We start from the raw sequence: 57,671 nt of genomic DNA, 5'->3' as shown, positions 1-57,671 counted from the left end.
GCCGGTTGGTCTCGGTGAAGTAGCCGGTCAACGCCTGGATCGCGGCGGCCAGGACGATGCCGATCAGCACCGCGCCGATGGCTACCAGCCGAGGGTTGCGATCGACGTCGGCCAGCCCGCCCTCCAGCTCGGCGAAGGTCGCCGGCAGGTACGCGAAGGCCGCGATCGCCACCAGCACCGCGGAGAGGACCGCCGAGATGTAGAACGCCCGGTTGATCGCGGTCAGGCCGTTGCGGTCGGTGGCGCGAAGCCGGGTGATGAAGACGCCGACGATCGCGACCAGCACACCGATGGTGGAGATGATCAGCGGGAAGACCAGGCCGGCCTCACCGAACGCGGCCCGGCCCAGGATCAGCGCGGCGACCAGGGTGACCGCGTACGACTCGAAGAGGTCGGCGGCCATGCCGGCGCAGTCGCCCACGTTGTCGCCGACGTTGTCGGCGATGGTGGCGGCGTTGCGCGGGTCGTCCTCCGGGATGCCCTGCTCGACCTTGCCGACCAGGTCGGCGCCGACGTCGGCGGCCTTGGTGAAGATGCCGCCGCCGACCCGCATGAACATGGCGAGCAGCGCGGCGCCGAAGCCGAAGCCCTCCAGCACGGTCGGGGCGTCGCCCTGGAAGAGGATGACGACCAGCGCCGCGCCGAAGAGGCCGAGGCCGACGGTGAGGAAGCCGACCACGCCACCGGTCCGGAAGGCGATCTTCATGGCGCCCTCGCGGCCACCTTCGCGCTCCCGGGCCGCCGCGGCGACCCGCAGGTTGGCGCGGGTGGCCAGCCACATGCCGGCGCCGCCGATGAACGCGCTGAACAGGGCGCCCACCACGAAGAAGGCCGACCGGCCGATCTTCACCAGAAGCTCGCTGCCGTCGGTGTCGTGCACCGGCAGCAGGAAGAGCAGCACGACGGCGATCACCACGAAGATCGCCAGGGTCCTGAACTGCCGCAGCAGGTACGCCGACGCGCCTTCCTGAACCGCCCCGGAGATCTCCTGCATGTTGGTGGTGCCCTTACCGGCTGCCAGCACGGCCTTCGTCAAGGCGGCGGCGAAGACGAGCGCCACCAGCGCGATGACCGCGGCGATGACGACGTACGTCGTGTTGGCTCCGGTAAGGGACAGTGCGCCGCCGTCGGCGGCCAAGGTCCCGGACATCTATGTCCTCCTGTACCGAACACTCGCGCCGGCCGTGGAGACGCACGGCTCGACGCCTGGATGCGAACTCGCCAGCGCACGCCAACCCACCACCGCGGACCAGCGATGAACACCCATTCCCGCTGGCTGCGGGACGGGTCACTTGCTGACAACCCGGGTACTGTAGCCCTCCGCAGTGTTGGAGGTCACACCGAGGGGGCACCCGTTCGCCATGATCTTCGCAACTGTGTTATGAGGAAAAGTCTGATATACGGGCCGGTCAGCACGACGAGGCCGCGCCCCCGAGCGGGAACGCGGCCTGCGGACGAACTGTCAGGTCAGCGGCCGACCGGCCAGACCATCCGGACCTCGGTGCCGACACCCTCGTCGACCGGGCGGACCTGGAGATCCTCGACGAAGCCGGCGAGCAGGGCGAAGCCGACGCCAGTGGTCAGCGCGTCCTCGCTGAGCGACTCCTTGGCCAACTCGTCCGGGGGCAGCGCGGCGAGACCGATGCCGGCCTCGATCGGGGCGCGATCCACCACCCGGACCGCGTACGCGCCGCTGTCGGACATCTCCACCAGCACCGGGTCGGCCAGGCCGTACTGCCGGTGCAGGGCCACCGCGCGGGTGCACGCCTCACCGATGGCCAGGCGCACCTCGTCGAGCAGGTCCTCACGTACCCCGGCGCGACGGGCCACCGCGACGCCGACCAGGCGGGCGGTACGCACATGCACCGGGGCGGGCGAAAAGGAGAGCTTGACGGTCGCCATCACGCGCCGGTGCCGGTCGGGTCGGCGCTGATCGCCGCGTCGACCGTCGGATGCAAGGGAAAGACCTGGTCCAGCGCGGTGATCCGGAAGATCTTGAGCAGCGGCTCCTTGTCGCACACCAGCGCGAACGAGCCACCGGCCGAGCGGAGCCGCTTGAGGGCGCCGACCAGCACGCCGAGGCCGGTCGAGTCGAGGAAGTCCACCCGACCGAGGTCGACCACCACCCGGCGGGCCCCGCCGTCGATCAACTCCAGGAGCCGTTCCCGCAGCCGCGGCGCGGTGTAGACGTCCACCTCACCGCCGACCTCGAGCACCGTGTGCTCCCCCACGGTGCGGGTCGCCAGCGACAGCTCCATCGGTCCTCCTCGTAGACTCTTCACGGCATCTAACCATCCCGCGCCCTGGCCCCTGCCGGGCCACCGGCGGAGGCCCTCCCCATACCCACGGCTCCGGGTTCCCAATTCCGAACACCAGTGCGAGAGTGCAGGACGTGACCTCCGCCGCCACCGTATCCGCAGGCACCGGCCCCGGGCGACCGACGGCCGAGCTGCTGCGACGGCTGCGCGCCCGGCACACCGCCGACCCGGTCACCCACGTCGAGCGGGTGCCGCCCCGCGCCGGCGAGCCGGCGACCTGGCCGGCATGGGCCCCGGCGGAGCTGCGGGCGGCGTTCGCCCGCCGCGGCGTGGTCGCCCCGTGGCGGCACCAGGCCGAGGCCGCCGAGCTGGCGTACGCCGGGCAGCACGTCGTGGTGGCCACCGGCACGGCGTCCGGCAAGTCGCTGGCGTACCAGCTTCCCGCGTTGAGCACCCTGCTCGCCGACCCCCGGGCCACCGTGCTCTACCTGGCGCCGACCAAGGCGCTCGCCGCCGACCAACTGCGGGCCGTCGCCGGCCTGGAACTCGACGGGGTACGCCCCGCCTGCTACGACGGCGACACCCCGCGCGCCGAGCGGGAGTGGATCCGCCGGCACTCCCGGTTCGTGCTGACCAACCCGGACATGCTGCACCACGGCATCCTGCCCGGGCACGCGCACTGGTCCGGCTTCCTGCGCCGGCTCGCGTACGTGGTGATCGACGAGTGCCACAGCTACCGGGGCGTCTTCGGCTCGCACGTGGCGCACGTGCTGCGCCGGCTGCGGCGACAGTGCGCCCGCTTCGGTCGTACCCCCGTCTTCGTGCTGGCCTCGGCGACGTCGGGTGACCCGGCGACGGCGGCCGGGCGGCTCACCGGCCTGCCGGTGACCGCCGTCACCGAGGACACCTCGCCGCGCGGCGGGGTGACCTTCGCGCTCTGGGAACCGCCGCTGCTCCCTGATTCTTCCGGGGAGGTCGCGGACCTCGCGCCGGTCCGCCGGTCGGCGCTGCGGGAGACCGCGGACCTGCTCGCCGACACGGTCGCCGAAGGGGTACGCACCCTGGCCTTCGTCCGCTCCCGCAAGGGCGCCGAGGTGGTCGCGGCGAACGCCCGGCGCTCCCTGGACGAGGCGGTCCCCGGGCTCGGTGACCGGGTGGCCGCCTACCGGGCCGGCTACCTGCGCGAGGAGCGGCGCGAGCTGGAACGCGCGCTGCTCCACGGCGACCTGCTCGGCCTCGCCTCCACCAACGCCCTCGAACTCGGCGTCGACCTGGTCGGGCTCGACGCCGTGCTGATCTGCGGCTGGCCGGGCACCCGGGCCTCGCTCTGGCAGCAGGCCGGCCGGGCCGGCCGCTCCGGCGACGAGGCCCTGGCCGTGCTGGTGGCCCGGGACGACCCGCTCGACACCTACCTGGTACACCACCCGGAGGCGCTGTTCGGCCGGCCGGTCGAGGCCACCGTGCTCGACCCGGCCAACCCGTACGTGCTCGCCCCGCAGCTCGCCTGCGCCGCGGCCGAGGCCCCGCTCACCCCGGCCGACCTGGAACTGTTCGGCGACGGCGCGAAGGAGGCGGTCGACTCACTCGTCGAGGCCGGCGCCCTGCGGCAGCGGCCCACCGGCTGGTACTGGCGGCACCGGGAACGCCCCGAGGTCGACCTGCGCGGCGAGGGCGGCGCGCCGGTCTGCGTGGTGGAGGTGTCCACCGGGCGGCTGCTCGGCACCGTCGACGGCGGCTCGTCGCACTTCCTCATCCACCGCGGCGCCGTCTACCTGCACCAGGGCGTCTCGTACGTGGTCGACTCGCTCGACCTGACCGACGGCTGCGCGCTGGTGCACGCCGAGGAGCCGGACTGGTCCACCCACGCCCGGGACGTCACCTCGCTGTCCGTGGTGTCGGTCCGGTCGTACGTGGACGCCGGGCCGGTCGGGCTCTTCCTCGGCGAGGTCGACGTGACCAGCCAGGTCGTGTCGTACCAGCGGCGCCGGATCGCCTCCGGCGAGGTGATCGACACCCGGCCGCTGGACCTGCCGGCCCGGGAGCTGCGCACCGTCGCGGTCTGGTTCACCGTGTCACCGGAGTCGCTCGCGTCGGCCGGGGTCGAGACGGCGGACATCCCGGGGGCGCTGCACGCCGCCGAGCACGCCGCGATCGGCCTGCTGCCGCTGATGGCCACCTGCGACCGCTGGGACATCGGCGGGCTCTCCACCGCCGTGCACCCGGACACCGAGGCACCGACGGTCTTCGTCTACGACGGGCACCCCGGCGGGGCGGGTTTCGCCGAGCGGGCGTACGGGACGGCGGCGTCCTGGCTCCGGGCCACCCGCGACGCGATCGCCGAGTGCGGCTGCGAGTCCGGGTGCCCGTCCTGCGTGCAGTCCCCGAAGTGCGGCAACGGCAACAACCCGCTGTCCAAGCCGGACGCGGTGCGGGTCCTCGACGTGGTGCTCACCAACCTGCCACCGAAGGCTGACGACCCGGCCGCGCCGGCGCCGGCGCTGCCGCGCCAGGATGAGCGGACCGCCGACCACCCCGGCCCGACCGCCGACGCGCCCTGACGTCGGGAGGGGTCGGTCGGCCAGAGGAGAAGCCGTGGCCGACACGATCGCCGAGACCGTCGACCTGCTCTCCTCGATCGACCAGGAGAAACTCACCCCGACCAGCAGATCGCCCTGGGCACCGCACTGGCCAGCCTGGCCCAGGCGGAACGCGACTGCGCGGCATCCACCAGGTGATCAACGCCTGGGCGATGAAGGCGACCATCGAGGGCGGACGCTGAGGGCCGGGCTGTGCGAGACTCCGGCGTTACCCCTCGAAGGAGACCGCATGCAGCTCGACACCTTGCAGACGCAGCACCAGTTCGTCATCCGCCAGCGGATCCGGATGATGGTCAACCAGTACGAGGTCCGCGCCATGGCGCCGGACGGTTCGGAAGGCGAGCTGCTCGCGTTCGCGCAGCAGAAGCGGCTCGCCTTCAAGGAGCAGGTGACCATCTACACCGACGACTCCAAGCAGCACCCGCTGCTCGGCTTCAAGGCCCGCCAGCGGCTCGACCTCGGCGCCACGTACGACGTGACCGACCACGCCGGCAACCCGATCGGACTGTTCCGCAAGGACTTCGCCCAGTCGCTGCTGCGGTCGACGTGGCATGTCGAGCAGGCCGGGCTGCCGCAGATCACGGGCCAGGAGCGGAGCCTGCCGGTGGCGCTGCTGCGCCGCTTCGTCGACTCGCTGTCGTGGCTGCCGTACCACTTCGACTTCGTCGCGGGGGACCAGCCGGTGTTCTCGGTCGTCAAGAAGTGGGGCCTGCGCGACCGGTACGTGGTGGAGATCCAGAACCAGCAGATCGACCGGCGACTCGTCATCGCCATGGCGGTCGGCCTGGACGCCCTCCAGTCCCGCTGACCCGTCACCGGTCGGGGCGCGGCGCGGCTGCTCACCGCGCCCCGACCGGCCGCCCATGCGCGACCCGACCCATGCGCGGGCCGGCGAGCGGCCTGGAGGGCGGGTCGGAGCGGTCAGCCTCGGACCGGGCCGGCCCGGGAGGTCGCGGTGGCGGTGCGGGTCAGCCAGGGCAGCGGGGTGACAGTGACCTCCGCCGTGACCAGCACGTCCAACCCGTCGAGGCGGCAGGCGGAGAGCCGCGCGGCGTTGGCGCCGGCCAGTTCCCCGGCCGTCCCGCAGGCCGCCGCCTCGCCGTCGAGCGCCCGACCGGCACCGGCGAGCGCCCCGAAGTCCGCCGCGACCCGAGCCTGCTGCCGGGCCGTCCGGGCGGCGCCGAGCGCCGCGCCGAAGAGACCGAACAGCACGAACACCAGCCCCACGGCGAGCAGGCAGACCGTGGCACCGCCGCGGTCCGTGGCCGCGCTGACCCGGGTCGGCCGGAGCCCGTTTCCCGCCGTCACGGCCGTGGTGCCGGCGCGCCGGGTTCGACGGCGGCGACGGCGGTGGCGGACACCGTGAGTCGGGGCAGCCGCGCCCCCAGGGTCCGGACCGGCACGTGGACCGTGGCGGTGACGCGATCACCGGCGACGGTGACCGCGACGTCGGCGCCGGGCGGCGCGTACCGGGCGCCGACGGTCGTGCCGTTCTCGCCCCGGGCGGCGGCGAGCGCCGCCTCCCGGGCCGCGTCCAGGCAACCACCCCTCGTGGTCACCGCGTTGACCGCGGTGAGGCCGACGAGGAGCAGCAGGACCAGCGCCGGCAGACCGGCCGCCAGCTCGGCGGTGAACGAGCCACGGTCGGACGTCGCCTCCCGTGCGCCATGCCCACGGCCGAGCGCCGCACGCGAACCAGGGTCGAGCGACGCTCCCGAACCACGGTCGCCGCCGCCGGTCATTTCCGGGGAGCCAGAGCGACGGTGGCGACCGGCCGGCCGGCGCCCGGTCACTTCAGTGCTCGGTCGATGCGGTGAGCGCGGACTGCACGTTGCCGGAGGTGAGCACCTTGAGCAGGATGCCGGCGAAGGCCACCGCGGCGAGGGTGCCCACGGCGTACTCGGCGGTGTTCATCCCGGCGTCGCCACGCAGGCGGGCGATTAGTTTCCGCATGTCGTTTCCCTTCCTCATGGGTCAGAGCACGTCACCGAGGACGGCGACGATCACCGGCACCAGACCGGCGAGAATGAAGGCGGGCAGGAAACACAGCCCGAGCGGCAGCACAATGAGCACGCCCGCCCGCCGGGCCGCCGCCTCGGCGGCCGTGGAGCGATCGGCCCGCAGGTCGTCGGCGAGACGGGTGAGCGCGCCGGCCAGTGCCGCGCCGCTGCTGGACGAGCGGAGCGCGGCGGCCACCAGCCGCTCCGCGCCGGGCACGGGGAGCAGCTGCGACCACGCTTCCGCCGGCTCACCGCCGAGCAGCAGCGTCCGGCCGACCCGACCGAGCCGGTCGGCCATCGGCCCGCCCAGCGCCTCGGCGACCGCCAGCACCGACCGGTCGACCGGCGCTCCCGCGCGGAGGGCCGCCGCGAGCAGGTCGGCGGCGAGCGGCAGGTCGGCGGTCTCGCGTAGTCGCCGGTCCCGGACGGCGCGCGGCTCGATCCGGCGCAGCAGGCGATCCGCCGCCACCGCGACCAGCACCGCGACGAGCAGGCCCGCCCAGCCGGTAACGACGATGGCGGCCGCTACACCAGCCAGCCCCGCGCCGAGCCGGGTCCGGTCCGGCCACCAGGGCGCCCGCGCCCGTTCGGCCCCGCCCTCCGACGATCGGCCCAGCCGGCGGAGACGTCGACCCGGTCGGACAGCCGGCGCGCGAGCCACGATCACCAGCAGCGCCGCCCCGACCAGGCAGCCCGCCGCGAAGGCCTGCCGGGGCATCAGCCGGCCCGCCCCGGAGCCGCGCCGAGCCGCTCCGCCCAGAGCAGCCCGCTGATCTGCAGCGCGACGGCCGCGACCGCGCTGGCACCACCGACGGGCGTGTGCAGCAGCACCGCGACGGGGTCGACCCCGATGGCGTAGCCGAGCCCGATCCCGCCGAGCGGCAGAGCGGCGAGCAACCACGCGGTGGCCCGGGCGCCGGCGGCCTGGGCGGCGGCCGCATCGAGCCCTCGGTCGGCCACCCGGGCATCAGCCTCGATCCGTTCCAGCAGTTCGGCGAGGGGAGCGCCGGTGCGGTCCGCCAGCCGCACGGCGGCCCGGGCCAGCCCGGCGACCCGCTCCGGCCCGTCCGGCCGGTCGACGACCGAGCCCTCCGGCGACCGGCAGCGCCCACCGCCGTCGGCGCCGGACCCGAACCTGAGGTGCCGGAATCCCGGGCGGCGATCGCCGCCACCGGGCTCGCTACCCGAAGGGGCGGGTGCCAGGCCCGCCGTCGGAGGCGGCGGGCCCGCATCCAGGTCCCCGGCCGCGAGCGGCTCGCTGGACGCCGACAGCGCCGGCCAAGCGCGCCTCAGCGCAGTCGGCACCGACCCACCGAGCGTCGACCGCCCGGGTACCAGCCCGTCGAGCGTCAGCGGTCCCGACATCGGACCGCCGAGCGCCGCCGTGACCGGCAACCCGGCCCGCAGGTCGGCGGCAAGGCCGCCCAGCTGGTCCAAACTCTGCCGTCGGGCCCGGTCGGCACGCCGTCCGGCATGACGGCGCAGAACCGCCCGCACCCCAAGCGCGCCGTAGGCGGCGAGAACCACCGCGGCCACCGGACCGGCCGCCCCACCACCGATGCCACCGCCCAGCGCGGCGGCCAGCAGGACCGTCCGCCCCGGTGCGGCTGCCCCGAAGCCGCCCGGAAGGCGCCCGCCGCCGGCCGCGGCCGATCGGGCCGCCGCCCGCCGGACGGGCATCGCGGCGTGGCGGAGGTCGTGGGGAAGCACGGCGCCGGCCGGACGGCGTGGGTCACGGCGACCCGGCGGCCTGGTCGGGAACGACCGCGCGACGACCGTGGCCGGGCCACCGCGACGAAGCAGCGCGGCGCCCACCGGCAGCCGCCCACGGCTCGACCGGCACCCCCCGACGACGGGGGGCGGATCGTGGTCCGGAGCCGTCGTCGGCGGGCCACCGGGTGTCGACCGGGGCGGCGGGCAGAGAACGGCGCGGCGCCGAGCCCGCACGTTCCGCAGCGGCCAGGCGACCACCGTCGCGGCCGATACCAGGAACACGGTCACCAGCCAGGCCGAGCCGGTCACGACGGACCTGCCGAACCCGGCCAGACCGCGCAGAGGATCGGCGGTACGTCGACCCCACGCTCCCGCAGCAGCGCCCCCAGCGCCCGAGCGGCGAGACCGAGGCCGCGACCGCGAACCCAGGCCGGCACCACGGTCACCAGCCGGTCCGGCCCCTCGGGCACCAGCAGGCTGATCGACTCCAGCATCCGGCCTTCGCTGCCGCGACGGACCTGGAGCAGCACCTGCAGCGCCGCCGCGACCTGGGCGTGCAGCGCGGCCCTGGGCAGACCGCCCAGCAGCCCGAGCGCCTCCAGCCGGGCCGGAACGTCCGTCGGAGCGTTGGCGTGCAGCGTTCCCGCCCCACCGTCGTGGCCGGTGTTCAGGGCAGCGAGCAGGTCGACCACCTCACCGCCCCGGCACTCGCCCACCACCAGCCGGTCCGGGCGCATCCGCAACGCCTGCCGGACCAGGTCACTCAGTCCGACCGCGCCCGCGCCCTCCACGTTCGACGTGCGCGCTTGGAGGCCGATCACGTGCGGGTGCACCGGGCGCAGTTCGGCGGCGTCCTCGACCAGCACGATCCGCTCCGTCGCGGGCACCAGCCCGAGCAGCGTGTTGAGCAGGGTGGTCTTGCCCGAACCGGTGCCACCGGTGACCAGGTACGCCAGCCGGGCCGCCACGACGGCGGCGAGCACCGGCGCCACCGGCCGCGGCACCGTGCCGTGCCGGACCAGCTCCTCCAGGGTGAACGGCCGTTGCCGGAAGGTCCGCAGGGAGAGGTACGGCCCGTCGGTCGCGACCGGCGGCAGCACGGCGTGCAGCCGGGTGCCGTCGGGCAGTCGGGCGTCCGCGTAAGGGGAGGCGTCGTCGAGCCGGCGCCCGGCGGCGGCGGTGAGGCGCTGCGCGAGCCGGCGTACGTCCTCGACCGAGCCGAGCGGCACCGCCACCTGGCGCAGTCCCTGCCCCCGGTCGACCCAGACCCGGGTGCCGTTGACCAGCACGTCGGTCACCTCCGGGTCGACCAGCAACGGAGCGAGCGGACCGGCGCCGACCAGGTCGTCGTGCATCCGGTCGGCGATCCGCAGCAGGGCGGTGTCGCCGAGCACGGCGGCGCTCGGCTCGGCGCGTACGGCGGAGACGATGGCGGCGGGGGTGACCGGGATGGCCGCGGCGGCGAACCGGCGCCGGACGCGGGCCGCGAGCTCTCCGGAGTCGACGGGGTCGGTCATGCCACACCGGCCGGCACGCCGGTCAGCTCGCCGACGATCCGCTGACAGTGCGCGGCGAGCGGTCCCTTCCCGTCCGCCGCTGGCGCCTCGCCCCGCTCCAGTCCACGGCAGAGCCCGGGCTCGGGGCGGAGGGTGCCGGCGAGGGGCAGGCCGAGCGCCCGGGCCACCTCGGTGGCCTTGAGCCGACCCGGGGCCGGACCACGCACGATGACCGCCAGGTCGGCGCAGTGCGGGGCGGCCGTGGCGACCACCCGGGCCGCGGCAGCGGTGGCCCGCAGCTCGGCCGGTACGACCACCAGGGCCCGATCTGCCGCCTGCAACGCCACGACCGACGCGTCGTCCAGTTGCCGAGGCAGGTCGACGATCACGACGTCCCGGCCCCGGCGTGCGGCGTCGACCGTGGCGGCCATCGCCTCGGCGGGCAGGTGCAGCAGGTCGCCGCGATCCCAGGAGAGCACGACCAGGTCGCCCCGGCTGGGCAGGGCTCGGACGAGCGAGCGTGGGTCGACCCGCCCGTCGGTGCCGGTGAGCCCCGGCCAGCGCAGGCCTTCCAGCTGTTCCCAGCCGAGCACCAGGTCGAGCCCGCCGCCGAGCGGGTCGGCGTCCACCAGGAGGGTGCGCAGCCGGGCCCGGGCGGCGGTGACGGCGAGGCCGCCGGCGAGCACGCTGGCGCCGGCCCCGCCCCGGCCGCCGAGCACCGCGACGATCCGTGCCGCGCCGCCGGTGGCCGGGTCCCGGGCGCTCTCGGCGAACCTGTCGACCAGCCACGGCTCGGCGGCGGGCAGCGTGGCGACGTGCTCGGCCCCGATCAACTCGGCAACCTCCGCACCCGGGTCAAGCTGACCGGAGCGGCCCACCAGCACCGTCCGGGGCCGGCGCGGCAGCCGGGCCCGCAGGCAGGCCTCGGCCTGGTCGCCGCCGACCAACACGAGCGGCGCCGGCAGCCAGCGGGCGCGGGCGGCGGCGGGGTCGGCGGCGAGCTCGACCTCGGTGCCACCCGCCGCGGCGAGCCGGAGCAGCTCGTCGAGCAGGTCACCGTCAGCGGTGACCAGCAGGGGAAGGCGGCGGTGCGGTGGGAGCGGGGTACGGGGCGGCATGGCGGCCTCCAGCGGTCGGGCTCAACGTGCTGCCGTGGAGCCTGCTGCCGGCCGGACCGGCCTGCCGCCCGAGGCCGGTCGCCTGTGGACAACTTCGGCCGCTGTGGACAACCCCCAGGACCGATGTAGATCTGCTATGGACCGGGCGGGTCGTCGGCAACTCGCGTCTCGGGACCTGCGTGGCAGATCGGTAGCGCCCGGGTGAAGACCGCGTACTCGAAGCGGGCACGCCCGGCCAGGAACAGCGCGGGTCCGCCGAGGATGACGGCGATCCAGGCCGGTTGAGTGTGCCCGGATGGAGGGGCGACGACGAGTTCGGCGCCGACGGCGGTGACGACGATGCGTGCCAACATGACCAGATGGGAGCAAAATGCCGTTAGGCCAAGGCGGGCCGGGTCTTGGGATGCCTGCCTTCCTGCTGCCTGGGCTGCCCTTCCGTCGGCCTCGGCGAGCCGCCAAGCCGGCCCGTCAGATTGCGACCGGATGGCGCGGTTCGTAGAGACCGAGTTCGCCGCCACCGGGCAGCCGCAGCGCGGTGCGCAGCCCCCACCGCTCCTCGGTGACCGGGATCGTGAACTCGACGCCCTTCGCGGCCAGGTCGGCCATGATCGCCGCGACGTCGTCGCACATGAGGAAGAGTTCGTGGGCCGGCTCGCCCTCGGTCGGGTGCATGGCGAGCTCGGCCGGCGGGAGCTTGAAGATGAGCCAGCCATGGCCGGCGTCGACGTGGTGGTAGCCGAGCGTGTCCCGGAAGAAGGCGCGGTCCGCCTCTGGGTCGCGGCTGTAGATGATCACATGAGCACCATTGATCATTCACCGACCATAATACTGAGGCGCGACGTGGCAACGCCGATCTCGCCAGAAAATGCGGCCGCCGCTCGCGCCGCCCCAGCTGTCGGCACCGGGGGCCAGGTGCCCGATGATCTCTTCGCGGCGTTGTCGCAGCTCAGCGACGGTGAAGTGGGCCGCCCGGGACACGACTCGGAGATCCCGAAGTCCTTCGCGATCTGCGACAGCGAAAGGTGTGCGCCGGCGGACGAAACCCAGCACCAGCCACGCGTGCCGCCCCGCCACCAGGCGATCGTCTCCGCTGCCGCTGGCGCGGGTCTGCGATGGGGGGAGTGCGCCGGACTGACCTGGTCGTCGGTCGACCTCGATCGTGCCTTGCTCCGCGTGGTCCAGGTCGCCGAGGAGACTCACGGCGGGCACCCTGCTCCGCCCGTACCCGAAGACTCGGGCCGGGGTGCGAACGGTTCCGCTGCCGGATTGCCTGGTGTCCGTGCTGCGCCAGATGCGCGCCGAGTCCGGTGATGCCGATTCGCGAACGCTCGTCTTCGTGACCGGGTCGGGCGCCCGCTGCGCCGGTCGAACTTCCGCCGACGGATCTGGCTGCCCTCGCTGGTCCGTGCCGGCCTGCTCGGCCAGGTCGCCAACATCGGCCCGCTCCGGTACCGCGCTGTCTGGCCCGACCGAGAGGGCGTCGAGTGGTCGGCTGAGTTCACCACCGAGCGGGAAGCGGTCGCCTGGGTGGCGGCCCAGGCCGCTGGCGGGATGCGGTTCCACGACCTGCGGCACGCCTACGCCACCTGGCTGGTCACCGACGGCGTGCCGATCAACCTGGTGCAGCGGGTGATGGGCCACGAGCAGGCGTCCACGACGCTCAACCGTTATCCGCACACGCCGGACGACCACGCGGCCCGCGTCCTGGCCGCCTTCGACAGCTCTGCTGCCTCCCGCCAGGGAAACGCCCTCGGAGAGCACCCTCGACGGGGACGGAGAGGACCTGTGACCTGCGGCAAAGCGCTCAGCCAGAGAAGGGACGACCCCCGTCGGGGGGAGACGGGGGTCGTCGGAGGTTCGGCTCCGGGGGGGTAGAGCCGAACCAACTCAGCGGTCACGGGGGGTGCAACCGCCGAGGGCCTGCCGGGCGACGAGACGTGAACTCTCATCGCGAGCACAAGCATGCCGCAATGGACCGGTATACGTCGAGTGGTGTGCGCTCCACCCACCGCTAATTCATGATCGGAGAGTGTGGGTGTGGTCACTCTCAGCAGGGGCGGCGGCGTCGGTCTCGACCGGGTGGCCCCGGGCACCTGTCGGCGGCCGGCCGTCGGGCTAGACTTTCGCGCCGTGGGCCGAAGTGCCGCTTTCTTCGATCTGGACAAGACCGTCATCGCCAAGTCGAGCGCCCTGGCGTTCGGTCGGCCGTTCTACCGGGACGGGCTGATCACCCGGCGGGACGTGGTCAAGTCGGCGTACGCGCAGCTGATGTTCCGGCTGGGCGGCACCGACGAGCAGACCATGGCCCGGACCCGGGACTACCTGGCCACGCTCTGCAAGGGCTGGCAGGTGGAACAGGTCCGCCAGATCGTCGCGGAGACGCTCCACGAGCTGATCAACCCCTACGTGTACGCCGAGGCGGCCGCCCTCATCGAGGAGCACCAGGCCGCCGGGCGCGACGTCGTACTGGTCTCCGCCTCCGGCGAGGAGATGGTCCGCCCGATCGGCGAGCTGCTGGGCGTCACCGACGTGATCGCCACCCGGATGGCGGTGGCGGACGGCCGCTACAGCGGCGTGGTGGAGTTCTACGCGGCCGGACCGAGCAAGGTCGACGCGGTGAGCGAGCTGGCCACCGCGCGCGGATACGACCTCAGTGACTCGTACGCCTACTCCGACTCGTACAGCGACCGACCGCTGCTTGAGTGCGTCGGCCACCCCACCGTGGTCAACCCGGACCGGGCGCTGCGCAAGCTCGCGGTGGAGAACGCCTGGCCGGTGCTGGAGTTCCGGCACCCGATCCCGCTGGGCCGGCGGCTGCGCGAGCGGCCCGGCGTGCCGGTCGCCGCGGCGGCGCTCGGCGTCGGCGTCGGGGTGGCCATCGGCATCGCCTGGTACGGCCGGTACCGCCGCGCCAAGGTCGCCCCGGTCGCCTGACCGTCCCGGCCACGCCCTCGAACTCCGCGCGCCCGCCTCCTGATCTCGACGGGGGCAGCACTCTCCCCGAAGCCGCACGGATCAGGACGTGGCGAGCACCTCGTCGCCGATGAGCTCGATCTGCTCCGCGCCGACCTCGACCGCCGTCAGGTAGTGGCGGAGCCAGGAGCGGAGCCCGTCCGGGGTGCCGGTGGCGAAGGCGCCGGCCGCGCCGACGTACTCCGGTTCCCGCTCCTGGTGGCCGACGTCGACGGCTACCAGCCCGCGCGGGTCGAGGCCGCTGGCGAGCAGCACCAGCCGGGCGGCGGCCCGGGCCACCACCCCGGACGGCCCGGCGAACGGGCGCAGGTTCAGCAGCTCGCCGTGCACGACGGCGGCCAGCACCAGCGGGGAGACCTTCGTGCCCCCGGCGACCAGGCCGGCCAGCCCGTCGAGACGCGCCGCGACCACCGGGTCGGCCACCGGCCGGCCCAGCTCGGGCTCCGCCACGACGTCGCGGGCGGCGAGGACGTGCAGCTTGGCGAGGGCCTGGCGCGGCGCCTTCGGCCAGAGTTCGCTCAGCCCTGGCAGCGCCCCGGCGACCCGCAGCGCGCCCTGGAGCACGGGGTCGGTGACGGTGCCGGCCCGAACCGCCTCGCGCTCGTGCGTACGGCCCTCCAGCGCGGCGCTGGCCACCGCGGACCGGAGGCTGACCTCGGCCGCGACCTGGCCGCCGTGCCGGCGCAGCGCGCGATGGCGGTGTGCCTGGTCGACCCGGTCGCGGGCGCGCTCGACGGCGGGCGCGATGTCGGCGAGCGCGAGCAGCGGGGCGAGCGGATCGGTGGTCACCCCGTCACGCTAACGACCCGCCCGGCCCGGCCGGCCGCCACCCGCCGGTAGGGCGACCCGGGCCACTCGGACCGGACACCCGGCCCGATGACCGACGTGGGTTGGGTTGCGGGAGGTCGCGATGATCGGCGAACCGGGCACCACGCAGGCTGCGAATCGGGCGACGACCTGCCCGTGGACCGGGCGGGTCCGCCGGGCGCGCGGTGCGGGCCGCTGGGCGCGCGAGCGGTCACCGGGCTGTCGCGGGCGCGCGGCGCCACGACTAACCTCAGCCGGTAGGAGACGCAGGTCACGCGACGAAGGAGTCACCGCATGAGCGAGGCATTGGCCAACTTGTTGAACGAGACGCGCCAGTTCCCGCCGCCGACCGAACTCGCCGCGAACGCCAACGTCACCGCCGAGGCGTACGCCGAGGCGGCGGAGGACCGGCTCGGCTTCTGGGCGCGCCAGGCCGGGCGGCTGGCCTGGGCGAAGCAGTGGGACCAGGTGCTCGACTGGTCGAATCCGCCGTTCGCGAAGTGGTTCGTCGGCGGGCAGCTCAACGTGGCGTACAACTGCCTGGACCGGCACGTGGAGGCCGGTCGCGGCGACAAGGTGGCGATCCACTGGGAGGGCGAGCCGGGTGACACCCGCACCCTCACCTACGCCGACCTGCACCGGCTGACCTGCCAGGCGGCGAACGCGCTGACCGAGCTGGGCGTCGCCGCCGGCGACCGGGTGGCGATCTACCTGCCGATGATCCCGGAGGCGGCGGTCGCGATGCTGGCCTGCGCCCGGATCGGCGCCACGCACAGCGTGGTCTTCGGCGGCTTCTCCGCCGACGCGCTGACCAACCGGATCCAGGACGCCAGCGCCAAGGTGGTGATCACCGCCGACGGCGGCTACCGCCGGGGCAAGCCGTCGGCGCTGAAGCCGACCGTGGACGAGGCGGTGGCGAACTGCCCCTCGATCGAGCACGTGCTGGTGGTCCGCCGCACCGGTCAGGACGTCGCCTGGTCGGCGAAGGACCACTGGTGGCACGAGACGGTGGAGACCGCCCCGGTCGAGCACACCGCGCAGCCGTTCGACGCCGAGCACCCGCTCTTCATCCTCTACACCAGCGGCACCACGGCCCGGCCGAAGGGGATCCTGCACACCACCGGCGGCTACCTGACCCAGACCGCGTACACCACGCACGCGGTCTTCGACCTGAAGCCGGAGACGGATGTCTACTGGTGCACCGCCGACATCGGCTGGGTGACCGGGCATTCCTACATCGTGTACGGCCCGCTCTCCAACGGCGCGACGCAGGTGATGTACGAGGGCACCCCGGACACCCCGCACAAGGGCCGGTTCTGGGAGATCGTCGACAAGTACAAGGTGACGATCCTCTACACCGCGCCGACGCTGATCCGCACCATGATGAAGTGGGGCGAGGACATCCCGGCCGGCTTCGACCTGTCCTCGCTGCGGCTGCTCGGCAGCGTCGGCGAGCCGATCAACCCGGAGGCGTGGATCTGGTACCGCCAGCACGTCGGCCGGGGTGAGCTGCCGATCGTGGACACCTGGTGGCAGACCGAGACCGGCGCGATCATGATCTCGCCGCTGCCCGGCGTCACCGCGGCGAAGCCCGGCTCGGCGATGACGCCGCTGCCCGGGATCGTCGCCGACGTGGTGGACGACCAGGGCCAGTCGGTGCCGAACGGCGGCGGCGGCTACCTGGTGCTCCGCGAGCCGTGGCCGTCGATGCTGCGCACCATCTGGGGCGACGACAACCGGTTCATCGAGACCTACTGGAGCAGGTTCAAGGGTATTTACTTCGCCGGCGACGGGGCGAAGAAGGACGACGACGGGCACATCTGGCTGCTCGGCCGGGTGGACGACGTGATGCTGGTGTCCGGGCACAACATCTCCACCACGGAGGTGGAGTCGGCCCTGGTCAGCCACCCGTCGGTGGCGGAGGCGGCGGTGGTCGGAGCGACCGACCCGACCACCGGGCAGGCGATCGTCGCGTTCGCGATTCCGCGCGGCAGCGCGGACATCTCCGGCGAGGCGGGCGAGCAGCTCATCACCGAGCTGCGCAACCACGTGGCGAAGACGCTCGGCCCGATCGCCAAGCCCCGGCAGATCATGCTCGTGCCAGAGCTGCCGAAGACCCGCTCCGGCAAGATCATGCGCCGGCTGCTGCGGGACGTGGCGGAGAATCGGTCGCTGGGCGACGTCACCACGCTCCAGGACTCCTCGGTAATGGAGCTGATCTCCTCCGGCATGGGTGGCGGCAAGTCAGACGAGGACTGACGTCGAGGCGTACACATCGGTGGGTGGCGGTCCGGACGGACCGTCACCCACCGATGTTTTTCCGGAAGTACGAGTCGGGAGTTCGGTGGAGGCGCGGCGGGCTGAACGGGCAGAGGCACAGGCCACCCCTGTCGGTGAGGGTCCTTTCTCATTTAGGTTCACCCGGATCGGACCGGTTCGACGCACGTCACTTCGATCGGTGGCCGGCCCGATTCTTTCCTCTCCCATGCCCGAGAAACGGAGCGGCATGAACACATTTCCGCAATCCGGGTCACGCCGACGCATACTCGTCGCGCTGCCCGCCATCGCCCTCGCCGCCACGTCACTGACCGTGACGGGCAGCGCGGCCGCCCAGGAGTCCGGTCCCGCCCGCGCCACGGTCGGAGCGGACGACTACTACATCAACTACGCCGAACCCGCGGTGCAGCCGGACAGCAGCGGCAAGGAGGTCAAGGGCGCGGGGGGTGTCTACGCCCCGGCCTTGGACAAGGCCCGGGCCTACGACCGCAAGTACGCCGGGGGCAACCCGGTGGCGGCACGGGAACTGGCGAAGCTGGAAGCCAAGGCGATCAAGACCGGGCAGAACCCGCGTCAGATCAAGCAGGCCAAGGGCACCCAGACCGCCAAGCTGCTGACCCTGCTGGTGGAGTTCAACGACCAGGCAAACGACGACTTCACCAACGTCATGGTCCCCAAGACGGTCTTCGAGGACCGGAGCTGTGCCCTCGGCACCGTCCAGAACGGACCTAAGCACAACGGCATCCCGGACCCGGCGACGCTGCCCCACAAGGACAACAACTCCATGTGGGTGCCGGACTTCTCGCCGGAGCACTTCGACAAGATGCTCTACACCAAGGAGGGCATCACCGAGCGGGTCCGTAAGGACCTGACGGGGCCGGACGGCCAGCCGGGCGTCAGCCTGGCCGGTCGGACCATGCACAACATGTACCTGGAGATGTCCAAGGGCGCGTACACGGTGGACGGGCAGGCCAGCCCGTGGATCACCGTGCCGCACTCCGAGGCCTGGTACGCCGCCTCCCGCTGCTTCAAGAACGACAAGGGCGAGTGGGTCGCCGGCGCGATGCAGTCGATGAACGGCCACCCGGACAACCCGCTCGGCGCGGGCCGGCTGGCCACCGACGCGGTCGACTCGCTGGCCAAGATGGACCCGAGCTTCCCGTGGGCGGACTACGACATCGAGGACCAGGGCGACCGGGACGGCGACGGCAACGTCAACGAGCCGGACGGCGTGATCGACCACCTGGTGCTGGTGCACGCCGGCATGGGCAAGTCCCGCGGCGGTGGCGACCAGGGCGTGTACGCGGTCTGGGCGCACTCCTCGGCGGTGGCCGGTGGCTACACCATCCCCGGCACGAACAAGAAGGTGTCGAACTACATCGTGCAGCCGGAGGACGCCGGCGTCGGTGTCTTCTCCCACGAGTTCGGCCACGACCTCGGCCTGCCGGACCTCTACGACACCTCGGGCAACGCCGACTCGGACGTCGACTTCTGGGATCTGATGGCCTCCGGTTCGCACACCGGTGAGATCTTCCAGGCCCTGCCGACCCACATGGGGCTCTGGGACAAGTGGGTGCTCGGCTGGGCCGACCCGCTGACCGTCAACCCCGGTGACGACGCCCGTTCGGTGCAGCTCGGGCAGACCTCGAACACCCCGGTCGGCACCAAGGACGGCATCAAGGTCAACCTGCCGAACAAGGTGATCACGCTCGCGCAGCCGCACAGCGGCGCCAACATGTGGTACGGCGGCGCCGACCAGGACTGGGCCGACGTCAAGCTGACCCGGCAGGTCAGCGTGCCGGCGGCGGCCGACGCGAAGTTCTGGATGTGGAACAACTACGTCATCGAGCAGGACTGGGACTACGGCTTCGTCGAGGCGTCCACCGACGGCGGGACCACCTGGTCCGAACTGAAGGTGCGCGATGCGGCCGGCAACCTGGTGAGCACCGACGACGGCTACTCTGACCCGAACGGGCGGATGGGCGACTACGGCGGCAAGAAGTACGGCCTGACCGGTGACAGCCACGGCTGGCGCCACGACTACGTCGACCTGTCGGCGTACGCCGGGCAGACCGTGCAGCTGCGGCTGCGGCAGGCCACCGACGCCGGCTTCCTGGAGCGCGGCTGGTTCGCCGACGACTTCTCGGTCACCGGCGGCGGCGTCACCACCTGGAGCGACGACGTCGAGGGCGGCGCGAACGGCTGGACCCAGACCGGCGGCAGCTGGACCGACAGCACCGGCGCGGGCTGGCACATCGACTCGGGCACCCAGGTCAAGGCGCACTACTACCTGGCCGAGTGGCGCAACTTCGACGGCTTCGACAAGGGCCTGAAGTACGCCTACGACACGGTCTACTCGCACGAGGCGTGGAAGGTCGACCGGGTCGCCTACAACGCCCCGGGCATGCTGGTCTGGTACCGGGACACCACGCTCGGCGACGTCAACCACGTCACCGCGCAGCTGACCTCGCTGCCGAGCTACGGCGCCAAGGGCGGCCTGCTGATCGTCGACTCGCACAACCAGCCGCTGCGCCGGCAGGGCGAGGCGGCGGTCAAGGACCCGTCGACGCTCGACAACCTGCCCAGCCGTCCGCAGTCCTCGAACGCGGCCTTCTCGCTGAACTCCACGTACCCGTTCAAGGAGTGCCTGGAGGCGGCGAACGAGCCGTACAGCGAGTACTGCACCAGCTTCGGCGCGCAGGCGCCGGTGGCGGGCTTCAGCGACGCCAAGGGCTGGTACCCGGGACTGGAGAACCGCAGCGGGCGGCTCTTCGCCCGGGACAGTGACGCCTCGGTGGTCATCCCGTCGCGGGGCGGCGTGCCGTACACGACCCGGATCACCAACCCGGACGGCAGCCCGGCGACCGACCTCTACGGCACCGACCTCGGGTTCACCGTGCTGGGCTCGGGCAACCCGGGCGACCAGGACGCCGCGTACGGCGTTTCGATCGTCATCAAGCGGACCGCGAAGGACAACTCGTACGCCACGGTGTACGTGACCTCGGCGAAGCCGTGATCTGAGGATCGTCCCCGACGGGACACGCGGCGGGGCCCGTCCGGAGCACACTGCTTCGGACGGGCCCCGCTTCTTGTTACGCCGCCCGACATCCGGTCGACCATCCGTGTGACATTTTCGCGCCCCTCGGCGCTCCCCTACGGGGACTCCATAATCACCGCCACTCACAGTGATCGTGGCCGAAACGAAATGTGAATCGGCGTCAAACCAGGCCGCCCATTGGTCCGTATTTGCCCAGGAAATATGGCCGTCCGTCCGGGTAGTTGCCTAGTGACAAGGATGGAAACCTCTGCCATTGTGAGTGACGCATGACATGACAGTGATGGCCTTGGCTGCCTCTGTCATGTAACAGGTTCCACAAAGGAGGAGGACCTTTGAGGAGACGAGTCACGGCGGGCCTGGCTTCGGCCGCGGCCGCGCTGCTGGCAGCCGGCGTCGTTACGGCCCCGGCTTCCGCCGCCCCGGCGGCGGAACCCAGCCCCGGCGCCGACAAGGCGAAGCACGGCAAGGACAGCCTCCCCGATCCGAAGGCGGATCAGCATCGGGAGGTCCGCAAGCAGGCCATCGCCGACCTGCTGACGGGCAAGGCCAAGCTTCAGACGCGCAACGGCTCGAAGGTCATCCAGGTCAAGGACGACCTGTTCGTCGAGTACCAGCAGGCGCCGAAGACCGACCCCATCTTCACGATGCTGGTCAACTTCGGCGACAAGACCGACCCCCGTACCGGCGGCACCGCCGGCCCCGTGGTCAACCAGATCCCGGAGCCGGACCGCAACTGGGACGGCAGCGCCACCGACAACAACAGCACCCTGTGGCGGTCCGACTTCAACAAGGACCACTACAAGGACATGTTCTACGGCGAGGGGGAGTCGTTCAAGGACTTCTACCTCAAGCAGTCCGGCGGTCGGTACACCGTCAACGGTGACGTGAGCGACTGGGTCACCGTTCCCTACAACGAGGCGCGGTACGGCAGCAACGCCATCTCCGACGCCGACGGCTCCTGGAACTTCATCAAGGACGGCGCCACGTCCTGGTATGACGCCCAGATCAAGGCCGGCAAGACGCCGCAGCAGGTCAAGGACTACCTGGCCCAGTTCGACATCTGGGACCGGTACGACTTCGACGGCGACGGCAACTTCAACGAGCCCGACGGCTACCTCGACCACTTCCAGGCGGTGCACGCCGGTGAGGGTGAGGAGGCCGGCGGCGGCGCCCAGGGCGAGGACGCCATCTGGTCGCACCGCTGGGCCGCGTTCACCAACCTCGACGGCAAGGCCGGCCCGGCCGGCAACCTGGCTGGTGGTGTGCAGATCGGCGACACCGGGATGTGGATCCGTGACTACACCACGGAGCCGGAGAACGGTGGCCTCGGCGTGTTCTGCCACGAGTACGGTCACGACCTCGGTCTGCCGGACCTGTACGACACCGCCGGTGGCGACAACGGCGTCGGCTTCTGGAGCCTGATGTCCTCGGGTTCGTGGCTGAGCCACGGCACTGACGACATCGGTTCGACCCCGGGTTACATGGACCCGTGGTCGAAGCTCTTCCTGGGCTGGCTGAACCACACCACGGTCGACTACGGCAAGGGCAGCACCGAGGTGACCCTGGGCGCGGCCGGTGACAGCGACGGGCCGAAGGCCCAGGCTGTCGTGGTCAACCTGCCCTCGCAGACCCAGACCACGACCTACAACACGCCGTTCGGCGGGGCGTACGAGTGGTGGGGCGGCAGCGCGGACGACCTGAACACCTCGCTGACCCGCACCCTGGACCTGACCGGCTCGACGTCCGCGTCGATCACCACCAAGGCCCAGTGGGACATCGAAGAGGACTACGACTACCTCTACGCCGAGGTGTCCACCAACGGCGGTGCCACCTGGACCGCCCTGCACAACTCGCTGATCGACGCCGGTGAGACCGGTGTCGACGGCTCCACCAGCGGCAACTGGGTCGACCTGACCTACGACCTGTCGGCGTACGCCGGCAAGGCCGTGCAGTTCCGCTACCGCTACGCCACCGATGGCGGCGTGCACCTTGCGGGTCCGTTCCTGGACAACATCTCGCTGACCAAGAACGGCACCGTCGCGTGGACCGACGACGCGGAGACCCTCGCCGCGGAGTGGACCGCCAAGGGCTTCACCCGGATGACCGGCTCGGTCACCGACACGTACCCCCGCTTCTACATCGCGGAGAACCGGACCTACGTCGGCTACGACGACACCCTGCGGACCGGTGGGTACAACTTCGGCTACGGCAACACGCGGCCGGACTTCGTGGAGCGGTACGCGAACCAGCCCGGCCTGCTGGTCTGGTACGTGAACTACGCGTACGGCGACAACAACACCTCGGCGCACCCGGGCTACGGCCTTAACCTGCCGGTGGACGTTCGTCCGGGTCAGATCAAGGTCGGCGGTCAGGGCACCATCAGCAACCGCCGCAACGGCTACGACGCGACGTTCAGCCTGTACGCCAAGCCGGCGCAGACCTTCCACAAGAACGGCGTGGCGGTCACCGTTCCGGCGCTCGACCCGAACCCGCTCTTCACCGACAGCGGGGCGAACAAGTACTGGAACAGCAGCAACCCGCAGAACTCGGTGAAGGTGGCCGGCACCGGCACCAAGATCGAGATCCTGAAGCAGGGCGCCAACCCGACCGACGACATGGTCGTGAAGGTCAGCAACTGATCAGGTAGCACACCCGGAGGGGCCGGTGGCGGCGACGCCATCGGCCCCTTCCGTATATCCGATGATCGAAACACGTCACTGCGTTTCGCGGTTGCGCGATTCCCCCTGCTCACCGCCCTCGATGACCCTCAACCGGTATGACGGTGAAAAGCGTTCCCAACAAAAAGTCGCTACAAATCGACGCACTTGTCTTCCCACCCGTCACGGGAATGTCTATCTTCACCATTGGTCCCACTCGTGGGACGTCTCCCCGGCCCGTACCCCCGTTGGGCCGGTTCCCTCACACCGGAGGTACCACGTGCGCAAAGTCGCAGTGGGTCTGCTCGGGCTTTCGCTGACGGCGACGGGGCTGGTGGCGGGCACGTCCGCCAGCGCCGCGCCGACGCCGAAGTTGCCGGCAGCCGCCCCGTCGGTTGCCGATACCGCCCATGCAGACCACGATCTGCCGGACAAACTCGAGGACAAGCGGCGCGCTCTGCGTCAGGAGGGCCTGAGCAAAGTCCTCTCCGGCCGGGCCAAGGCACAGCAGATCAACGGCAGCACCGTCGTCAAGGTCGGCGAGACCGCCGGCGGCGCGGCCGGCGTCACCGCCCGGACCGCGACGAAGGGTGGCAAGAAGGACCAGTACGTCGAGCTGGCCCGGGAGCGGACCGACAAGATCTTCGTGATCCTGGCCGAGTACGGCGACGAGCGGGACCCGGCCTACCCGGACAAGGACGAGAACCCGGACATCCCCGGCCCCACCCGGTTCGACGGCCCTCGGCACAACGAGATCCCGGCGCCCAACCGGTCGCTGGACAACTCGACCGTCTGGCAGCCGAACTACAGCCCCGAGCACTTCCGTCAGCTCTACTTTGGCACGAAGCAGGGCGACGAGTCGCTCAAGCAGTACTACGAGGCCCAGTCGTCCGGGCGGTACACCGTGGACGGCGAGGTCACCGACTGGGTGAAGGTCAAGTACAACGCCGCGCGGTACGGCCGCTCGAACGACCCGATCGCGGACGCCTCCAACGACCCGGCCAACGACCCGGCGGTCTGCGCCAGCAGCGTCTGCCAGAACACCTGGGACCTGGTCCGCGACGCCGCCAACCAGTGGGTCGCCGACCAGAAGGCCAAGGGCCGCACCGCGGCCCAGATCAAGGCCGACATGCAGTCCTTCGACCAGTGGGACCGGTTCGACTACGACGGCGACGGCAACTTCAACGAGCCGGACGGCTACATCGACCACTTCCAGATCGTCCACTCCGGCGGCGACCAGGCCGACGGTGACCCGATCCAGGGTGAGGACGCCATCTGGAGCCACCGCTGGGCGGCCTACAGCAACTCGCCGGTCGGCCCGGCCAACAACGAGATCGGTGGCACCCAGATCGGTGACACCGGCGTCTGGATCCGCGACTACACGATCCAGCCGGAGAACGGTGGCCGCAGCGTCTTCTACCACGAGTACGGCCACGACCTCGGTCTGCCGGACGACTACAACGTCGCCAGTGGTGGGGACAACAACAACGAGCACTGGACCCTGATGGCCCAGAGTCGGCTCAGCGCCAAGAACGACGGCGGCATCGGTGAGCGCGGTGGCGACCTCGGCGCGTGGAACAAGCTCCAACTCGGCTGGCTCGACTACGAGGTGGTCAAGGCCGGACAGAAGCGCACCCTGAACCTCGGCCCGCAGGAGTACAACTCCAAGAGGGCCCAGGGCGCGGTGGTGGTGCTCCCGCAGCGGGAGTACACCTTCAACAACGGCAAGCCGTTCGAGGGCACCAAGCAGTACTTCTCGGGTAACGCCGACGACCTGGACAACACCATGACCAGGACGCTGGACTTCACCGGAAAGTCGACGGCGGCGCTGTCGATGAAGGGCCGCTACGACATCGAGTCCGGCTTCGACTACCTCTTCTTCGAGGCGTCGCTGGACGGTGGCACCACCTGGACGGCGCTGCCGGCCACGGTCAACGGAAAGGCGATCGGCATGGTGGGCGGTCGTCCGGGTCTCACCGGCAGCAGCGATGGCGCGTGGGCCGACATCAACATTCCGATGAACGTCGCCGCCGGCAAGAAGGTGCAGTTCCGGTTCCACTACCAGACTGACGGCGGGCTCTCCGCGGGCGGCTTCTACGGTGACGCCATCACCGTGACCGCCGACGGGCAGACCCTGCTCAGCGACGGCGCCGAGGCCGGTGCCGGGGACTGGGCGCTGAAGGGCTTCAGCATCGTCGAGGAGACCTACAAGCGGAAGTTCGACAACTACTACATCGCCGGCAACCGCTCGTACGTCTCGTACGACCAGTACCTGAAGACCGGCCCGTACTACTTCGGATACGCCAACACCCGTCCGGACTGGGTGGACCATTACGCGTACCAGCAGGGTCTGCTCATCTCCTACTGGAACCTCCGGTGGGCGGACAACGACACCGGCGCGTCCGTGGCGGGGCACCCGGGTGAGGGTCGCAACCTGATCATCGACGCGCACCCGCGGCCGATCTACAACCTGACCGGCAACCCCTGGCGGGCCCGGGTCCAGGTGTACGACGCGCCGTTCAGCCTGAAGAAGGCGGGCTCGTTCACGCTGCACATCAACAGCCAGCCGCAGTACATCCGTGGCCAGGCCGCGCAGCCGCTGTTCGACGACACCCAGCAGTACTGGTACCCGGAGCTGCCGAACCACGGCGTCAAGCTCCCGGCCACCGGCACCAAGATCAAAGTCCTGGAGCAGGACGGCACCTCGCTGAAGGTCCGCTTCTCCTGATCCGCTGATCAGCGAAACACCGCAACGCCGCAACGCCGCGATGCCCGGGCAGGTCACCTGCCCGGGCATCGCCCTTTCCGGCGCCGATCCCCGACCCCACCGCCGATCGTGTCCGGATCGGGGAACCCGGCACCCTCCCGCCCCGTCAGACCGACGTGCCCACCACCCGCACCACCGCGCCGTACGCGAGCCTGGCCGCCGTGCTTGCCCTCACCCTGGCCGGCTGCACGCGGCCGGAGAACGGAGACGCCGTGTCCGCGCGACAGGACCCGTCGACCACCCCGCCCAGCACCGGGGAGCCGGTTACGGCCCCGCCCGGCGAGCCCTCGGCCGTCGCGCCGTCGGGGCGTACCTCGCCGCCGCTCTCCTCGACCGACCTACCGACACTGCGGCCGCCGAGCGGACCGCCCGAGCATCCCACCGACCTGCGCCGGGCCGACGTGTTCGCCGGCCGGATCAGCCGCGGCGGCTCGGGCCCGTGCTACGGCCTGGTCACCGACGACGGCCACGAGTACGCGCTGCACGGCGAGAACCTGGGCACCTGGGGCACCGGGACCTGGGTCCGCGTCACCATCGGACCGCCCACCAGCAACGCGGACTGCGGTCCCGGCATCCGGGCCGACCTGATCAAAATCAACCCGGTCGGCTGACCCACGGCCACCGGTTCCGCGCCGGTCCGGGCCGCCGGGACGGACAGCGGTTCCCGGGACCTAGGCTGTGCCCCATGACCGAGCAGCGTGGCGGACCCGTCGACGAGTCCTGCGTCCTGCCCGAGGGGCCCTGGACGCACCGGTTCGTCGGCGCCAACGGCAGCCGCTTCCACGTGGTCGAGGCCGGCACCGGCCCGATGGTGCTCTTCCTGCACGGCTTCCCCGAGTACTGGCTGGCCTGGCGGGACCTGCTGCCGGCGGTGGCCGACGCGGGGTTCCGGGCGGTCGCGGTCGACCTGCGCGGTTACGGCGCGAGCGACAAGCCACCCCGGGGGTACGACGGATACACCCTCGCCGCCGACGTGGTCGGGCTGATCCGGGCGCTAGGCGAACGGTCGGCGACCCTGGTCGGCGCCGGGGCCGGCGGCCTGATCGCCTGGACGGCCGCCTCGTTCCACCCCACCATGGTCCGGCGGCTGGTGGTGCTCGGCGCCCCGCACCCGCTCCGGCTGCGGGCCGCGATCTTCGCCGACCCGCGCGGCCAGTTCGCCGCCGCCACCCCGACGCTGAAGTTCCAGCTTCCCCGCTACGAACACGTGCTCACCCGGGACGACGCCGCCGAGGTCGAGGCGATACTGCGCCACTGGGGCGGGCCACAGTGGGTCGGCGGCCCGGACTTCGAGGCGTACGTCCGGTGCTGCCGCGAGGCGATGCAGATCCCGCAGGTCGCCTTCTGTGCGCTGGAGGGCTACCGGTGGGCGTTCCGGTCGGCGCTCCGGCTGCAGGGCTACCGGTTCGTCCGACTGATGCAGAAGCCGCTGGTCACGCCGACGCTGCAACTGCACGGCGCGCTGGACCCCGCCTCCCTGCCCCGCACCGCGCAGGGCTCCGGCCGGTACGTCACCGCACCGTACGAGTGGCGGCTGCTCGACGGGGTCGGCCACTTCCCGCACGTGGAGGCGAAGGACCTGGTGCTCGGGGAGATCCTGCGCTGGGCGAAGTCCTGACTCAGACCCGCTGCTCACGCAGGTCGGCCACCTCGTTGGCCGGCGCCCAGCCCTGGTAGACGCCGAACTCGAAGGCCTCCAGCCCCATCGCCCTTGCGACCGGCCAGCGTCCGCCGGTGTACTCCACCCGCAGCCAGCCGTCGTGCTCGGCCAGCACGATGAACGGCTGCCCCTGCCAGGTGCAGGTGGTCCGGACGTACACCAGGTCGTCGACCTCGGCGGTCGGTACCACCCGGACGTGCCGGCCGGGGCGTACCTCCTCGAAGCCCTCGCCCGGCTCCGACTGGTAGAGCCGGACGTCGTCGCCGTCGGGGCCGGCCTGGTACTCCCGCCCCTGCCAGCGGGCCACGTAGCCGTCGCGGGTCACGGCTGACCGACCCGTCGCCACAGCAGCGCGTCGCCGTCCAGGACGGCGATCACCCGCTCGGTGCCGTCCGCGCCGATCCGCCACAGCTGCGCACCGTGCGGCAGGCGGGCGCTGTCCACCTTGAACTCGGCGACCACGTCGCTGCTCTCTCCCGGCGCGAACCCGTTGCCCCGGAACGGCGGGCGTTCGATCACCCAGCCCTCCATCGCCCGCATCGCGGACTCGTTCTGCCCCCCGTAGGGGATCCGGTAGAGGCTCGGGCGGTACGCCGGCCAGCGGAACACGTAGATCTCCTCGGCATCGCGGGAGAAGGGCGAGTCCGGGTGGCCGAGGCCGAGCGCGTCGTACAGCTGCGCCGGGGCGGTCAGGTGGGCCAGCTCGTTGGCCCGGTGCACGAAACCGGAGACTCGGTCGTAGCCCCGCTCCAGGTAGTAGGCGAGCTGGCTCGCGGCGATCGCCTTCTGCATGGTCACCGGACGGGTCGGGTCGGACACCGGCGGTGCGTGCCGGGTCGTGGACGCCGGTGTCGGCTCGGTGGCGGGCTGCTCCGGCTCACTCTCCGGGTCGTCGCCGAGCCCCACCTCGGCGGCCCAGTTGGCCAGCCCGACGACCTGCTCGCCGGGGTACTTCGCCCCGACCGGGGTCCCCGGGTTGACCGCGAACGACCAGCTCTCGTCCGGCCAGCGGCGGATGAGCTGGACGAACTTGACCCGTACCGTCTCGACCGGCCCGTCGGCCCGGTCAGCCAGCCGCTCCGGCGAGGTGTAGACCACCACGTACGTCTCGCCGTCCAGCGCCTCGGTCCGCCAGACGAAGCCCGGATCCCCCGGGCGGCTGCCCGGCGCCGAGTCCGGTGCGCTGGGCAGCAGCACCCGGGCCAGCAGCAGGGTGGAGAGGAAGGTGTCCGTGCTGCCGCTGCCCGCCGCTCCGAGCAGGTCCTCCTCGACGCCGTTCGCCGGCACGAAGTCCACCGGCGCCGGCTCCTCGCGCCGCGGCGGGCCGGCCGCGGCGGGGTGGTCGCCGAGTGGTCCGGTGCCCGCTCCGGCTCCGGAGGCGGTCGCCGGGGGATCGACCTGCGGCGTGGTCGGCTCGACCGGCTCGGCCGGCGGCGTGGTGGGCTCGAACAGCGGTGCCGTCGGATCGGCCGGCGGCGTCGTCGACTCGAACAGCGAGCCGGTCGGCCCGGCCGGCGGCGTTGCCGGCTCGAACAGCGGGGCCGTCGGCTCGGCTCGCGGCTCCACCGCGAACGACAGGGTGGGATCGGTGGGGCCGGCCCAGGGTGCGGCGGCCGACCGGTCCGCCTCGGCGGAGGTCGCCGTGGACCGGGCGGCGGGGACGGTCGGCGCCTCGTACGGTTCCGGTCGCGCGGCCCCCGCCGGCTCCGTCCCGGCCGAACGATCGTCGGCCCACCCCGCCGGCTGGCCGCCCTGCGGCTCGGTCAGGTCGCGGGACTCGATGACGGTGCCCTCGATGACGATCGGCGAGAAGGTCCGCCGTGGCGCGGGCGGACCGGACACCGGCTCGGCGATCGACGGGGGCAGCTCCTCCGCTTCCGCCGGGGCGACTAACGGCGGGGAGGCCGGTCCGGCGGGAGCGAGGATCAGCTGGGTCTGCTCGTCCGCATCCGACCCTCCGGGCGTCGGACGACGCCGGGGCAGGGCCTGGGTGAGGTCCCCACCGGCGGCCGGGTCGGCGGGACGGAATGCCGTGGTCGGCTCGTCCCCGGACGACTCGGCACGGGGGCGGGGAAGCCCCGGCGCATGCTCGGCGGGGTTGTCGACCCCGAACGCGCGGGTCGCCTCCTCCGGCACCGGCTCGCCGAGGGGTCGGCGACGCGGAAACGGCTGACCGCCCCGACCGGGGCGGGACGGCGGCACCGCCAGGTCGCCGGTGCGGTGCGGCTGGCTCAACGGTGACGGCCGCCGGGACACCCGCCCGGACGCGGGCTCGAAGAAGGACCGGGTGGGGGTCCGCTCCGCGTCGTCGCTCCCACCGTCCGCGGTCGCCGCCCCGGGCCGGCCGGAGGTCGTGCCGGAGCCGAACGGGTCCTGGTCGTCAGGGCCGCGACGCAGGTCGTTGAGCCAGCCGGAGAGGCTTTCGGTGCCGTTCTCCGGCCGCGCGACGGGCCGGGCCCGGAAGGAGCCATCACCCGGTCCGACGGGTTCACCGTCGCGCTGCCCGGACCGGCCCGGGGATGTCACCTGGGCGGACGCCCGGCGGGCGTTCGGCACCTCCGGTGGCCGGGCGGGCGGCGCGGTGGCCGCTGGCGGAACCGGTGGCCGGGTGGGCGGCGGAACGGGAGGCGCGGCGGCCGCCGGTGGAACCGGCGGCCGGGCAGCCGTGGACGGGACCGGCACGATCGACGGCTCCGGCGGAGCCGGAACGCGCCCACCGAAGGGCGGCGAGACCGGCACGCCGGGCGCCGGAGAGACGGGCATGCCGGGCGCCGGAGAGACCGGGGCGTCCCGGCCCGACACGGTGGCGCTGCCCCGGGCGCGGGCGGCCGTCTCGGCCCGTTCGAGGCGGGTCCGGGCACCCGTGGTCCGGCCGGGCAGCCGGACGTCCCCCCGGGAGAGCTGCGCGACGAACCACGAGGGCAGGTAGCCCTCGATCGGCAGCCCAGGGTTCACCGCCAGCCACCACTCGTGGTTCGGCCAGTTCGCCGCGAGATCGGCGTACGGGACGGGCTGGCTGTTGCCCGCGTTCTCGCCCAGGCAGGCCCGCAGCGCGGTGATCGACGTGAATGCCAGCACGTGCGTCCGGCCGCCGGTGGTCCAGGTCCCCCACCCCATCGGCGCCTGCCCGGCGAGCGCCTCCGCGGCGACCGGCAGCAGCAGGTCGACGCCGGTCAGGATGCGGAAGTAGAGCTGCTGGTCCTGGGCGCGCAACGCGTCCCGCATCGCCACCTCGGCCTCGGTAGCCGGTTCCCATCCGGTCACGGCCACCTCTCCTCCCGCGAACAGGCCATAGGTATCGCGTACAACCTACAAGGTGGTAACAAGATCACAATGGCTGGCCGTCGCCGGTGCACCGGCCCGGCGCGGAGGCGCTAACATCCCGTTCCGGAGTCGCCACGATACGGAGGCGGTCGATGTCCCGGCCCACCGCGCGCCCGGCCCTGGCCGCCTTGGCGGCGGTTCTCGCCGCCGTCCTGCCGGCCGCGCCGGCAGCCGCCCGGGCCGCGCCGGCCTGCTCCGCGCCGCCCGCGCCGGCCCGCCCGGTGGCCGACCAGCCGTGGCCCCAGCAAGGGTACGCCCCGGACCGGCTCACCCCGTTGGCCACCGGCGCCGGGTTGGTCGTCGCGGTGGTCGACTCGGGGGTGGACCGACGGCACCCGCAGCTGGCCGGTCGGGTGCTCGACGGCGCCGACTTCCTCGACCCGGGCGGTGACGGCACCCGGGACTGCGCCGGGCACGGCACCGGGGTGGCGAGCATCATCGCCGCGTCGCCCCGCGCGGGCGTCGCGTTCCGCGGGCTCGCGCCGGGCGCTCGCATCCTGCCGGTACGGGTCAGCGAGCAGCAGGTGGTCGACGGGCGGGAGTCGGGGCGTACGGTCGGCGCGGCCGACTTCGCCCGGGCGATCCGTTGGGCGGTGGACCACGATGCCGACGTGCTCAACCTCTCCGTGGTGCTGTACGCGGACAGCCCGGCGGTCCGGTCGGCGATCGCGTACGTGGTCCACCGGGACGTGGTCGTGGTGGCCGCCGTGGGCAACCTCCACGACAGCGGGGACCCCCGTCCCTACCCGGCCGCGTACGACGGGGTGCTCGGGGTGGGCGCGATCGGGGCGGACGGGGCGCGGTCGTCCTTCTCCCAGACCGGCCCGTACGTCGACCTGGTCGCGCCCGGCGGCGACGTGCTGATGGCCGCCCCCGGGCAGGGGCACCACCGGGCTGAGGGGACGAGCTACGCGGCGCCGTTCGTGGCGGCCACCGCGGCGCTGCTCCGGCAGTACCGCCCGGAGCTGACCGCCACCGAGGTGGCCCGGCGGATCGTCGACAGCACCGACCCGGCCCCGGGGCGCGACGACGGCTACGGCACCGGGGTGCTGAATCCGTACCGCGCGGTCACCGAGACATCGGGGTCGGCGGCCGACCGGCCCGGTCGGACGGCGACACTCCCGGTGGATCGCACCGATCCGGCCGCGGCGGCACACCGGGCCCGGCGGGCGGCGGCGCGGCACCGGGCGCTGCTGGTGGCCGGCGCGGCCGGGGCGACGGCGACGTTGGTGGTGTTGCTGGCCGTGGTGCTGCCCCGGGGCTCCCGCCGGCGCTGGCGCCCGGCCGGCCCGGCCTGACCCGCCGGACGCCCCACCGCGGTCGGATCCCGGGGTAGCGCCCACGTCGCGGCGGCGGTACGCGCCGGCCGAACCGGGGCGGAGTCTGCGGCGAGACCGGAGCGGCCGGTCGGAGAAACGCCGACGGCGGCGACGCGGGCCGGGCCGCCCGACGCCGCCGCCGCGCGGCCGTCAATGGAACAGGTTGACGTTCCGCCTCTCGGTGTCGAGGTAGTCGGCGGCGGAGTCGTCCACCGCCAGCTTGATGTCGCGCAACATCGCCTGCAGGTCCTGCGAGGCGGACCGCCACCTCGTCTGCCGCTGCTCGTACGCCTCCCGGGCCTCACCGGTCCAGCTCGACACCAGCGGCGCGGCGTCCCGTTCCAGCTGCCCGAGCTGGCTGTCGAGCGTGTTCAGCGCTTTCTGGATATCCGCGCTGGCCTGCTGCAGCGCGGCGAAGTTGACGACCAGCACACCGTGGTCCATGGGATCTCCCCTCCCGGTGGGTCAGAGCGGCAACTGGATGCCGCGGTTGGTGCCGGCGACCCGGCTGGCGGCCTCGGTGTCCGAGACGTCGTACTGCTGGCCGGCGGTGCGGATCGCGGCGGCGGTCTCCCGCAGGGCCCGCTGCAGCGCCGCCTGGTCCTGCGACCACTGCTGCTTGACCTGCGCGAACGAACGCCCGCCGGCGCCCCGCCAGGCCTGCTGCAGCACCTCCAGCTCGGCCATCAGGCCGCTCAGCATGGCCTGCAACGACTGGTCCACCTGCTCGAACTTCGCGGCGGTCTGCTGCATCACCGCGGCTTCTGCCTGGGTCTGGGACACCCCGGACGTCACCTCGTCTCCTCGGTCGTGGCTGGTCGCGGGAACGACCACCGTGGACGTACCGTGGCGCGGGGCCGACTTCGTGGGGCGGGACGGCTGCGCGCTCGGCGGAACTCGTCGCTGACGGTAGCCGCCCGATTGCGGTTGTGCTACCCCCTTCTCCTCCCCTGTGGACAACGAGCCGATCCGCGAACCCTTACGATGAGCCACGCCATCGTCACCCGAGGATCGGCGGAGGAGGCGCGGTGACGACGACCAGGACCGGACCCCCGGCTCCGGCGACGACCCGCCAGCCCCCTGCCGCCACAGTGGATACCAACCGGGGCGCGCACGAGGTCGGGCCACCTGGCCGGCCAGGTCGTGGCGGCGCAGCTGGCCGCGGCGGTGCTCGTCGCGGCCGCGGGCCGGGGAGTGGCCGTCACCGCCGCCGCCCTGCTGCTGGCCACCCTGCTGCTGCCCGCCGCCTGGGTCCGGTTCCGCGGCCGCTGGCTCTTCGAGTGGCTGATCGTCGGCCTGGCGTACCTCACCCGACGGCGTGCCCTCCCACCGGCCGCCGGTCCGGCCGCACTGGTGGACCTGGTTGCCCCCGGCGCCGAGGTGCGCTCCGTCGAGCTGGCCGGCGGTCCGGCCGCCGTGGTCGACGACGCCGCCGGACTGACCGCACTGCTGGAGATCGGCGACCCGGGCGACCTGCTCGGCGACGGCCGGCGCACCCTGCCGCCGCCACTGTCCCTGCTGCCCGCCCCGAGCGCGGAGAGCCCACCAGTGGAGATCCAGCTCCTGCTCTCCGCGTCGCCGGCCCCGGCCCCGGCCACCGGCGCCGGCACGGCCGGCACGTCGTACCGGCAGCTCACCGACGGGCGGCTGGCGGGGCAGGACCGGGCCGTGCTCGCCGTCCGGGTGCTGCGCGTGGACGGCTGGTCGGACGAGGAGCTGCACCGGGCCCTGTCCGGCACGGTCCGGCGGATCGTCCGCCGGCTCGGGCCGCTGACCGGGCGGCCGTTGGGCCAGCCGGCCGCGCTTCGGTGCTCGCCGAACTGGCCCACCACGACGGCAGCCCGCCGACCCGGGAGTCCTGGCAGACGGTGGGGGCCGGCGGGCTGCTGCAGAGCACGTTCCGGCTGCGACGCTGGCCGGATCCGCGCACCGACGCCGCGCGCCGGCTGGTGTCCCGGCTGCTCGCGCTGCCCGTCACCGCCACCACCGTGTCGCTCTGCGTCGGCCCGCGCATCGGCACCGACCCCGCACCGGTACCGGCCGAGCTGACCGTACGGCTGGCCGCCTGGACGGCCGGGGAGCTGGCGGTCGCCGACCGGGCGCTGCGCCGGGTCGTCGCCGACCTCGGCGGCGAGGTCCGCCGGCTCGACGGCGAGCAGCTGGGCGGGTTGGCCGGCACCCTGCCGCTGGCGTTGGGGCGGGCCGGCGGCACCGTGGGCGGGGCGACCCTGGACGCGTTGGAGCTGAGCCTCGGCGAGGCCGGTCTGATGGTGGGCGCGAACCGGCACGGCGGGGCGATCACCGTACGACTGTTCCGCCCCGAGCCGACCCGGGTGCTGCTCGTCGGCGGGGTGCGGGCCGCCCAGCTGGTGGTGCTGCGCGCGCTGGCCCTGGGCGCCCGGGTGGTCGTGCAGACCGCCCGACCGCGGGCCTGGGAGCCGTTCGTCCGGGGCGTCGGCGCGCCCGGCGGGGCGGTCCCGGTGATCCCGCCCGGTCGGCCGGTGGGTGGGGCTCCCGGAACGCCGTTGCAGCCGCTGCTGCTCGTGGTCGACGCCGGCGCGGCACCGGGCGGGGCCGGGCCCGGGACGGCCTGGCGATCCACTCTGGTCGTCCGGGACGAGCTCACCCCGGCGGACGTGGACGCGCTGGCCCGGGTCGACCTGGCGATCCTGCAACCGCTGGACCCGGATGAGGCGGCGCTGGCCGGCGCCGCACTGGGGTTGGGCGGCTCGGCGGAGTGGCTGACCCGGATCCGGGACGACATGGTCGCGGTGGTCAACCGGCGGGCGCTGCGCTGGGCGCTGCTCTCTCCGACGCCGATCGAGTCGCAACTCGTCGGCCGCCCCGCCCGCCGCTGAGCCACGGCTCGGAGCACCCCGGCGACGGATCCGTCGATCTTTGCGGGTTCCGCCGGTGGACGGTCCGTGGCACGATCCCGGCCATGGATTTTCTGAAAGGTCTATTGATCCGGCTGGGCTCGACGGCGGCAGCCTTCTGGCTGGCCACTCTGCTCATTCCGGGCATCTCGCTGAACTCGGAGTCGGTCACCGAGACGGTGACCACGCTGGTACTGGTCGCGGTGATCTTCGGAGTGGTCAACGCGGTGCTCCAGCCGATCATCAAGACCGTCGGCTGCGGGTTCTACCTGCTGACCCTCGGCTTGATCGCCTTGGTGGTCAACGGGCTGCTCTTCCTGCTCACGAGCTGGATCGCCGACCAGGCCGGGCTGCCGTTCCACGTGGACGGCTTCTGGCCTGCCGCGGTGCTCGGCGCCCTCTTCGTCGGCATCGTCACCTGGATCCTCGGCGCCGTCCTCGACCGCGACTGACCACCCGGAGCGCCTGAGTTCCCGCCCACCGGCCAGGCCAGTGGGCGGGAATTGGCTGGTGAGGCCCGGGTGGGCCGGCACTAACGTCACCGGGGTGTTCACTCTGACCCGCCCTGACGGTTACCAGCTCAGCACCGACCCGGACCGGCTCGACCTCGACCTCGTGCACCGGTGGCTCTCGACCGACGCGTACTGGGCGATGGGGCGGGACCGGGAGACGGTCGCGCGCGCCTTCGCCGGCTCGATCGGATTCGGCGTCTACCGGCCCGGTGACGGGCGCCAGGTGGCGGTGGCCCGGGTGGTCACCGACCGGGCGACCTTCGCCTGGCTCTGCGACGTCTACGTCGACCCGGCGGAGCGCGGTCGCGGGCTGGGCACCTGGTTGGCCGGCGCGGCCCGCGACCACCTGGCCGGGCTGGGCGTACGCCGGATCGTGCTGGCCACGGCCGACGCCCACGGGGTGTACGCCAAGGTCGGCTTCACCCCGGTCGAACCCGGTCGCTGGATGGCGTGGGCACCGCCGGTGAGCCAGGTCACCGGAAAGGAGCAAGGCGCCGCATCACCACTTACGGTGGAGGCGTGAATCCGATCCGCCTCGGCTACCTGTACGGGCTCGGCGCGTACCTGCTCTGGGGCTTCTTCCCGATCTACCTGAAGCTGCTGCGCCCGGCCGGGCCGGTGGAGATCCTCGCCCACCGGATCGTCTGGTCGGTGGCCTTCGTGGCGCTGCTGCTCGCCGCGATGCGCAACGTCGGCTTCCTGCGGGCGCTGCTGCGCCGACCCCGGGCGCTGGCCGGCATCGCCGCCGCCGCCGCGCTGATCGCCGTCAACTGGGGTACCTACATCTACGGGGTGAACTCGGACCGGGTGGTGGAGACCGCCCTCGGCTACTTCATCAACCCCCTCGTCGTGGTGCTGCTCGGGGTCTTCGTGCTGCGGGAGCGGCTGCGGCCGGCGCAGTGGGCGGCGTTGGGCGTAGGCGCGCTGGCGGTGGCCGTGCTCACCGTCGACTACGGCCGGCCGCCCTACCTGGCGCTCACGCTGGCCTTCAGCTTCGCCGGCTACGGGTTCGTCAAGAAGCGGCTGGGGCTACCGGCCGCGGAGGGGCTGTTCGTCGAGTCGGCGGTGCTGGCGCTGCCCGCGCTGGCGTACCTGGGCTGGCTGGGCCGGCGGGGCGACGCCACGTTCGGGCACGTCTCGGCCGGGCACACCGCGCTGCTGGTGCTGGCCGGGGCGGCGACCGCGATCCCGCTGCTGCTGTTCGCCGGCGCGGCGAACCGGCTGCCGCTGTCCGGGCTGGGCATGTTGCAGTACCTCGCCCCGATCCTCCAGCTCGGCTGCGGAGTGCTGATCTTCCACGAGCCCATGCCGCCGGCCCGCCTCGCCGGGTTCGCCCTGGTCTGGGTCGCCCTGATCGTCTTCACCGTCGACGCCCTCCGCAACGCCCACCGCTCCCGCGCCAACTCCCGCCCCCCAACGCCAACCCGCACCCCCACCCTTACCGCCCCCTAGGCCCGGCGATCTTGCAGGTTCGGGCCCCTCAAGATGGGCCGAATGTGCCGTCTGCCGGGGCACCAAGTGCAAGATCGCGAGGGTCCGGGGGTGCGGTGGGGGTGGGGTCAGCGGGCGTCGTAGGCGAGGACGGGGGTGTTGTCGGCGCGGAGGAGTTCGAGGCGGACCAGCTCACCCTTGGTGAAGTGGGTGACACCGGTGAAGCGGACGTCGTCGCCGGGGGCGGCCAGCCAGGAGCCGATCTGCTCCGTCGCGCCGTCCGGGCCGTGCGCCACCAGCCGGAAGGTGTACGCCTCGCGGTGCCCGGCCCGCCGGTCGTACCCGCAACGCATGATCACCTCGGTGCCCCAGTCGGTGCCGGTCAGCGCGATCTCGGCGTGCACCGGCACCGCCCCGGCGACCGGCCGCATCGCCACCAGCGGCACCTGCGGCGGGGGCGCGTCGGCCGGCCGGACCAGGGTCCCCCCGACGCCCACCAGCACGGCGAGCACGGCGGCGGCGAGCGCGGTCAGCGCGTACCGCCGGCGGGACCGGAACCGCTCGCGGCGCCGGCGCTCCCGTGCGGCGTCGAGCAGCGCGGGCATCCGGGAGGTCTCCGACGCGGACGGGACGAACTGTTCCAGCCCGGCCGGGTCGAGCCGGCCGAGCAGCCCGGGCAGTACGGCGATCTCCGCCACCGCCTCCCGGCAGGCCGCGCAGCCGGACAGGTGCCGCTCGTAGGCGGCCCGGTCGGCGGGGGCGAGGGCGCCGAGCACGTATGCGCCGTCGTCGTGCGCGAACTCGCAGCGGCTCATCCGGTCACCCCCATCTCGGCCAGCGCCAACCGTAGTGAGCGCAGCGCGTAGTGGGTGCGCGACTTCACCGTGCCCGGCGGTACACCGAGCCGGGCGGCCGCCTCGGCCACCGACCGTCCCTGGTAGAAGCACTCGACCAGCACCTCCCGGTGGGTCGGGCTGAGCCGGTTCAAGGCCTCGGCCACGGTCCACGCCTCCACCGCGCGCTCCGCTTCGTCGACGGTGTCGGGCGGTTCGGGCAGCTCGTCGGTGTAGACCTCGCCGACCCGGGTGGACCGGCGCCGCCAGGCGTCGATCGCCAGGTTCCGCGCCGTGGTGAAGAGCCAGGCCCGGACCGAGCCGCGTCGGGGGTCCAGCGACTCGGGGTGCCGCCAGGCCCGCAGCAGCGTCTCCTGCACCAGGTCCTCGGCCCGCGGCCGGTCGCCGTTGACCAGCCGGAGGGCGTGCGCGAAAAGCGCGTCGCCGTGCTCGTCGTGCAGCGCGCGCAGCAGTTGGGCGTCTTGGTCACTGATGGCGGGTCACCTCGCTCTCGGCGGCGAGTCCGGCGATGCGTTCGCCCGTGAACACGTGCGGGGACCCCGATCGGTTCAGCCGGATCGGGGCCGCACGTATTCCTGGGCGGTGCACGTCGGCGCCGACGCGGTGCGGGTCAGGTGTCCGCGGCGATGCCGTCGGCGACGGCCCGGGCGACGGTGAGCAGCTTGGCCCGGACCACCCGGGCGGAGGTCATCATCTCGCTGGCCGGCAGCGCGCAGGCCAGCACCACCCGGCGCTCGATGTCCTTGTCCGGGGTGACCAGCACCGCGGCGCACGCCACGCCCTGCCGGAACTGCCCCAGCTCCAACTGCATGCCGCGCCGGTCGCCGGCGGCCAGGTCGGCCTCGAACGTCTCGATCGTGGTCAGGGTGGCGCTGGTGAACGGGCGCATGCCGTACTCCCGCAGGTAGCGGAAGCGCTGCTCGGCGGTGAGGGTGGCGAGCAGGCTCTTGCCGAGCGCGGTGGCGTGCGCGCCCTCGTCGAAGCCCGGCACCAGGTCCTCCAGGTACGGCGAGCGCGGCCCCTCGGCGACCGCCGTGACGGCCACCTGGCCGCCCACGAAGCGCCCGAGGTAGTGGCTGTACCCGGTGTCGACGGCGGCCCGGCGGAGCGCCTCACCGACCGTGGCCGGGCCGCGGAACGCGGTCACCAGCTCGCGGTAGCGGTCGGCCACCTCCAACCCCACGATGTACGTCCCGTCCTCGCGACGGATCACGTAGCCCTCGTACGCCAGGGTGCGGACCAGGTGGTACGTGGTGGCCACGGTCAGCTCGCAGCGGCGGGCGATCTGCTTGACGGTCAGGCCCTTCGGCGCACGGCCGACCGACTCGAGCACTCGAAGCGCGCGGGACACGCTCCGGATCAGGTCCGAAGGTTCCGCCAAGGGGTCGCGCACAACCACCTCCGCCGCCGGGGACTTACACCATATGAAAAACAGGCCGAGTGCGAAATGCCTGTTCGGGTCGAGGATGCCAGATCACCGGGCACAGCCCGTACATCGACAGACACGATCCGCTGCCAAACGTGGTCGGCGTAGGTTTGCCTGACCATGACCGACACCGTGCTCGACCCCGCACCTGCCGCGTCCCGGCGGACCGTCCGGGCCAGCGCGGGCGCCGTCGCCACCACCATCGCCTGCGTGCTGCCCGTCTTCCTGGTCGGCGGTCTCGCCGTGCAGATGGGCCGCGACCTCCACTTCTCCCCCGCCGGGCTGGGCCTCGCCGTCTCGGTCTACTTCGGGATCAGCGCGCTCGCCTCGGTCCCTTCCGGGGCGCTGGTCGAGCGGTACGGCCCGGCCGTGGTGGCCCGCGCCGGCATCCTGCTCTCCGCCGGCTCGCTGCTGGCCGTGGCGACACTGGCGCGGTCGTATCCGGTGCTGGTCGCGCTGCTCGGGCTGGGCGCCGCCGCGAACGCCCTCGGCCAGCTCGCCAGCAACGCCGCGTTGGCCCGGCACGTGCCCGCCCACCGGCAGGGGCTGTCGTTCGGGGTGAAGCAGGCCGCGATCCCGGTCTCCACGCTGCTGGCCGGCGCGGCGGTGCCGACCATCGCGCTGACCGCCGGCTGGCGCTGGGCGTTCGTGGCGGCCGCCGGGGCCGCGCTGGCCGCGCTGCCGGCCGTACCCCCGCAGGAGGGCGACCGGACCGCGCGGGCCGCCGCCACCCGCGCCGGCCGGGCCACGTGGGCGCTGGTGGTGGTTGGGCTGGCGGCGACGTTGGCCGCGGCGGCGGCCAACGCGCTGGGCACCTTCGTGGTGGATTCCTCGGTCGGCCGCGGGCTGTCGCCCGGCCTGGCGGGCCTCACCCTGACCCTGGGCAGCGCGGTCTGCGTGGCGGCCCGGGTCGCCGCCGGCTGGCTCGCCGACCGCCGGGAGCACGGCCACGTCGCCCTGATCGCCGGCATGCTGGTGGTGGGGGCGGTCGGGCTGGGCCTGCTCGCCGTGACGGGAGCGGTGCCGCTGGTCGTCGGCGTGGTGCTCGGCTTCGGGCTCGGCTGGGCCTGGCCCGGGCTGATGAACTTCGCGGTGGTTCGGCTGCACCCGCAGGCCCCGGCCGCCGCCACCTCGATCACCCAGACCGGGGTGTACGCCGGTGGCTGCCTCGGCCCGCTCGGCCTCGGCGCCGTCGCCGCGCACCTCGGCTACCCGGCGATGTGGGCCACCGCGGCGATCGCCATGCTCGTGGCCGCCACCCTCATGCTCACCGGCAGCCGCCTCCTCACCCACCTTTGACGCCCACCCGGCGCGGGGCGGGGCGGGTCAGCTGGTGCGGTCGGCGATGTAGTCGCAGAGGGATTCGAGGGCGCAGCGGGCCGGGCTCTCGGGGAGGGGGGCGAGCCGGGCCCGCGCCTCCTCGGCGTAGCTGCGAACGGTCTCCCGCGCGCGCTTGAGCGCCGGGGACTCGCGGAGCAGGCCGAGCGCCTCGGCGTGCAGCGCGTCGTCGACCAGTGGGCCGGTGGCCAGGATCTCCCGCAGCCGGACGGAGGCGGCGTCGGAGTCGTCCGCGGCGATCGCGTAGAGCACCGGCAGGGTCGGTACGCCCTCGCGCAGGTCGGTGCCGGGGGTCTTGCCGGACTGCCTCGATTCGGAGGCGATGTCGAGCAGGTCGTCGGAGAGCTGGAAGGCCACCCCGATCGTCTCGCCGTACCCGCCCAAGGCCTCGGTGTGCTCGGGGGACGCGCCGCCGAACATGCCGCCGAAGCGGGCCGAGGTGGCGATCAGCGAACCGGTCTTCCCGGCGATGACGTTCAGGTAGTGGACGACGGGGTCCTCGCCGTCTCGGGGGCCGACTGTCTCCGCGATCTGCCCGTGCACCAGCCGGGCGAAGGTGCGCGCCTGGAGGCGGACCGCCTCGGGGCCCAGATCGGCCGCCAGGTCGGCGGCGCGGGCGAAGAGGTAGTCGCCGACCAGGATGGCCACCGAGTTGGCCCAGCGCGAGTTGGCGCTCGGGGCACCCCGGCGCACGGCCGCCTCGTCCATCACGTCGTCGTGGTAGAGCGTCGCCAGGTGCGTGAGCTCCATCACCACGGCGGCCGGGACGACCTGCGGTCCGGTCGGATCGCCGAACTGCGCGCACAACGCCACCAGCAGCGGGCGGAACCGCTTCCCGCCGGCCTCCATCAGGTGCCGCGCGGCCTCGGTGACGAGCGGGTCGGCGCTGGCCACGCTGGCCCGCAGCTCAACCTCGACGTCCTCCAGCAGGCCCAGAACGGAAGCCTCGACGCGGGGATCGGCGAGGTGCAGGCCGAGCGCGCCGAACTGACCCGTGCCGTCCGGACCCCGACGACCGCCGGAGCCGGTGGCACCTGAACGCTCGCCAGCCGGAATCACCACGTCTTCAACCATGCCACACCCGTTCGACCTGCCCCGGACAGGGGGACACGGACCGGGGGCCGGTACGCCACGGCGTACCGGCCCCCGGTGGGAGAACCTCGGTCATCGCACGAATTCGGCCGCACCGTTGGCCAGGTCGAGCAGCGGCGCCGGGGCGACACCCAGGACCAGCGTGGCCAGCACGCCGATCACCAGGGCCGCCGAGGTGAGCGCGCCCGGCACGGTCACCGTCGGGGTGGCGTCGCCCGGCTCGGAGAGCCACATCATGACCACGACCCGCAGGTACGGGAAGGCCAGCACCATGCTGGTCAGCACGCCGGCGATCACCAGCCAGGCCTGGTTCGCGTCCAGCGCCGGGGCGAAGACGGCGAACTTGCTGGTGAACCCGCTGGTCAGCGGGATACCGGCGAAGGCGAGCAGGATGAAGGTGAAGATCGCCGCGAAGAACGGCGACCGCCGGCCCAGCCCGGCCCAGCGGGACAGGTGGGTGGCCTCACCGTCCGCGTCCCGGACCAGGGTCACCACGGCGAACGCGGCCAGCACCGAGAAGCCGTACGCGACCAGGTAGAACATCGTGCCGGAGAGCCCGTCCTTGCTCGGCGCCAGCACGCCCACCAGCAGGTAGCCGGCGTTCGCGATCGACGAGTACGCCAGCAGCCGCTTGATGTCGGTCTGGGTGACCGCCAGCACCGCGCCGACCAGCATGGTCAGCACCGCCACCGCGCCGAGGACCGGGGTGAAGTCCCAGGCGGCCCCGGAGAAGGCGACGTGGAAGACCCGCAGCAGGGCACCGAACGCGGCGACCTTGGTGCAGGCCGCCATCAACCCGGTGACCGGAGTCGGGGCGCCCTGGTAGACGTCCGGCGTCCAGACGTGGAACGGCGCGGCGGCCGCCTTGAAGAGCAGGCCGATGGCGAGCAGCGCCATGCCGGCGAAGAGCAGCACCGGGCTGGCCGGGGAGTCGGTCACCGCGGCGTGCACGGTGGCGAAGTCGACCCCGGCCGACCGACCCGGGGTGCCGGAGGTGAAGCCGTAGATCAGCGCCACCCCGAACAGGAAGAAGGCGGAGGCGTACGCGCCGAGCATGAAGTACTTCATCGCCGCCTCCTGGCTGAGCAGCCGCCGGCGACGGGCCAGCGCGCAGAGCAGGTAGAGCGGCAGCGAGAAGACCTCGAGCGCGATGAACATGGTCAGCAGGTCGTTCGCCGCCACGAAGATCAGCATGCCGCCGATCGCGAAGGTGACCAGCGGGTACACCTCGGTGGTCCCGCCGGCGCCGTCGGCCTGCCGCCGGTCTTCGGGCGACTCGGCGGTGACCGCGGCGTGGGCGACGAACGCCCCGCCCCGCTCGATCGAGCGCTCCCCGATCAGCAGCAGCGCCATCGCGGCGAGGATCAGGATCGCGCCCTGGAGGAAGAGCGTCGGCCCGTCCACCGCGATCGCCTGGCCGGCGGTGAGCAGCCGGTCGTCGGAGTTGAGGATGACCATGGTGAGCGCGGCGAGCACCGCCACCAGGGCGAGCGTGAGCTGCACCCCGTTGCGCAGACGCCGGGGCACGAACGCCTCGACCAGGACGCCGACCAGGGCGACGCCCAGCATGATCAGGATCGGAGCGAGCGCCGCGTAGTCGATCGACGGCAACTTCAGCTCGGTCATTTTGCGGCCTCCTGGACGCTACCGACCGTCGGGGCGGGATCGGTCCGACCGACGTCCTGCATGGTCGCGCGGACGGCGGGGTTGATGACATCGGTGACCGGCTTGGGGTAAAAGCCGAGCAGCACGATCAGCGCGATCAGCGGAGCGACCACGACCTTCTCGCGCAGGGAGAGGTCGCGGCGCATGCCTTCGACCTCGGTCAGGGCCGGGTTGAGGGTGCCCTGGGTGGTGCGCTGCACCATCCACAGCACGTACGCCGCGGCCAGGATGATGCCGACGGTGGCGATCACCGCGACCGGCTTGTTGGTGGTGAAGGTGCCGATCAGCACCAGGAACTCGGAGACGAACGGCGCGGTGCCGGGCAGCGCCAGCGAGGCGAGACCGGCGAAGAAGAGCACCCCGGCCAGCAGCGGGACCAGCTTGCCGGCACCGCCGAAGTCGCTGATCAGCGCCGAGCCGCGGCGGGCGATCAGCATGCCCACCACGAGGAAGAGCAGGCCGGTGGCGAGGCCGTGGTTGAGCATGTAGAGCACCGCGCCGGTGCCGGCCTGGCTGGTGAAGGCGAAGATGCCGACCCCGATGAAGCCGAAGTGCGCGATCGAGGTGTACGACACCAGCCGCTTGAGGTCGTTCTGGCCGACCGCCAGCAGCGCGGCGTAGATGATGCCGATCACGCCGAGCGCCAGCGCCCAAGGGGCGAACCACCGCGACGCCTCGGGGAACAGCGGCAGGCAGTACCGCAGGATGCCGAAGGTGCCGACCTTGTCCAGCACGCCGACCAGCAGCGCCGCCGCGCCGGCCGGGGCCGCACCACCGGCGTCCGGCAGCCAGGTGTGGAACGGGAAGAACGGCGCCTTGATCGCGAACGCGAGGAAGAAGCCGAGGAAGAGCCAGCGGGCGGTGCCGGTGGAGATGTCCACCTGGCTCAGCGCCTGCCAGTTGAAGGTCTTCCCGCCGACCACCCAGAGGCCGATCACGGCGGCCAGCATGAACAGGCCGCCGACCAGCGAGTAGAGGAAGAACTTGACCGCCGCGTACTGCCGCTGGTGGCCGCCGTAGCTGCCGATGAGGAAGTACATCGGGACGAGCATGACCTCGAAGAACACGTAGAACAGGAAGACGTCGGCGGCGGCGAAGACGCCGATCATCGTGCACTCGAGGACGAGCAGCAGGGCGAAGTAGACCGGCACCGACCGCTTCGACGACTCGGCGTCATGCCAGGACGCCAGGATCACCAGCGGTACCAGGATCGCGATCAGCATCAGCATGACCAGCGCGATTCCGTCGGCGGCGAAGGTGAAGCTGACGCCCCAGTTCGGGATCCACGGGTACGACTCGCGGAACTGGAACCGGTCACCGTCGGCCTGGAAGGTGATCCACATGATCACCGACAGCACCAGCACCAGCAGCGACCAGCCGAACGCCACCTGCTTGGCCAGCTCCGGCGAGCGCCGCGGCAGCAGGGCCACGACCAGGGCACCGACCAGCGGTGCCACGGTCAGCACCGAGAGGAACGGGAAGTTGGACATTATTCGGCCTTACCTCCGTCGTGACTGCGTGGCCCGCCGGCGGGGGCGGCCGGGAAGAGGTCGATCACGCCAGCCACCCCGCCTGCACCGCCAGGAACGCCGCCACCACGAGCAGCGCGCCGGTCAGGATCGAGGTCGCGTACGACCGCACGAAACCGGTCTGCAGCCGTCGGAGCCGGCCCGACCCACCGCCCACCGCGGCGGCGAGGCCGTTGACCAGCCCGTCGATGCCCCGGTTGTCGAGGAAGACCAGCGCCCGGGTGAGGAAGATGCCCGGCTTCTCGAAGACCGCCTCGTTGACGGCGTCGGTGTAGAGGTTGCGGCGGGCGGCGGTGACCAGCACGCCGGCCGGCTGCGGCTCGGCGGCCGTGCCGTTGCGGAACAGCGCCCAGGCCAGCCCGGCGCCGAGCACGGTGACCACGATCGACAGGATGGTGATCACGAGGTGCGGGAGCACGGCGTGCGCCTCGCCACCGGCCTCCTCGCCGAGCACCGGGGCCAGCCAGGAGACCACCCCGTCGTTCCACGTCATCAGGGCACCGGCCAGCACCGAACCCGCCGCGAGCAGGATCAGCGGGATCGTCATCAGCTTCGGCGACTCGTGCGGGTGCTCGATGTCCTCGGTCCACCGCTTCGGGCCGTGGAAGGTGAGCACGAAGAGCCGGGTCATGTAGAAGGCGGTGAGTCCGGCGCCGAGCAGCGCCGCCCCGCCGAAGAGCCAGGCGGTCCAGCCCTCCCGCTCGAAGGCGGCCGCGATGATCGGCTCCTTGGAGAAGTAGCCGGAGAGCGGCGGGATGCCGATGATGGCGAGCCAGCCCATCATGAAGGTCAGCCAGGTGACCTTCATGTACTTCGACAGGCCGCCGAACCGGCGGATGTCCACCTGGTCGTTCATCCCGTGCATGACCGAACCGGCGCCGAGGAACATGTTGGCCTTGAAGAAGCCGTGCGCCAGCAGGTGGATGATCGCCAGCGCGTACGCCCCGCCGCCGAGGCCGACGCCGAGGAACATGTAGCCGATCTGGCTCACCGTCGACCAGGCCAGCACCCGCTTGATGTCATCCTTGGCCGCGCCGATGACGCAGCCGAGCAGCAGGGTGAGCGCGCCGACGCTGACCACCACGAGCTGCAGGGTGCTGTTGGCCGAGAAGATCGGGTTGGAGCGGGCGATCAGGTAGACGCCGGCGGTGACCATGGTGGCCGCGTGGATGAGCGCCGACACCGGGGTCGGGCCCTCCATCGCGTCCGGCAGCCACGCCTGGAGCGGGAACTGACCGGACTTGCCGGCCGCGCCGAGCAGCAGCAGCAGGCCGAGCACCAGCACGGTGGTGCCGGTCAGCGCGCCCACGCCGTTGAAGACCTCGTCGTACTGAGTGGTGCCGAGGGTGGCGAACATGACGAAGATGCCGATGGCCAGGCCGGCATCGCCGACCCGGTTCATCAGGAACGCCTTCTTTCCGGCGGTGGCCGCGCTCGGCCGCCCGTACCAGAAGGAGATCAGCAGGTACGACGCCAGACCGACGCCCTCCCAGCCGAAGTAGAGCATCACGTAGTTGTTGCCGAGCACCAGCAGCAGCATCGCGGCGACGAAGAGGTTGAAGTACGCGAAGAACCGCCGCCGGCCCTCGTCGTGCGCCATGTACTCGACCGCGTAGAGGTGGATCAGGAAGCCCACCCCGGTGATCAGCAGCACGAAGACCCCGGCCAGCGGGTCGAAGAGCAGGCCGAAGTCCACCTTGAAGTCGCCGACCGAGATGAACTGCCACAGGCTCTGCTCTACCGACTTGTTCTCCAGGCCACGCAGCTGGAAGAAGTAGGTCAGGCCGAGCACGAAGGCGGCGCCGATGGCGCCCACCCCCAGCCAGTGCCCCCAGCGGTCGGCCCGCCGGCCGAGCAGCAGCAGGATCGCCGCGCTGACCAGCGGGATCGCCACCAGCAGCCAGACGCTGCCCAGCAAGCCACCTGCCGGAGCGTAAGCGACGGCGTTGATCGGCTCAGCCGATGCGTGCGCCAGAGTCTCTTCCACTTGCTTGCCCCTTAGTACTTGAGCAGGTTGGCGTCGTCGACGCTCGCGGAGCGCCGAGTCCGGAAGATCGACATGATGATCGCGAGCCCGACCACGACCTCGGCCGCCGCCACCACCATCACGAAGAACGCCATGATCTGGCCGTTGAGGTCGCCGTTGATCCGGCTGAAGGTGACCAGCGTCAGGTTGGCCGCGTTGAGCATCAGCTCGATGCACATGAACAGCACGATGGCGTTGCGCCGGACCAGCACGCCGACGGCACCGATGGTGAACAGCACCGCGGCGAGGATCAGGTAGTAGTCGGGGGTCACTTCTTGTCCGTCCCCTTCAGCGAGGTCTCCGCGGCGGTCAGCTCCCGGGCCGGCAGGATCGCGGGGATGCTGCGGTCGGTCAGCCGGCCGTCGGGCAGGCGGGCCGGGGTGGCCACCGAGGAGGAGGTGGCGAAGACGCCCGGGCCGGGCTTCGGTCCGGGGTAGTTGCCGGGGCTGAACCGGGCCTTCATGGTGGCGACCTGGTCCATCCGGTCCTCCTTGCGCCGCTCCACGTGCGCCAGCACCATCGCGCCGACGGCCGCCGTGATCAGCAGCGCCGAGGTCAGCTCGAAGGCGAAGACGTACTTGGTGAAGAGCAGCCGGGCGATGCCCTGCACGTTGCCCTCGGCGTTGGCCTGTTCCAGGCCAACCGCCCGGACGCCGTGGAGGGCCCGGTAGATGCCGCTGCCGACCAGGCCGGCGAAGCCGAGTCCGAGCACGACCGCGGCGACCCGCTGCCCGCGCAGCGTCTCGATCAGCGAGTCCGAGGCGTCCCGGCCGACCAGCATCAGCACGAACAGGAAGAGCATCATGATCGCGCCGGTGTAGACGATGATCTGCACCATGCCGATGAAGGGGCCCGCCTGGAGCACGTAGAACACGCCCAGGCAGAGCATGGTCAGCACCAGCCAGAGCGCGGAGTGCACCGCGTTGCGGGCCCAGACCATGCCGATCGCGCCGATCAGCGCAAGCGGGGCGAGGATCCAGAAGGTCACCGCCTCGCCGCCGGAGACCGAGGCCGCCTCGGCGAGCACCGTCTGCGTGGTCATGCCGGATCCTCCTTGCCTGCCGCGGCCCGCTGGGCTGCCTGCTCGGCGCCGGGGAAGGTCACCCCGGGGTGTTCCTCCACCTGGTACCCGCCGGCCGCCGGCGAGCGCTCGGCGCCGGCCGAGGTGCCCGGGTTGGTCAGCGAGCCGATGTAGTAGTCCTTCTCGCTGTCGCCCAGCCGCATCGGGTGCGGCGGCTGCTCCATACCCTCGAGCAGCGGCGCCAGCAGCTGCTCCTTCGTGAAGATCAGGTCCTGCCGGTTGTCCCGGGCCAGCTCGTACTCGTTGCTCATGGTGAGCGAACGGGTCGGGCAGGCCTCGATGCAGAGCCCGCAGAAGATGCACCGGGCGTAGTTGATCTGGTAGACGCTGGCGTACCGCTCACCCGGCGAGAAGCGCTGCTCGTCGGTGTTGTCGCCACCCTCCACGAAGATCGCGTCGGCCGGGCAGGCCCAGGCGCACAGCTCGCAGCCGATGCACTTCTCCAGCCCGTCCGGGTGCCGGTTGAGGATGTGCCGCCCGTGGTAGCGCGGCGCCGAAACCGGCGGCTTGAAGGGGTAGTCGGTGGTGACGACCTTCCTGAACATGTGGGAGAAGGTGACACCGAATCCCTTGAACGTTCCGGTGATCGCGCCCACGTCACACCTCCCTGGAGTCCGAGCCGGCAGCGATGTTGGCCGGCTCCCGCTCGGCGACCACGCGCTTGGTGCGCGGGCTCGGTGGTACCTGCAGATCCATCGGGGGCAGCGGGAAGCTGCCGTGCGGACGGCTGTTGGCCTGTTCCTGGAGCGTCGGCTTCGGCTCCCTCTTGCGGCTCGGCCAGAGGAGCGTGGCCAGCAGCAGCATGCCCGCGCCGATGGCGGTGGCGAGCAGCCGGTCCCGGGTCTGCCAGTTCTCGATCGAGCGCAGCCCGGACAGGACCAGGATCCAGACCAGGTTGATCGGGAGCAGGACCTTCCAGCCGAAGCGCATGAACTGGTCGTAGCGCAGCCGGGGAAGCGTGCCCCGCAGCCAGACGAAGACGAAGACCAGGATCAGCACCTTGCCGAAGAACCAGAGCATCGGCCACCAACCCGAGTTGGCACCCGACCACAGGGTGATCGGCCAGGGGGCCCGCCAGCCGCCGAGGAAGAGCGTGGTGGTGACCGCGGACATGGTCACCATCGAGACGTACTCGGAGAGCATGAAGAGTGCGAACTTCAGCGAGCTGTACTCGGTCATGAAGCCCGCGACCAGCTCCGACTCCGCCTCGGGCAGGTCGAACGGTGCCCGGTTGGTCTCACCGACGGTGGCGATGAAGAAGATGATGAAGCTCGGCAGCAGCAGGATCGCGTACCAGCCGGGGGCCGGGATCTCAGTGCCGGCGATGGTCAGCCGGGTGGCGTCCCCCTGGGCGGCGACAATCCCGCTGGTGGACATCGTGCCGGCGGTCATGAACACCGCCACGATGCTCAGCCCCATCGCGACCTCGTACGAGATCATCTGGGCGCTGGACCGGAGGCCGCCGAGCAGCGGGTACGTCGAGCCGGAGGCCCAGCCGCCGAGCACGATGCCGTAGATGCCCATCGAGGAGCAGGCCAGCAGCACCAGCACCGCCACCGGCACGTCGGTGACCTGGAGCGGCGTGTGGTGGCCGAAGATGCTCACCATCGGGCCGAACGGCACCACCGACAGCGCGGTCACCGCGCAGATCACCGAGATGGTCGGCGCGAAGAAGAAGACGACCTTGTCGGCGGTCCGCGGGAGGATGTCCTCCTTGAAGGCCATCTTCAGGCCGTCGGCGAGGGTCTGCAGCAGGCCGAACGGGCCGACCTGGTTGGGGCCGGGCCGCACCTGCATGAACCCGACGACGCGCCGCTCGAACCAGACGCCGAGCAGCGTGGCGAGCAGAGCGAAGACGAAGGCAAAGACGATCTTGCCGAGGACCAGCCACCACGGGTCGTGCCCGAAGTCAGCCAGCGTCGGGTCCTGCGCGAGGACAGTCACTGAACACCCCCAGCGTTGAGGAGCGGGCCCGGGCGACCGGCCGCATCCGCGGCGACCGGACCGGCCGCGGCGGGCGCGCTGAGTCGTACGACCGCGCCGGACGTCGCGCCGAGGCTGCGCCGCACGGTCGAGCCGGGTGAGTTGGTCGGCAGCCAGACGACACCGTCCGGCATCTCGGTGATCGCCGCCGGCAGGGTGACCGCCCCGCGGTCGGTGCCCACCGTCACCGGGTCACCGTCGGCGACGCCGATCGCCTCCGCGGTGCCCTTGCCCAGCCGGACCACCGGCGGGCGGGCGGTGCCGGCGAGGTCCTCGTCCCCGTCGGTCAGGCTGCCCAGGTCGACCAGCTGGTGCCAGGTGGCCAGCACGGCCTCGCCGGCGCCGGGCTGCGGCACCGCGGCCGGCTCGACGGACGGCGCGGCCGGGCGGCCCATCCGGGTCGGCGGCAGCGCGCCCAGCTCCCGGCGGACGCTCATCACGTCGCCGGTGCCGAGCCGGACGTCGAGCTGGGCGGCGAGCGCGTCGAGCACCCGGCCGTCGGTCATCGCGGCGGTCTCCAGGACCGCCTCGAAGGTGCGCAACCGGCCCTCCCAGTCCAGGAAGCTGCCGGCCTTCTCGACCACCGGGGCGACCGGGAAGACCACGTCCGCCCGGCGGGCCACCGCGCTGTTCCGCAGCTCAAGGCTGACCAGGAACGGCACCGCGTCGAGGGCCTGCTCGGCCAGCCGCGGGTCGGCCAGGTCGGCCGGATCGACCCCGGCCACCACGAGCGCGCCGAGCTGCGCGTTCGCGGCGGCGGCGAGGATGCCGTCGGTGTCCCGGCCGGCCTGGCTCGGGATCACCCCGGCCGCGATGTCCCAGGCCTCGCCGAGCTCGGCCCGGGCGGCCGGCTCGGTGACCAGGCGGCCACCGGGGAGCAGGTTGGGCAGGCAGCCAGCGTCGACCGCGCCGCGGTCACCCGCGCGCCGCGGCACCCAGGCCAGCTTGGCCCCGGTACGCCGGGCGACGCTCGCCGCAGCGGAGAGCCCGCCCGGCACGGCGCCCAGTCGCTCGCCGACGATCAGGATCGCGCCCGGCGTGCTCAGCGCCTCGGCGACCGTGGCGTGCTCGGCCAGCACGCTGGCCTCCTCGCCCGGCACCACCCGGGCCAGCTTTGCCCCGAGCTTCTCCAGGCCGCGGGTCGCGAACGGCGCGATCGCGTACACCGTGAGCTTCTTCTTCAGGTACGCCTTGTGCAGCCGCAGGAAGAGGATCGGGCACTCCTCCTCCGGCTCCAGGCCGACCAGCACCACCGCGGGCGCGTTCTCCACGTCCGCGTAGGTGACGTCGGTGAACCCGGCGACGGTGCTGGCCAGGAAGTCGGCCTCCTCGCGGGAGACCGGCCGGGCCCGGAAGTCGATGTCGTTGGTGTTCAGCGCGACCCGGGCGAACTTCGCGTACGCGTAGGCGTCCTCGACGGTCAGCCGGCCGCCGGTGAGCACCGCCGTGCCCCGGCCGCCGTCCCGGGCGGCGCGCAGCCCCTCGGCGGCGCGGGTCAGCGCCTCGCTCCAGGAGGCCTCACGCAGGTCACCGGATCGCTCGTCGCGGACCATCGGGGTGGTGAGCCGGTCGAAGGCGCGGGTGTACTGGAAGCCCCACCGACCCTTGTCGCAGTTCCACTCCTCGTTCACCGCCGGGTCGTCGCCGGCCAGCCGGCGGAGCACCTTGCCGCGCCGCCAGTCGGTGCGCTGGGCGCATCCGGCCGAGCAGTGCTCGCAGACGCTGGGGGTGGAGACCAGGTCGAACGGGCGGGCCCGGAACCGGTACTGCGACCCGGTCAGCGCGCCCACCGGGCAGATCTGCACGGTGTTGCCGGAGAAGTACGAGTTGAACGGCACGTCACCGCTGCCATCCCCGGGCTCCGCGCCGTACGCGTCGTCCCGGTAGATGTTGATCTCCTCGGCGGACGACCGGCCCATCAGGTCGATGAACTTGTCGCCGGCGATCTCCTCGGAGAACCGGGTGCAGCGCTGGCAGAGCACGCAGCGCTCGCGGTCGAGCAGCACCTGGGTGCTGATCGCCATCGGCTTCTCGTACTCCCGCTTGTGCTCGTGGAAGCGCGAGTCGGTCCGGCCGGTGGACATCGCCTGGTTCTGCAGCGGGCACTCGCCGCCCTTGTCACACATCGGGCAGTCGAGGGGGTGGTTGAGGAGCAGCAGCTCCATCACCCCCTCCTGCGCCTTCTTGGCGACCGGGGAGGTGAGCTGAGTGCGGACCACCATGCCGTCGGCGACGGTCTGCGTGCAGGAGGCGACCGGCTTGCGCTGGCCCTCCACCTCCACCAGGCACTGCCGGCAGGCGCCGGCCGGGGCCAGCAGCGGGTGGTCGCAGAAGCGCGGGATCTCGGTGCCGAGCTGCTCGGCGACCCGGATCAGCAGCGCTCCCTTGGGGGCGGTGACCTCGACGCCGTCGATGGTGAGGGTGACGGTCTCGGTCTGCTTGGCTACGTCGGTCATTAGTGGGCTCCCACCAGCTGCTTGTCCGACAGCTTCGGCGCGGTACGTCCCTCGATGTAGTCGAGGTAGTCCTGCTTGAAGTACTTCAGCGACGAGGTCACCGAGCTGGTCGCACCGTCACCCAGACCGCAGAACGAGCGGCCGAGAATGTTGTCGCAGGTGTCGAGCAGGGTGTCCAGGTCCTCGTGGGTGCCCTGGCCGGCGAGGATCCGCCGGTAGACCCGGACCATCCAGTAGTTGCCCTCCCGGCACGGGGTGCACTTGCCGCACGACTCGTGGTGGTAGAACTCCAGCCACCGGTAGGTCGCGTAGACCGGGCAGTCCTGGTCGGAGAAGATCTGGGTGGCCGTGGTGCCCAGGATCGAGCCGGCCGCCGCCACCCCCTCGAAGTCCAGCGGCACGTCCAGGTGCTCGGCGGCGAGCAGCGGGGTCGACGACCCGCCCGGGGTCCAGAACTTCAGCTCGTGCCCGGGCTGCATCCCGCCCGCCAGCTCGATCAGCTCACGCAGCGTGATGCCCATCGAGCACTCGTACTGGCCGGGGTTGGCGATCCGGCCGGACAGCGAGTAGATCATCGGGCCGGAGGACTTCTCCGTCCCCATGGTCTTCCACCAGTCCGCCCCGCCCAGCACGATGTACGGCACGCTGGCGATGGTGCCGACGTTGTTGACCACCGTCGGGCTGGCGTACAGGCCGTGGGTCGCCGGGAACGGCGGGCGCAGCCGGGGCTGGCCCCGGAAGCCCTCCAGCGAGTCCAGCAGCGCGGTCTCCTCGCCGCAGATGTACGCCCCGGCGCCGGAGTGCACCACCAGCTCCAGGTCGAACCCGGAGCCGAGGATGTTCCGGCCGAGGTAGCCCTTGGCCTGGGCCTCGGCCACCGCGTTGCGCAGCCGGCGGGCGGCGTGCACGGCCTCGCCCCGGATGTAGATGTAGGCGCGGTGGGCCCGGATCGCGTACGCCGCGATGATCACGCCCTCGACCAACGCGTGCGGGTCGTGGGTCATCAGCGGCAGGTCCTTGCAGGTGCCCGGCTCGCCCTCGTCGGCGTTGACCACCAGGTAGTGCGGCTTGCCGTCGCCCTGCGGGATGAATCCCCACTTGAGACCGGCGGGGAAGCCGGCCCCGCCGCGGCCGCGCAGCCCGGAGTCCTTGATCAGCTGGATCAGGTCGTCCGGGTGGGCCTTGAGCGCCTTGCGCAGGGCGGCGTAGCCGTCCAGCTTCTCGTAGGTGCCGATCCGCCAGGCGTCCGGCGACAGCCAGCGCTTGGTCAGCACCGGCGTCAGCTTGGCCAGCGTCTCCGGCCGAGGAGTGGTCACTTCTGGCCCCCCGTTTCGCTCGCGACGGCCGGGCTCGCGCCATTGGCGCCCGCCGATGCTTCCTTGAGGTTGCGCTCCTGCGCACCGGCCTCGTCACCGGCGGGCTTGCCGTCGCCGGCCGGCGGGTTGGCCACCACGCCGGCGGCCTGCGCCGCCTCCGCGTCGCGCGGTGCCGGCGCGGTGGTGTCCGCCGGGACCTTGGTGCCAGGGGCGTCCGGCACGGCGGTCCGCGCGTCCGGCTGCCGGGTCTCGGCGGTACGCACCTGCGGCGACTTGTCGTCCGGTGCCTTCACGTCGGGTGCGGTGCTGCCGGTGGCCTGCTCCGGCTTCGCCGGCTCGGCCTTGGCGGGCTCGGCCTTCGCCTGCGCCGCGGCCTTGTCGGCCTCGGCCTTGCTCCGGATCGGGGTGTTCGGGTCGAAGCCCGGCACCGCGATGCCGTGCTGCTCGGCCAGCCGCAGGCCGCGCAGGGTGGGCTCGCCCGGGCCGCCGTCGGCGACCGCGCCGTCGCGGTCGTCGGCGAAGCCGGCGAGCTGCACCGCCATCTCCTTGAGCGTGCAGAGCCGGGCGCCCCGGGTCGGCATCGGCCGGCCGCCGGCGCGGATCTCCTCGACCACGCCGAGCGCGCCCTGCGGGTCGACGCCGTCGAAGAAGTCGTAGTTGACGGTCATCACCGGGCCGTAGTCGCAGGCCGCCAGGCACTCGGCGTGCTCCAGGGTGATCTTCCCGTCGGCGGTGGTCTCGTCGTGCCCGACGCCGAGGTGCTGGGCGAGGTTGTCGTAGACCTCCTGGCCGCCCAGCACGTTGCACATCGTGTTGGTGCAGACGCTGACCAGATAGTCGCCGGTCGGCTTGCGCTTGTACATGGTGTAGAAGGTCGCCACCGCCCCGACCTGGGCCTTGTTCAGCCCGAGCACCTCGGCGCAGAACGCGACGCCGGCCGGGGAGACGTACCCCTCCTCGGACTGCACCAGGTGCAGCAGCGGCAGCAGCGCCGAACGGGACCGGTCCGCCGGGTATCGGGAGATGATCTCCCGCGCCCGCTCGCGCGTCTCTTCGGTAAAGACAGTCATCGGTCACAACCACCCATCACGGGGTCCAGCGAGGCGCCACCGGCGATCACGTCGGCGATCAGGCCGCCCTCGGCCATCGCCGGGAGGGCCTGGAGGTTGACGAAGCTCGGCTCCCGGTAGTGCACCCGGTAGGGCCGGGTGCCGCCGTCGGAGACCGCGTGCACGCCCAGCTCGCCGCGGGGCGATTCGATGCCGACGTACACCTGGCCCGCCGGGACCCGGAAGCCCTCGGTGACGAGCTTGAAGTGGTGGATCAGCGACTCCATCGACTGACCCATGATCTTGGCGACGTGCTCCAGCGAGTTGCCCATGCCGTCGACGCCGATGGCGAGCTGCGCCGGCCAGGCGATCTTGCGGTCGGCGACCATCACCGGGCCCGGCTTCAACCGATCGAGCGCCTGCTCGACCAGCTTCAGCGACTCCCGGATCTCGGCGAGCCGCACCTGGTAGCGGCCCCAGACGTCGCCGTCCGGGTGGGTCGGCACGTCGAACTCGTACGTCTCATAGCCGCAGTACGGCATGGTCTTGCGCAGGTCCCAGGCGAGACCGGCGGAGCGGAGCACCGGCCCGGTGACGCCGAGCGCCAGGCAGCCCGTCACGTCCAGTACGGCGACGCCCTTGGTCCGCTGGGTCCAGATCGGCTGACCGGAGAGGAGATCCTCGTACTCCTTGAGCTTCTTCGGCATCATCGTGAGGAAGTTGCGGATCTTGACGATCGCCTCGTCCGGCACGTCCTGCGCCACACCGCCCGGCCGGATGTACGCGTGGTTCATCCGCAGGCCGGTGATGTTCTCGAAGATGTCGAGGATGTACTCCCGCTCGCGGAAGCCGTACAGCATGATCGAGATCGCGCCCAGCTCCATGCCGGTGGTGGCCAGCCAGACCAGGTGTGAGGAGATCCGGTTCAGCTCCATCATCAGCACCCGGATGGTGGTGGCCCGCTCGGTCACCTCGTCGGTGATGCCGAGCAGCTTCTCCACCGCCAGCGCGTACGCCGTCTCGTTGAACAGCGGGGCGAGGTAGTCCATCCGGGTCACGAACGTCGAGCCCTGGACCCAGTTGCGGTATTCCAGGTTCTTCTCGATGCCGGTGTGCAGGTAGCCGACGACCGAGCGGACCTCGCGGACCGTCTCGCCCTCCAGCTCCAGGATCAGCCGGAGCACGCCGTGCGTGGACGGGTGCTGCGGACCCATGTTGACGACGATCCGCTCGTCGTTGATCGGGTCGGTGCCGGCGACGACCTGGTCCCAGTCACCACCGGTGACGGTGAAGACCCTGCCCTCGGTGGTCTCGCGCTCGGTCGCGTAGTTCGACGTGGTCACTGGTAGGACCTCCTACGGTCCGGCGGTGAGATTTCCGCACCCTTGTACTCGACGGGCACGCCGCCGAGCGGGTAGTCCTTGCGCTGTGGGTGCCCCTCCCAGTCGTCCGGCATGAGGATCCGGGTCAGGTTGGGGTGGCCGTCGAAGACGATGCCGAACATGTCGTACGCCTCCCGCTCCTGCCAGTCGGCGGTCGGGTAGACGGCGGTGACGCTCGGCAGGTGCGGGTCCTCGACGGAGACCGCGGCCTCCAGCCGGACCCGGCGCCGGTAGGTCAGCGAGGTGAGCTGGTAGACCACGTGCAGCCGCCGCTCGTCCGCGCCCAGGTAGTCCACGCCGGACACCGAGGAGCAGAGTTCGAAGCGGAGCGCGAGATCGTCCCGCATCACCTGGCAGACCTCGGCGATCCGCTCGGGGCGGACGTGCAGGGTCAGCTCGCCGCGGTCGACGACGACCTTCTCGATCGCGTCGCCGAAGGCGGGGTACGCCTCCTCCAGCGCGTCGCGGACCTCGTCGAAGTAGCCGCCGTACGGTCGGGGCGCCTCCTCGATCGGCGTGCGCTGGCGGACCAGGCCGCCGTAGCCGGAGACGTCGCCGGTGCCGTGCATGCCGAACATGCCGCGCCCGGCCGGGCTGGCCGGCGGGTACTCGGCCGGTGCGCCGGTGCTGGCGCCGGCCGGCACGACCGGTACCGGCACCCCGCCGTCGTTCGCCTTGTCGTCAGGTGCGGTCACTTGATGCCTCCGTGCGGCTGGAGGTGGTGCTGGGCCTTCATCCAGTTCTCGATCCGCAGCTGCTCCTCGCGCCCCTCGCGGACCGCCTTGGTCCACTCGGCACGCCGGGCCTTGTCGTTGCGGTACGACGACGGCATCGAGCCGTAGGGCACCACCGGCACGTCTCCGCGCTCCTTGCGGGCCTCCAGCATCTTGCGGCCGTTCGCGCCCAGCGGCTCGTGCATGATCTTCTCGCGGAGCTTGAGGATCGCGTCGATGAGCATCTCCGGCCGGGGCGGGCAGCCCGGGAGGTACATGTCGACCGGCACCACGTGGTCGACGCCCTGGACGATCGCGTAGTTGTTGAACATGCCGCCGCTGCTGGCACAGACGCCCATGGAGAGCACCCAGCGGGGCTCGGCCATCTGGTCGTAGATCTGGCGCAGCACCGGGGCCATCTTCTGGCTCACCCGGCCGGCGACGATCATCAGGTCCGCCTGGCGGGGCGAGGCACGGAAGACCTCCATGCCCCAGCGGCCCATGTCGTAGTGCGGACCACCGGCCGCCATCATCTCGATGGCGCAGCAGGCCAGGCCGAAGGTGGCGCCCCAGACGGACGACTTTCGCGACCAGTTGACCAGCTTCTCCACGGAGGTGAGCAGGATGCCAGCGGGAAGCTGCTCCTCGATACCCATCTGCCGTACCTCTCTCAGTCCCAGTCCAGGCCGCCGCGCCGCCATACGTAGGCGTAGGCGACGAAGACCGCGACGATGAACATGACCATCTCCACGAAGCCGAAGATCGGCAGGGCGTCGAAGGAGACCGCCCAGGGGTAGAGGAAGATGATCTCGATGTCGAAGACGATGAAGAGCATCGCCGTCAGGTAGAACTTGACCGGGAACCGGCCACCGCCGACCGGCTGGGGGCTCGGCTCGATGCCGCACTCGTAGGCTTCGA

Annotated in this window: 51 protein-coding genes and 1 pseudogene (2 of these 52 cut by a window edge); 16 read left to right on the top strand and 36 right to left on the bottom strand. The window is 72.3% G+C overall.

Annotation, left to right across the window (positions count from 1 at the left end):
• The 3 genes from SLP03_RS07405 to SLP03_RS07395 form a co-directional block, all read right to left on the bottom strand.
• Positions 1-1,150, bottom strand: partial view of a sodium-translocating pyrophosphatase gene (locus tag SLP03_RS07405; protein ID WP_319459772.1) — the beginning only. It extends 1,208 nt beyond the left edge of the window; the window shows 1,150 of its 2,358 coding nt (coding positions 1-1,150); it begins with the start codon at positions 1,148-1,150; its stop codon lies off the left edge, out of view.
• A 317-nt stretch (positions 1,151-1,467) separates the two neighbouring features.
• A complete protein-coding gene (locus SLP03_RS07400; RefSeq protein ID WP_319459771.1) occupies positions 1,468-1,902 on the bottom strand; it encodes an ATP-binding protein in 435 nt (144 codons plus the stop codon).
• Positions 1,902-2,258, bottom strand: a complete 357-nt coding sequence (locus tag SLP03_RS07395; RefSeq protein WP_265009090.1) for an STAS domain-containing protein — start codon at positions 2,256-2,258, stop codon at positions 1,902-1,904. Before SLP03_RS07395 ends, SLP03_RS07400 begins: the two co-directional genes overlap by 1 nt.
• A 134-nt stretch (positions 2,259-2,392) precedes the next feature.
• Between SLP03_RS07395 and SLP03_RS07390 the strand changes: the two genes are divergently transcribed.
• Together SLP03_RS07390 and SLP03_RS07385 are read left to right on the top strand one after the other, a co-directional pair.
• A complete protein-coding gene (locus SLP03_RS07390) occupies positions 2,393-4,816 on the top strand; it encodes a DEAD/DEAH box helicase (RefSeq protein WP_319459770.1) in 2,424 nt (807 codons plus the stop codon).
• A 268-nt stretch (positions 4,817-5,084) separates the two neighbouring features.
• On the top strand, positions 5,085-5,663 hold the full coding sequence (locus SLP03_RS07385; protein WP_319459769.1) for a hypothetical protein: 579 nt from the start codon (positions 5,085-5,087) through the stop codon (positions 5,661-5,663).
• A 113-nt stretch (positions 5,664-5,776) separates the two neighbouring features.
• Here SLP03_RS07385 and SLP03_RS07380 read toward each other — a convergent pair whose 3' ends face one another.
• The 10 genes from SLP03_RS07380 to SLP03_RS07335 all read right to left on the bottom strand — a co-directional run bounded on the left by SLP03_RS07380 (position 5,777) and on the right by SLP03_RS07335 (position 12,757).
• Positions 5,777-6,163, bottom strand: a complete 387-nt coding sequence (locus SLP03_RS07380) for an Rv3654c family TadE-like protein (RefSeq protein ID WP_319459768.1) — start codon at positions 6,161-6,163, stop codon at positions 5,777-5,779.
• Positions 6,160-6,597, bottom strand: a complete 438-nt coding sequence (locus SLP03_RS07375; protein WP_319459767.1) for a TadE family type IV pilus minor pilin — start codon at positions 6,595-6,597, stop codon at positions 6,160-6,162. Before SLP03_RS07375 ends, SLP03_RS07380 begins: the two co-directional genes overlap by 4 nt.
• A 52-nt stretch (positions 6,598-6,649) precedes the next feature.
• Entirely contained in the window at positions 6,650-6,808 is a 159-nt protein-coding gene (locus tag SLP03_RS07370) for a DUF4244 domain-containing protein (protein ID WP_319459766.1), read from the bottom strand.
• A gap of 21 nt (positions 6,809-6,829) precedes the next feature.
• Positions 6,830-7,573, bottom strand: coding sequence for a type II secretion system F family protein (locus tag SLP03_RS07365; RefSeq protein ID WP_319459765.1), 744 nt, complete (start codon positions 7,571-7,573; stop codon positions 6,830-6,832).
• Positions 7,573-8,565, bottom strand: a complete 993-nt coding sequence (locus SLP03_RS07360; protein WP_319459764.1) for a hypothetical protein — start codon at positions 8,563-8,565, stop codon at positions 7,573-7,575. The genes SLP03_RS07365 and SLP03_RS07360 overlap by 1 nt, the downstream gene beginning before the upstream one ends.
• A 308-nt stretch (positions 8,566-8,873) precedes the next feature.
• Positions 8,874-10,085: a TadA family conjugal transfer-associated ATPase gene (locus SLP03_RS07355; protein WP_319459763.1), complete on the bottom strand. Its 1,212-nt coding sequence runs from the start codon at positions 10,083-10,085 to the stop codon at positions 8,874-8,876.
• Positions 10,082-11,182: a septum site-determining protein Ssd gene (gene ssd, locus SLP03_RS07350; RefSeq protein WP_319459762.1), complete on the bottom strand. Its 1,101-nt coding sequence runs from the start codon at positions 11,180-11,182 to the stop codon at positions 10,082-10,084. Before ssd ends, SLP03_RS07355 begins: the two co-directional genes overlap by 4 nt.
• 134 nt (positions 11,183-11,316) lie before the next feature.
• Positions 11,317-11,700, bottom strand: a complete 384-nt coding sequence (locus tag SLP03_RS07345; RefSeq protein WP_319459761.1) for a low temperature requirement protein A — start codon at positions 11,698-11,700, stop codon at positions 11,317-11,319.
• Entirely contained in the window at positions 11,651-11,995 is a 345-nt protein-coding gene (locus tag SLP03_RS07340) for a VOC family protein (protein WP_319459760.1), read from the bottom strand. The genes SLP03_RS07345 and SLP03_RS07340 overlap by 50 nt, the downstream gene beginning before the upstream one ends.
• Positions 11,996-12,757 (bottom strand): hypothetical protein, encoded by a 762-nt coding sequence (locus tag SLP03_RS07335; protein WP_319459801.1) that lies wholly within the window; start codon positions 12,755-12,757, stop codon positions 11,996-11,998.
• Here SLP03_RS07335 and SLP03_RS07330 point away from each other — a divergent pair.
• Together SLP03_RS07330 and SLP03_RS07325 are read left to right on the top strand one after the other, a co-directional pair.
• The gene (locus SLP03_RS07330; protein ID WP_319459759.1) at positions 12,734-13,057 is read left to right on the top strand and encodes a tyrosine-type recombinase/integrase; all 324 of its coding nucleotides are present in this window, start codon (positions 12,734-12,736) and stop codon (positions 13,055-13,057) included. The genes SLP03_RS07335 and SLP03_RS07330 overlap by 24 nt on opposite strands.
• A 255-nt stretch (positions 13,058-13,312) precedes the next feature.
• A complete protein-coding gene (locus SLP03_RS07325; protein ID WP_319459758.1) occupies positions 13,313-14,116 on the top strand; it encodes an HAD-IB family hydrolase in 804 nt (267 codons plus the stop codon).
• A gap of 81 nt (positions 14,117-14,197) precedes the next feature.
• On the opposite strand, the gene SLP03_RS07320 is transcribed toward SLP03_RS07325, so the two are convergent.
• Positions 14,198-14,944 (bottom strand): oxidoreductase, encoded by a 747-nt coding sequence (locus SLP03_RS07320; protein ID WP_319459757.1) that lies wholly within the window; start codon positions 14,942-14,944, stop codon positions 14,198-14,200.
• 312 nt (positions 14,945-15,256) lie between these two features.
• Here SLP03_RS07320 and acs point away from each other — a divergent pair, with 312 nt between their 5' ends.
• From acs to SLP03_RS07290, 6 genes are all read left to right on the top strand, one after another.
• Entirely contained in the window at positions 15,257-17,221 is a 1,965-nt protein-coding gene (acs, locus tag SLP03_RS07315) for an acetate--CoA ligase (protein WP_319459756.1), read from the top strand.
• A 247-nt stretch (positions 17,222-17,468) separates the two neighbouring features.
• Positions 17,469-20,255, top strand: a complete 2,787-nt coding sequence (locus tag SLP03_RS07310; RefSeq protein ID WP_319459755.1) for an immune inhibitor A domain-containing protein — start codon at positions 17,469-17,471, stop codon at positions 20,253-20,255.
• A 374-nt stretch (positions 20,256-20,629) separates the two neighbouring features.
• Positions 20,630-22,936, top strand: a complete 2,307-nt coding sequence (locus SLP03_RS07305) for an immune inhibitor A domain-containing protein (protein ID WP_319459754.1) — start codon at positions 20,630-20,632, stop codon at positions 22,934-22,936.
• 313 nt (positions 22,937-23,249) lie between these two features.
• Positions 23,250-25,682: an immune inhibitor A domain-containing protein gene (locus SLP03_RS07300; RefSeq protein WP_319459798.1), complete on the top strand. Its 2,433-nt coding sequence runs from the start codon at positions 23,250-23,252 to the stop codon at positions 25,680-25,682.
• A 155-nt stretch (positions 25,683-25,837) separates the two neighbouring features.
• The gene (locus tag SLP03_RS07295; RefSeq protein ID WP_319459753.1) at positions 25,838-26,332 is read left to right on the top strand and encodes a hypothetical protein; all 495 of its coding nucleotides are present in this window, start codon (positions 25,838-25,840) and stop codon (positions 26,330-26,332) included.
• Between the two features lie 74 nt (positions 26,333-26,406).
• Entirely contained in the window at positions 26,407-27,339 is a 933-nt protein-coding gene (locus tag SLP03_RS07290) for an alpha/beta hydrolase (protein ID WP_319459752.1), read from the top strand.
• Between the two features lies 1 nt (position 27,340).
• Here SLP03_RS07290 and SLP03_RS07285 read toward each other — a convergent pair whose 3' ends face one another.
• Both SLP03_RS07285 and SLP03_RS07280 read right to left on the bottom strand, forming a co-directional pair.
• Positions 27,341-27,706 carry a hypothetical protein gene (locus tag SLP03_RS07285; RefSeq protein WP_319459751.1) on the bottom strand — a complete coding sequence of 122 codons (366 nt, stop codon included), beginning with the start codon at positions 27,704-27,706 and terminating at the stop codon, positions 27,341-27,343.
• Complete coding sequence (locus SLP03_RS07280) at positions 27,703-30,645, bottom strand: SseB family protein (protein WP_319459750.1); 2,943 nt, start codon at positions 30,643-30,645, stop codon at positions 27,703-27,705. The genes SLP03_RS07285 and SLP03_RS07280 overlap by 4 nt, the downstream gene beginning before the upstream one ends.
• A 152-nt stretch (positions 30,646-30,797) precedes the next feature.
• Between SLP03_RS07280 and mycP the strand changes: the two genes are divergently transcribed.
• On the top strand, positions 30,798-32,003 hold the full coding sequence (gene mycP, locus SLP03_RS07275; RefSeq protein WP_319459749.1) for a type VII secretion-associated serine protease mycosin: 1,206 nt from the start codon (positions 30,798-30,800) through the stop codon (positions 32,001-32,003).
• 171 nt (positions 32,004-32,174) lie between these two features.
• Here the strand turns inward: mycP and SLP03_RS07270 are convergent, their stop codons facing one another.
• A complete protein-coding gene (locus tag SLP03_RS07270) occupies positions 32,175-32,468 on the bottom strand; it encodes a WXG100 family type VII secretion target (RefSeq protein WP_319459748.1) in 294 nt (97 codons plus the stop codon).
• Between the two features lie 21 nt (positions 32,469-32,489).
• A complete protein-coding gene (locus tag SLP03_RS07265; RefSeq protein WP_319459797.1) occupies positions 32,490-32,807 on the bottom strand; it encodes a WXG100 family type VII secretion target in 318 nt (105 codons plus the stop codon).
• A 297-nt stretch (positions 32,808-33,104) separates the two neighbouring features.
• Here SLP03_RS07265 and eccE point away from each other — a divergent pair.
• The 4 genes and pseudogenes from eccE (at position 33,105) to rarD (ending at position 36,864) form a co-directional block, all read left to right on the top strand.
• Positions 33,105-34,882: pseudogene (gene eccE, locus SLP03_RS07260) on the top strand (type VII secretion protein EccE).
• Between the two features lie 83 nt (positions 34,883-34,965).
• Positions 34,966-35,352 (top strand): phage holin family protein, encoded by a 387-nt coding sequence (locus SLP03_RS07255; RefSeq protein ID WP_319459747.1) that lies wholly within the window; start codon positions 34,966-34,968, stop codon positions 35,350-35,352.
• Positions 35,353-35,446: 94 nt separating this feature from the next.
• Positions 35,447-35,935, top strand: coding sequence for a GNAT family N-acetyltransferase (locus SLP03_RS07250; RefSeq protein WP_319459746.1), 489 nt, complete (start codon positions 35,447-35,449; stop codon positions 35,933-35,935).
• Entirely contained in the window at positions 35,932-36,864 is a 933-nt protein-coding gene (gene rarD, locus SLP03_RS07245; protein WP_319459745.1) for an EamA family transporter RarD, read from the top strand. The genes SLP03_RS07250 and rarD overlap by 4 nt, the downstream gene beginning before the upstream one ends.
• A gap of 107 nt (positions 36,865-36,971) precedes the next feature.
• Here the strand turns inward: rarD and SLP03_RS07240 are convergent, their stop codons facing one another.
• The 3 genes from SLP03_RS07240 to SLP03_RS07230 all read right to left on the bottom strand — a co-directional run bounded on the left by SLP03_RS07240 (position 36,972) and on the right by SLP03_RS07230 (position 39,090).
• Complete coding sequence (locus SLP03_RS07240) at positions 36,972-37,658, bottom strand: zf-HC2 domain-containing protein (RefSeq protein WP_319459744.1); 687 nt, start codon at positions 37,656-37,658, stop codon at positions 36,972-36,974.
• Positions 37,655-38,149, bottom strand: coding sequence for a sigma-70 family RNA polymerase sigma factor (locus SLP03_RS07235; protein ID WP_319459796.1), 495 nt, complete (start codon positions 38,147-38,149; stop codon positions 37,655-37,657). Before SLP03_RS07235 ends, SLP03_RS07240 begins: the two co-directional genes overlap by 4 nt.
• 158 nt (positions 38,150-38,307) lie before the next feature.
• Positions 38,308-39,090 carry an IclR family transcriptional regulator gene (locus tag SLP03_RS07230; RefSeq protein WP_319459743.1) on the bottom strand — a complete coding sequence of 261 codons (783 nt, stop codon included), beginning with the start codon at positions 39,088-39,090 and terminating at the stop codon, positions 38,308-38,310.
• A 153-nt stretch (positions 39,091-39,243) separates the two neighbouring features.
• On the opposite strand from SLP03_RS07230, the gene SLP03_RS07225 reads away from it, so the two are divergent.
• A complete protein-coding gene (locus tag SLP03_RS07225; protein WP_319459742.1) occupies positions 39,244-40,422 on the top strand; it encodes an MFS transporter in 1,179 nt (392 codons plus the stop codon).
• A gap of 27 nt (positions 40,423-40,449) precedes the next feature.
• Here the strand turns inward: SLP03_RS07225 and SLP03_RS07220 are convergent, their stop codons facing one another.
• From SLP03_RS07220 to SLP03_RS07150, 15 genes are all read right to left on the bottom strand, one after another.
• On the bottom strand, positions 40,450-41,535 hold the full coding sequence (locus tag SLP03_RS07220; protein ID WP_319459741.1) for a polyprenyl synthetase family protein: 1,086 nt from the start codon (positions 41,533-41,535) through the stop codon (positions 40,450-40,452).
• 90 nt (positions 41,536-41,625) lie between these two features.
• Positions 41,626-43,179, bottom strand: a complete 1,554-nt coding sequence (nuoN, locus tag SLP03_RS07215; RefSeq protein ID WP_319459740.1) for an NADH-quinone oxidoreductase subunit NuoN — start codon at positions 43,177-43,179, stop codon at positions 41,626-41,628.
• On the bottom strand, positions 43,176-44,708 hold the full coding sequence (locus tag SLP03_RS07210) for an NADH-quinone oxidoreductase subunit M (RefSeq protein ID WP_319459739.1): 1,533 nt from the start codon (positions 44,706-44,708) through the stop codon (positions 43,176-43,178). The genes nuoN and SLP03_RS07210 overlap by 4 nt, the downstream gene beginning before the upstream one ends.
• A 64-nt stretch (positions 44,709-44,772) precedes the next feature.
• The gene (gene nuoL, locus SLP03_RS07205) at positions 44,773-46,734 is read right to left on the bottom strand and encodes an NADH-quinone oxidoreductase subunit L (protein ID WP_319459738.1); all 1,962 of its coding nucleotides are present in this window, start codon (positions 46,732-46,734) and stop codon (positions 44,773-44,775) included.
• Between the two features lie 11 nt (positions 46,735-46,745).
• The gene (gene nuoK, locus SLP03_RS07200) at positions 46,746-47,045 is read right to left on the bottom strand and encodes an NADH-quinone oxidoreductase subunit NuoK (protein ID WP_319459737.1); all 300 of its coding nucleotides are present in this window, start codon (positions 47,043-47,045) and stop codon (positions 46,746-46,748) included.
• Positions 47,042-47,815, bottom strand: a complete 774-nt coding sequence (locus SLP03_RS07195) for an NADH-quinone oxidoreductase subunit J (protein ID WP_319459736.1) — start codon at positions 47,813-47,815, stop codon at positions 47,042-47,044. The genes nuoK and SLP03_RS07195 overlap by 4 nt, the downstream gene beginning before the upstream one ends.
• A complete protein-coding gene (gene nuoI / locus SLP03_RS07190; RefSeq protein ID WP_319459735.1) occupies positions 47,812-48,450 on the bottom strand; it encodes an NADH-quinone oxidoreductase subunit NuoI in 639 nt (212 codons plus the stop codon). The genes SLP03_RS07195 and nuoI overlap by 4 nt, the downstream gene beginning before the upstream one ends.
• 1 nt (position 48,451) lies before the next feature.
• Positions 48,452-49,798: an NADH-quinone oxidoreductase subunit NuoH gene (gene nuoH, locus SLP03_RS07185; protein WP_319459734.1), complete on the bottom strand. Its 1,347-nt coding sequence runs from the start codon at positions 49,796-49,798 to the stop codon at positions 48,452-48,454.
• On the bottom strand, positions 49,795-52,293 hold the full coding sequence (locus SLP03_RS07180) for an NADH-quinone oxidoreductase subunit G (RefSeq protein ID WP_319459733.1): 2,499 nt from the start codon (positions 52,291-52,293) through the stop codon (positions 49,795-49,797). The genes nuoH and SLP03_RS07180 overlap by 4 nt, the downstream gene beginning before the upstream one ends.
• Positions 52,293-53,609 carry an NADH-quinone oxidoreductase subunit NuoF gene (gene nuoF, locus SLP03_RS07175; RefSeq protein ID WP_319459732.1) on the bottom strand — a complete coding sequence of 439 codons (1,317 nt, stop codon included), beginning with the start codon at positions 53,607-53,609 and terminating at the stop codon, positions 52,293-52,295. Before nuoF ends, SLP03_RS07180 begins: the two co-directional genes overlap by 1 nt.
• Positions 53,606-54,679: an NADH-quinone oxidoreductase subunit NuoE gene (gene nuoE, locus SLP03_RS07170; RefSeq protein WP_319459731.1), complete on the bottom strand. Its 1,074-nt coding sequence runs from the start codon at positions 54,677-54,679 to the stop codon at positions 53,606-53,608. The genes nuoF and nuoE overlap by 4 nt, the downstream gene beginning before the upstream one ends.
• Positions 54,676-56,001, bottom strand: a complete 1,326-nt coding sequence (locus SLP03_RS07165) for an NADH-quinone oxidoreductase subunit D (protein WP_319459730.1) — start codon at positions 55,999-56,001, stop codon at positions 54,676-54,678. The genes nuoE and SLP03_RS07165 overlap by 4 nt, the downstream gene beginning before the upstream one ends.
• Positions 55,998-56,735, bottom strand: a complete 738-nt coding sequence (locus SLP03_RS07160) for an NADH-quinone oxidoreductase subunit C (protein ID WP_319459729.1) — start codon at positions 56,733-56,735, stop codon at positions 55,998-56,000. The genes SLP03_RS07165 and SLP03_RS07160 overlap by 4 nt, the downstream gene beginning before the upstream one ends.
• A complete protein-coding gene (locus SLP03_RS07155; RefSeq protein ID WP_319459728.1) occupies positions 56,732-57,409 on the bottom strand; it encodes an NADH-quinone oxidoreductase subunit B family protein in 678 nt (225 codons plus the stop codon). The genes SLP03_RS07160 and SLP03_RS07155 overlap by 4 nt, the downstream gene beginning before the upstream one ends.
• Before the next feature lie 14 nt (positions 57,410-57,423).
• Positions 57,424-57,671: the 3' portion of an NADH-quinone oxidoreductase subunit A gene (locus tag SLP03_RS07150; protein ID WP_319459727.1), read on the bottom strand. 118 nt of this gene lie beyond the right edge of the window; 248 of the gene's 366 nt are visible here — the last part of the coding sequence; the start codon falls outside the window, past its right edge; its stop codon occupies positions 57,424-57,426.

The sequence above is a fragment of the Micromonospora sp. RTP1Z1 genome, assembly GCF_033804685.1.
Classification (GTDB): domain Bacteria; phylum Actinomycetota; class Actinomycetes; order Mycobacteriales; family Micromonosporaceae; genus Micromonospora.
Note: the sequence above shows the minus strand (reverse complement) of the source record. Positions and strands in the feature narration are given on the sequence as shown.

Excerpts from the sequence above, each read along its gene's own strand:
- SLP03_RS07400 (WP_319459771.1), bottom strand. The coding sequence starts at position 1,902 with ATGGCGACCGTCAAGCTCTCCTTTTCGCCCGCCCCGGTGCATGTGCGT.
- SLP03_RS07395 (WP_265009090.1), bottom strand. The coding sequence starts at position 2,258 with ATGGAGCTGTCGCTGGCGACCCGCACCGTGGGGGAGCACACGGTGCTC.
- SLP03_RS07385 (WP_319459769.1), top strand. The coding sequence starts at position 5,085 with ATGCAGCTCGACACCTTGCAGACGCAGCACCAGTTCGTCATCCGCCAG.
- SLP03_RS07375 (WP_319459767.1), bottom strand. The coding sequence starts at position 6,597 with ATGACCGGCGGCGGCGACCGTGGTTCGGGAGCGTCGCTCGACCCTGGT.
- SLP03_RS07370 (WP_319459766.1), bottom strand. The coding sequence starts at position 6,808 with ATGCGGAAACTAATCGCCCGCCTGCGTGGCGACGCCGGGATGAACACC.
- SLP03_RS07365 (WP_319459765.1), bottom strand. The coding sequence starts at position 7,573 with ATGCCCCGGCAGGCCTTCGCGGCGGGCTGCCTGGTCGGGGCGGCGCTG.
- SLP03_RS07355 (WP_319459763.1), bottom strand. The coding sequence starts at position 10,085 with ATGACCGACCCCGTCGACTCCGGAGAGCTCGCGGCCCGCGTCCGGCGC.
- ssd (WP_319459762.1), bottom strand. The coding sequence starts at position 11,182 with ATGCCGCCCCGTACCCCGCTCCCACCGCACCGCCGCCTTCCCCTGCTG.
- SLP03_RS07340 (WP_319459760.1), bottom strand. The coding sequence starts at position 11,995 with ATGATCAATGGTGCTCATGTGATCATCTACAGCCGCGACCCAGAGGCG.
- SLP03_RS07330 (WP_319459759.1), top strand. The coding sequence starts at position 12,734 with ATGCGGTTCCACGACCTGCGGCACGCCTACGCCACCTGGCTGGTCACC.
- acs (WP_319459756.1), top strand. The coding sequence starts at position 15,257 with ATGAGCGAGGCATTGGCCAACTTGTTGAACGAGACGCGCCAGTTCCCG.
- SLP03_RS07310 (WP_319459755.1), top strand. The coding sequence starts at position 17,469 with ATGAACACATTTCCGCAATCCGGGTCACGCCGACGCATACTCGTCGCG.
- SLP03_RS07290 (WP_319459752.1), top strand. The coding sequence starts at position 26,407 with ATGACCGAGCAGCGTGGCGGACCCGTCGACGAGTCCTGCGTCCTGCCC.
- mycP (WP_319459749.1), top strand. The coding sequence starts at position 30,798 with ATGTCCCGGCCCACCGCGCGCCCGGCCCTGGCCGCCTTGGCGGCGGTT.
- SLP03_RS07270 (WP_319459748.1), bottom strand. The coding sequence starts at position 32,468 with ATGGACCACGGTGTGCTGGTCGTCAACTTCGCCGCGCTGCAGCAGGCC.
- SLP03_RS07255 (WP_319459747.1), top strand. The coding sequence starts at position 34,966 with ATGGATTTTCTGAAAGGTCTATTGATCCGGCTGGGCTCGACGGCGGCA.
- SLP03_RS07240 (WP_319459744.1), bottom strand. The coding sequence starts at position 37,658 with ATGAGCCGCTGCGAGTTCGCGCACGACGACGGCGCATACGTGCTCGGC.
- SLP03_RS07225 (WP_319459742.1), top strand. The coding sequence starts at position 39,244 with ATGACCGACACCGTGCTCGACCCCGCACCTGCCGCGTCCCGGCGGACC.
- SLP03_RS07220 (WP_319459741.1), bottom strand. The coding sequence starts at position 41,535 with ATGGTTGAAGACGTGGTGATTCCGGCTGGCGAGCGTTCAGGTGCCACC.
- nuoN (WP_319459740.1), bottom strand. The coding sequence starts at position 43,179 with ATGACCGAGCTGAAGTTGCCGTCGATCGACTACGCGGCGCTCGCTCCG.
- SLP03_RS07210 (WP_319459739.1), bottom strand. The coding sequence starts at position 44,708 with ATGTCCAACTTCCCGTTCCTCTCGGTGCTGACCGTGGCACCGCTGGTC.
- SLP03_RS07195 (WP_319459736.1), bottom strand. The coding sequence starts at position 47,815 with ATGACCACGCAGACGGTGCTCGCCGAGGCGGCCTCGGTCTCCGGCGGC.
- SLP03_RS07180 (WP_319459733.1), bottom strand. The coding sequence starts at position 52,293 with ATGACCGACGTAGCCAAGCAGACCGAGACCGTCACCCTCACCATCGAC.
- nuoE (WP_319459731.1), bottom strand. The coding sequence starts at position 54,679 with ATGACTGTCTTTACCGAAGAGACGCGCGAGCGGGCGCGGGAGATCATC.
- SLP03_RS07155 (WP_319459728.1), bottom strand. The coding sequence starts at position 57,409 with ATGGGTATCGAGGAGCAGCTTCCCGCTGGCATCCTGCTCACCTCCGTG.